We start from the raw sequence: 57,671 nt of genomic DNA, 5'->3' as shown, positions 1-57,671 counted from the left end.
GTGAAGGCCTGAACCAAGCTGCACGCCGAGAGGCATGCCTTCTGGCCGCATTGGTTCGCGCTCTAGAATGGAAATTATACTAAAATAACACAACAGCTCGATGCCAGGGACAACGGGCCGGCCTGCCGGGAGGAACCTAGCCAGACATGACTGTCGCCGCCGACTGCGCCTTGGACATGAGAGGCATCAGCAAGACGTTTCCGGGCGTGAAGGCTCTGTCAAACGTCAATTTTGCCGTCAGGTTCGGCACCGTGCATGCGGTCGTGGGCGAGAACGGCGCCGGCAAATCGACGCTGATGAAAGTGCTCAACGGCTCTTACGCGCCGACCAGCGGCACCATCAAGGTCGGTGGCGCCGAGGTGCGCATGCGCCGTCCCGCCGACGCCCAGGCTCTCGGCATCCGCATGGTGCACCAGGAAATCAATCTGGTGCCGGACCTGACTGTCGCGGAAAACGTCTATCTCGGCCGCATGCCCGGCAAATGGACCTTTCTGCGCAAGGGCGAGATGGTCAGGAAGGCCGGCGCCGTCCTTGCCGAACTCGGAGCGGCCATCAATCCGCGCGAGCGGTTGGGCAATCTGTCGATCAGCCAGCAGCAGCTCGTCGAGATCGCCAAGGCCTATGCCGCGCAACCCCGGATCATCGTGCTGGATGAGCCGACATCGAGCCTCAGCGAGCATGAAACAACAGCGCTGTTCAGGATCCTGCGCAAGATGCGCGATGACGGCATCGCCATCATCTACATCAGTCATCGCTTGAAGGACGTGCTCGAGATCGCCGACGAGGTGACCGTGCTGCGCGACGGCTCCATGATCGAGACGCGCCCGATCGAAGGCATCACCGCCGCGCAGATGATCAGGCTGATGGTCGGCCGCGAGGTCAGCAACGTCTTTCCCAAAAGCCAGGCCGAGATCGGCAAGTCGGTGCTGCGCGTCGAGCGCATCAGCGACGGCACGCGCTTCCGCAATGTCAGCTTCCAGGTGCGAGCCGGCGAGATACTGGGCCTGACCGGCCTGGTCGGTGCCGGCCGCACCGAGGTGGCGCGCGCAATCTTCGGCCTGTCGCGCCTCGTCGAGGGCACGGTCAGCGTCAACGGCCGCGAGGTCTCGATCAATTCCCCATCGCAGGCCGTTAAGGCCGGGATTGCGTACGTTCCGGAGGACCGCAAGGGCGATGGCATCGTGCCTGGCATGTCGATCCGGGAGAACATCAGCCTGCCCATCCTGCGGCGCCTGAGCCGTTTCGGGCGCATCAGGCGAAGTGCCGACCGGGCATTGGCGGCGGACTACGTGAAGCAGTTTTCGATTTCGCCGCCCGATGGCGAACGGCGCATCAATCTCCTTTCCGGCGGCAATCAGCAGAAGGCGGTCATCGCCAAATGGCTTGCCGCCAGGCCGTCGGCGCTGATCCTCGACGAGCCGACGCGCGGCGTCGACGTCGGCGCCAAGGCCGAGATCCACAACATCATCGGCCAGCTCGTCGCAAGCGGCATGGCGGTGGTGATGATCTCGTCCGAACTGCCCGAGATCCTGGGCGTCTGCGACCGTGTCGTGGTCATGCGCGACGGACATGCCTGCGAGCCGCTGGAGCGCGCCGAACTCAGCGAAGAGCGCATCATGGCCCTGGCGACCGGGGAGGAAATGGCGTGACCGACGCGGCCGTGGAGATCGTCACCCCCGACCGTTTTACGCGCGGCAGCAAGCTTGTCGATGCCCTGTCTAAGGCGGGCCTCGCTTTCGCCATCCTGGCCGTCATGCTCTACGGCTCCTCTGTCAGTCCCGCTTTTTTCACGTCAGGCAATTTGCTCAATGTACTGACGTCGATGTCCATCGTCGGCATCGTCGTCATTGGCATGACCTTCGTGCTGGTGGTCGGTGGCCTGGCTGACCTGTCGGTGCCGGCCACGATAGCCTGCGGCGCCATCCTGTCGCTCGGCCTGCAGCCGATGATCGGGCCTCTGCCCGCCTTTGTCCTTGCGGTCGGCCTCGCCGGTCTGATCGGCCTGCTCAACGGCGTGCTGGTCGGCTATGTCGGCATCAACCCCATCATCGCCACACTCGGCATCGGCACCATCGGGCTGGGCATCGTCCAGGCTGCCGTTGGCGGCGTCATCGTCTATGGCAGCAATCCCGCCTCGGCCGAATTCGCCAAGGGCCGCCTGTTCGGCATTCCGGTCGTGGTGCTGATCTTCCTGGTCATTGCCCTCATCGGCCATTTCGTCCTGTCGCGCTCCTTCTGGGGCCGATGGACGCTCGCCACCGGCGGCAATTACAGCGCCGCCGAGGCAAGTGCCGTCCCCGTGCAGGCCGTGAAGGCCGGCGCCTTTGTGATCACGGCACTCGCCTCTGGCATTTCAGGCGGGCTGCTCGGCCTGACCTTGCAAAGCGCACGACCGCTCATCGGCGCCGGCTATGAATTCAGCGCCATCACCGCGGTGGTGGTCGGCGGCGTCTCGATCATCGGCGGCTTCGGCTCCGTGCCGCGGGCGATCGCCGGGCTGATCTTCGTGCAGCTTCTGACCAACGTCATGGTGCTCGACGGCGTGCGCACGCCGATCCAGGGTTTCGTGCTCGGCATCCTGATTGTCGGGGCTGTCGGCATGGATGCCGCGTTGCGCAAGCGGGGAGTGGCTTGATGCGTCTTCTCGTCCTCGCCTCGCGATACCGGGTCGTGATCATCCTCGGCCTTACCCTGGTCGCTTCCGCGCTGCTCGTTCCGGGTTATCTGTCGGCTTCGACGCTCAGCCTCGGCCTCGACAGGGCGGCCACGATCGGCCTGATCGCCATTGGGCTTACCGTGCTTCTGATATCGGGCCAGATCGACCTATCCGGTGGCGCGGTGTTCGCGCTGGCCGGGATCGTATCCGTCATCCTGCAGCGAGAGATCGGCATCCTGCCCGCCGCGATCGTCGCCATCCTTGCCGGCACGCTGGCGGGCGCCATCAACGGCGCCCTGGTCGTCGGGCTGAAGGTGAATTCGCTCGTCCTGACACTGGCCACGATGCTGATCTTCCGCTCGCTGGCGCACTGGATCACCAACAGCCAGCCGGTGTCGGGCACTGACATCATGCTTTCGCTGGCTCTGGCCAAGATCTACCTCGATGTCTTCACCATTCGCAGCGCACTGTTCATCATCCTGATCGTACTGCTGCATTTCTGGCTGACGCGCACCATTCCGGGCCGCAATGTCTTTGCCGTCGGCTCCAATCCGGCGGCCGCCAAGGAGAGCGGCATCGCTTCGGACCGCATCGTCTTTCTCGGCTTTGTCTTTGCCGGCACGCTTGCTGGCTTCGCCGGGGTTCTCCAGAGCCTCGTCACCAACACCGGGTCGCCCGTCTTCGGCTCGGAACTGACGGTTGCCGTCATCGCCGCGGTCGTTGTCGGCGGTACCCGCCTCGAAGGCGGCAGGGGATCCGCGCTCGGCACGCTTGGCGGCGTGCTGACGATCGGCTCGCTGACCATCGCGATGGAGTTCCAGTCCGTTCCCGCATACGTCCAGCAGGTCGTATCGGGGCTCATCCTGATCCTGCTCGTCATGCTCGATCGGGCCGTTACCACCACGGGGAGGGCTCAGGGCACACGCCCCGCGCTCGTTCGCGACAATCCAATCACTCAAGGAGGAAAAGCATGATTGGGAGGAAAAGCATGATTGGGAGGAAAGATATGATTGGCAAGAGAAGCATGCTCCAGATCGCCGCCGTGGCGTTGCTGGCGTCGACAGGCTGGGCCAATGCCAAGACGGTCTGCTATGTGACGGCGGCGGATTCGCACGCCTATGCGACGCCGGCCAACAAGGCGCTCGAGGCCCGTGCCAAGGAACTCGGCGTCGAGATTCTCAGCCTGAGTCAGGACTTCGACGTCCAGAAGGGCACCGAGCAGCTCAACACCTGCGTGGCGCGCAAGGTTGACGGCATCATCCTGTGGCCGCTCGACCCGCAGGCCTACATCCCTGGCCTGGCCCGCGCGCAGCAGGCCAACATCCCGGCGATCCTCATCAATTCGCCGATGAGCGACGACGCCAAGCCGTTCATCAAGTCCTTCACCGGACCTGACGTCTACGAGGAAGGCAAGCTGGCGGCGGATTCGCTGAGCAAGGCGCTCGGCGGCAAGGGCTCTGTCGTGATCATCGCCGGCCAGGCCGGCAACGGCACGACGATCGGCCGTGTCAGCGGCTTCACCGACCGCCTCAAGGAAACCAGCGCCGACATCAAGGTGCTCGACACCGTCAATGCCGACTTCGACCAGCAGAAGGCGCTGGTCGTGAGCCGCGACCTCATCACTCGCTTCGGTGACCAGATCAGCGGCGTCTATGCCAATGACGACACCATGGCACGCGGCTTCATCGACGCCTGGAAGGAGGCCAATCCCTCCAAGGCGGCGCCGCCGATCGTCGGCATCAACGGCCAGAAGGACGCGTTCGAATCGATCCGCACCAACGAAATGTATTCGACCATCGTGCAGTCGCCGGTCGAGGACGGCCGCCTGGCAATCGACACCATGGCCGAGATCATCGACGGCAAGGAGGTCAAGGACCGGCTGCCGATCCCGCTGACCGTCGTCACCAAGGACAATGTCAACGCGGTGGAACCGGCGTTCTGACAAGGCCAAGGCCGGCCCTGCATAGTTGGCCGGCCTCTCCGCTCGTTGCGGACGGCGCAGCATGAGGAAGAATTTCTAATTGCGGCGGAGGATTTGGAATAAACTAACTCTACAGAATTTATAGAATAAGCAATCTGCATCGGCGATCTGTTTCCCGGACAGGACCACGCCATGCCCGACCTTTTGCGCCTGCCTTCAACCGCCCCAGACCTAGGCCGTCACCGCCGCCATCCAGCGGGAGGCAGGTCATGAGCCGCGATGTCGCCGACCGCATCAAGGTGCTCTGGTTCCTGCCGACACATGGCGACAGCCGCTATCTCGGCACGACCGAAGGCGGCAGGGCTGTTGACCTGCCCTATCTGACGCAGGTGGCGAAAGCGGCCGACACGCTGGGCTATTACGGCGTGCTGTTGCCGACCGGCCGGGCCTGCGAGGATTCCTGGGTGATTGCCTCGGCGTTGGCGCCGCTGACCGAGCAGCTGCGTTTCCTCGTAGCCGTGCGGCCCGGCCTGCAGTCCCCAACGCTTGCCGCGCGCATGACCGCCACGCTCGACCGCATCTCCAACGGCCGCCTGCTGATCAACGTCGTCACCGGCGGCGATCCGCTGGAGAACAAGGGCGACGGCATTTTTCTCTCGCATGCCGAGCGCTACGAGGTGACGCAGGAATTCCTCCACATCTACAAGCGCGTGCTGAGCGGCGAGACGGTCGAGCACCAGGGCAAGCATTTCCGCATCGAGGACGGTCGCCTGCTGTTCCCGCCAGTGCAGACGCCGTATCCGCCGCTCTATTTCGGTGGCTCGTCGGACGCCGGATCGCAAGTGGCGGCGCAGGAAATCGATAAATATCTGACCTGGGGGGAACCCCCGGCCGATGTCGAACGCAAGCTCGACGCCGTGCGCGAGTTGGCCGAAAAGGCCGGCCGCAAACTTTCCTTTGGCATTCGCCTGCATGTCATCGCCCGCGAGACGACCGAACAGGCCTGGGCCGCCGCCGACCGCCTGATCAGCCGGCTCGACGACGCGACCATCGCCTCGGCGCAGAAGGTTTTTGCCCGCATGGATTCGGTCGGCCAGGCGCGCATGAGCGCGCTGCATGGCGGCCGCCGCGACAAGCTCGAGATCGCGCCCAATCTGTGGGCCGGCGTCGGCTTGGTGCGCGGCGGCGCCGGAACCGCACTGGTCGGCGACCCGGACACGGTCGCCGAGCGCATCGACGAATACCGGCGCCTCGGCATCGACACCTTCATCCTGTCCGGCTACCCGCATCTGGAGGAAGCCTACCGTTTTGGCGAACTGGTGCTGCCGAGACTGCCGACCGATCATCCGGTCAAGGCCGCCAGCTCTTCGGTCAACACCGGACCGTTCGGCGAGACCATCGCCGGCGACCATCGGCCGAAGTCGCTCGCCAGCGCCTCGTGAACGCGCTGCCTCCGGCCCGCCGATTGCGCATCGCCATCATCGGCGGCGGTTTTTCCGGTGCCGCCGTGGCCTGGCACCTTGCGCGGACAAATCGGCCGGAGCGCCTGTCGATCTCGGTGATCGAGCCGCGTTCCGCGCTTGGCGGCGGCCTTGCCTATTCCAGCGAAGAACCATCCCACCGCGTCAACGTCCCGGCCATCCGCATGAGCATGGCTCCTGAAGACCCGCAGCATTTTGCGCGCTGGTTGGCCGGCAGTGGCGAAATCGAACGGGACCCGGATGCCTTGTGGAAGAACGGCGATGTGTTTCCGCGCCGGCGTGTGTTCGGCCGCTATGTCGCCGAGCACCTTGCACCCTGGCTCGACTCCGGTGCTATCCGCCATGTCGAAGCTCAGGCTACGCAGGTAATACGAGAAGCCAATGGCGCGGCCTGGACCGTGCAGACCTCCGCCGGACCTGTCGCGGCGGACATCGTCGTGCTTGCCGCGACGCATCCTCTGCCGGCGATCCCAACTCCACTTGCCTCCTTGGCTGAAGCACCTGGCTTCATCGCCGATCCCTATGCACCGTCGGCACTTGCCGGGATCGGCCCGGAGGCGTGGGTCCTGATCGTCGGCTCCGGGCTGACCTCGGCCGACATGGTGGCCGAACTTGATCGCCGCGGCCATCGCGGCCGCATCCTGGCACTGTCGCGCCGCGGCCTGCGCTCGCGCGGCCACCCGGATATCAGACATGAGCCTTTCGGCGACTTTGCGTCGGCACCGGCCACATCGGCGCTCGGCCTGCTGAAGAACATTCGCGGCACACTGGCGGCGGCGCAGGCCGCCAGGGTCAACTGGCAGTCGGTCTTCGACCAGCTGCGCCTGCAGGGGCCGGCGCTGTGGGCGGCCCTTTCTCCGCCGGAGCGTGCAAGGCTGGTCCGCCAGCTGCGCGTGTTCTGGGACGTGCATCGCTTCAGGATCGCCCCCCAGGTCGCTGCCGTGCTCGACCGCCGCCAGACGGACGGCGCGTTCGACACCATCGCCGCCAGGCTTGTCGCGTCGAACGACGAGGGCGAGAGCCTCGCGGTCAGCTTCCAACGGCGCGGACAGACGCGGATCGAGACGGCACGCTTCGATGCCGTCATCAACACGACAGGGCCGGCTCATGGCCAGGCGCTCCAGTCAAACCCGGCGCTGCTTTCGCTGACTGAGGCCGGGCTGATCAGGGCCGACACATACGGGCTCGGTATCGAGACCAGCCTCGATAGCCTTGCGATCGGCAGCGATGCCAAGCCGGTTGCCGGGCTTTTCGTCGCCGGTCCGTTGGCGCGGGGCACGTTTGGCGAACTCATGGGCCTGCCGGAGGTCGCTCGTCATGCACAAAGGGTCGCGGCCGAAATCACTGGGTTGTTCGACACGCTCCCCTCAGCCGAGCCGGTTGGCGCCAATGCCGGGAGCGTTGCGGTCGCGCGCTGACAAGCGCAAGCCGGCCCGGCCGGCGAAAATTGGTATTTCCGTCCCGCAAGGGCTCCAAAAACGGAAAATCCTTCTTTGTATATAAATTCCATAAACATAATAAATATTGAAGAAACCCGGCTACGCGCCGGACCGATCAACGACACGGCCTGGAATGGGAGACAGTTCATGGCACATGCAGGAACCGACGCGGTCAAATTCGCCTATTGGGTGCCCAATGTTTCGGGCGGCCTGGTGATTTCCAACATCGAGCAGCGCACCAACCATTCGGCCGAGTACAACCGCAAGCTGGCCCAGATCGCCGAAAAGGCGGGCTTCGACTACGCGCTGAGCCAGATCCGTTTCACCGCCGGCTACGGTGCCGACGAGCAGCATGAATCGGTCGCGTTCAGCCATGATCTGCTGGCGGCCACCACCACGCTGAAAGTCATCGCCGCGATCCTGCCTGGCCCCTGGAACCCGGCGCTGGCGGCCAAGCAGCTTGCCACCATCAGCTATCTGACCAATGGCCGTGTCGCCATCAACCTCGTCTCCGGCTGGTTCCGTGGCGAATTCCACGCCATCGGCGAACACTGGCTCGACCATGACGAGCGCTATCGCCGCTCGGAGGAATTCATCCGCGCGCTGCGCGGAATATGGACGCAGGACAGCTTCACCTTCCGGGGTGATTTCTACCGCTTCAACGAATACTCCCTGAAGCCGAAGCCGCCGCAGCCCCTGCCCGAAATCTTCCAGGGCGGTTCCTCGCGCGCCGCCCGCGACATGGCATCGCGTGTTTCGGACTGGTACTTCACCAACGGCAACTCGCCGGCCGAAATCGCCAAGCAGGTCGATGATCTCAAGACCAAGGCACAGGCCAGCAATCATTCCGTCAAGGTCGGCGTCAACGCCTTCGCCATCGTCCGCGAGACCGAGGACGAGGCCAAGGCGGTGCTCGCCGAAATTATCGCCAAGGCTAACCCCGAGGCTGTCAACGCCTTCGGCCACGAGGTCAAGAATGCCGGCAAGGCCTCGCCGGAAGGCGAGGGCAACTGGGCAAAATCCTCCTTCGACGATCTGGTCCAGTACAATGACGGTTTTCGTTCGAACCTGATCGGCACGCCGAGGCAGGTCGCCGAGCGCATCGTCGACCTGAAGCGCGCCGGCGCCGATCTCATCCTGCTCGGCTTCCTGCACTTCCAGGAGGAGGTCGAGTATTTCGGCAAGCACGTCATTCCGCTCGTTCGCGAGCTGGAAAACGCCGAGCAGGCAGCGTCGCTGGCAGCGGAATAGTCATCTCCCCCAAAAGCTGGCCGGGCAGCCCGGCCAGCACAGGTTTTCAAGCGCGCTCGATCTTTCGGGCGGCATCGAGAATTCGTGCGCCTGCGGGCGAAATCGAGGACGATTGGAATGCCGTTGCCCAGCTATGCCTTAGGAGCGATGGAAGCCTCGGTCTACGCGCCGGAAGTCTTTGCGCGCGGCCTGCCCTCCGTGCTCCAGCCTGCACAGTTGTCCGAAGGCGACGCTGGGGCGGCCGGATCTACTGCCAATGCAACTGCTCCGCTGCTGTCGCTTCAGGGCATCGCCCTGTCGTTCGGCGGTGTCGTCGCGCTGGCCGATATCGACCTATCGGTTCGATCAGGTGAAATCCGCGCCATCATCGGCCCGAACGGCGCCGGCAAGAGCTCGCTGATCAACGTCATTAGCGGCGTCTACCGCCCAGATCGTGGCCAGGTCCGGCTCGCCGGCGTCGGCTATACCCAGGTGCCGACGCAGCGGCTGGCGCATTTGGGCGTCGCCAGGACCTTCCAGAACCTCGCTCTGTTCAAAGGGCTCAGCGTCCTCGACAATGTTGCCTCCGGCCTCGCCTACAAGGTCCGTTCCAACTTCGCCGGCCAGGTGCTCGGCATCGGCCGCTCGCGCGGCGAGCGGCGCGACGCCTTGAGCCGCTCCGCCCAGATCCTGGAATTTCTCGACCTCGCCGCCGTTCGCGATCGTCTTGCCGGCACGCTGCCCTATGGATTGCAGAAACGGGTCGAACTCGCCCGGGCGCTGGTGGCGGAACCGCGCCTGCTGCTGCTCGACGAACCGATGGCCGGCATGACAGCGAGTGAGAAAAGCGAAATGGCTGATTTCGTCCGCGCCGCGCGCGACCGCTTTGCCACCACGGTCGTCCTGATCGAGCATGATGTCGGCGTCGTCATGGGCCTGTCCGACCGTATCGCCGTTCTGGACTATGGCCGCAAGATCGCTGACGGCACCCCCGAAGAGGTCCGCAACGACCAGCGCGTCATCGATGCCTATCTCGGCATCGCCTCCGACAATGAGGCCCTCTCCTGTGATGAAGGAAGGGCGGGCATATGATCGCCGATTTCGACTACCAGTTTTTCATCGAAGTGCTCGTCGGCGGCCTGCTGTCGGGCGTCATGTATTCGCTGGTCGCGATCGGCTTCGTGCTGATCTACAAGACCTCGGGCGTGCTCAACTTCGCCCAAGGCGCGATGCTGCTGTTCGCCGCACTGACTTTCGTCAGTCTTGTCGAACGCGGTGTTCCGTTTGCACTGGCATTGGTGGCAACCTTCGCCATCATGGTGGTGATCAGCATCGCCATCGAGCGCACGGTGCTCAGGCCGCTCACCAACAAGCCGCCGATTACCCTGTTCATGGCGACGCTTGGCCTGTCCTACATCATCGAGGGCGCTGCCCAATTGATCTGGGGTACGCAGGTCCACGGTCTCGACCTCGGCATCGAGGACGTGCCGCTGGAAATCGGCGGCGTGCTGATCAGCCAGTTCGACATCTTCGCGGCGGTGGTCGCGGCCGGCATGGTTGTCGTGTTGTCGCTGTTCTTCCGCTACACCCGCATCGGCCTCGCCTTCCGCGCCGTCGCCGACGACCAGTTCGCCGCACTCGCGGTCGGCCTCAGGCTGCCGCTGATCTGGGCGACCGTCTGGGCGGCGGCCGGCCTCGTCGCGCTGGTCGCCGGGCTGCTCTGGGGTGCCCGCCTCGGCGTGCAGTTCTCGCTGTCGCTGGTGGTGCTCAAGGCGCTGCCGGTGCTGGTGCTGGGCGGCTTCGATTCCATCCTTGGCGCCATTGCCGGCGGGCTCCTGATCGGCGCCAGTGAGAAGCTCGCCGAGGTCTATATCGGCGACTATTTCGGCGGCGGCATCGAGAGCTGGTTCGCCTATGTCGTCGCGCTGGTCTTCCTCTTGATCCGTCCCTCCGGCCTGTTCGGCCAGAAGCTCGTGGAAAGGGTCTGACCATGGCCGCTATTGCAGCCGACTTCTCCGCGCCGGTGCTGCCGAAATGGATCGCGCCCGTCCTGTTGCTTGCCTTCGCCTATGGCGTCGTGCCGCTGATCGGATCGAGCTATTTGTTCGAGGCCATACTGCTGCCGTTCCTGGCGCTCGGTCTCGCCGGTGTGGGGTTGAACATCCTCACAGGCTATGCCGGCCAGGTCTCGCTGGGCAGCGCCGCCTTCATGGCGGCCGGCGCCTTCGCCGCCTATAATTTCAACTTGCGCGTCGAGGGCCTGCCGCTGATCGGCAGTATCGTTCTCGCCGGCATCGTCGCCGCTTCGATCGGCATCGTCTTCGGCCTGCCGAGCCTGCGGTTGAAGGGCTTTTATCTCGCCGTCTCGACGCTTGCCGCACAGTTCTTCGTGCAATGGGCGCTGACCAAGTTCAGTTGGTTCTCGAACAACTCCGCCTCCGGCGTCATAGACGCGCCGAGGCTTTCGATAGGAGGCTTCGCGCTCGACGGCGCCGTCGGCCGCTATCTCTTCGCGTTGACCATCGTCAGCATCCTCACCTTCCTTGCCTATCGGCTGGTCAGTTCGCAGACGGGACGAAACTTCATCGCCATCCGCGACAATGAAACCGCCGCCCGCATCATCGGCATACCGGTGCTGAAGACCAAGCTGCTGGCATTCGCCATCTCCTCCTTCATCATCGGCGTCGCCGGCGTCATCTGGGCCTTCGCTTATCTCAGGACAGTCGAGCCTGATGGCTTCGACCTCGACCGCTCGTTCCAGATCCTGTTCATCATCATCATCGGCGGCCTGGCCTCGATCCGTGGCGCCTTCTTCGGTGCCGCCCTCATCGTCGTGTTCCCGCTCGCCCTGTCGCGCCTTGGCGGCTTCCTGCTTGGAGACGTCTTTGACTCGGGCGTGCTCGACATGAGCCAGCGCATCGTGCTCGGCGCCCTCATCATCCTGTTTCTGATCCTGGAACCCGATGGGCTGGTGGCCCTGTGGGACAGGGTCCGAAGACGGCTCCTGTTCGCCTGGCAGTCGACCTGAGCCCCGCATTCACGCCTGAAAATGAACCAGAGGCCGAACCCAAGACGGCCCATACCGGGAGTACCCCAACCATGACCTTCCTCAGCACACTCAAGGCGGCGGCTTTGTCCGCGGCGATGATCGTGTCGGTGGCCTTGCCATCAGCCCATGCCGACGAACAATATTTCCCGCTGCAGAGCTATCGCGTCGGGCCTTATGCGGCCGGCGGCACCGGCTTCTTCGGCGGCTTCATCGACTATCTCAACCTCATCAACATCCGCGACGGCGGCGTCAACGGCGTCAAGCTGACCTGGGACGAATGCGAGACCCAGTATGAGGTCGAGCGCGGCGTCGAATGCTATGAGCGCCAGAAGAGCCATGCCGGCGCGGCCGCCTGGAACCCGCTCTCGGTCGGCATCGCCTACGCCATGATCGACCGCATCACCGCCGACAAGGTGCCGCTGATAACGGTCAACCACGGCCGCACCGATTCCACCGACGGGCGTGTTTTCCCCTACGTCTTCCCGCTGCTGCTCAACCCCTACAGCGAGACGTCGGGCATCGTGAACTACATCGCCTCGAAGGAGGGCGGCATCGACAAGCTCAAGGGCAAGAAGATCGTCGTGCTCTATCACGGCTCGCCCTATGGCAAGGAGACCATACCGATCTACGAACTGCTGGCGCAGAAATACGGCTTCGCCGTGCAGCAGATCGAAGTGCCGCATCCCGGCAACGAGCAGCAGTCGCAGTGGCTGACCATCCGCCGCGCCAAGCCTGATTTCGTCGTCCTGCGCGGCTGGGGCGTCATGAACCCGGTGGCGCTGAAGACCGCCGTTAAGGTCGGCTACCCCGTCGATCACATCGTCGGCAATGTCTGGTCGAACTCGGAAGAGGACGTCATTCCCGCCGGCGACGCCGCCAAGGGCTACACCGCCATCACCACCCAGGCTTCGGGCAATTCCTATCCCGTGGTGAAGGAAATCGTGAAGACCGTCTACGGCGCCGGCAAAGGCAACCTCGAGGACAAGTCCCGTATCGGCTCGGTCTACCACAATCTCGGCATCGTCAACGGCATTCTCAACGTCGAGGCGATCCGCGTCGCCCAGGAGAAGTTCGGCCACCGCACGCTGACCGGCGACGAGGTCCGCTGGGGTTTCGAGCATCTCAAGCTCGATCCGGCCAAGGTCGAGGCGCTCGGCGCCAAGGACCTGTTCCACTCGATCAATGTCAGCTGGGACAACCATGAGGGCGAGGGCTACGTCACCTTCCAGCAGTGGGACGGCAAGAAGTGGAACGTCGTCTCCGACTGGATCGCCCCGGACTGGGCGCTGCTGCGGCCGATTATCGAAAAGTCCGCCGAAGCCTATGCCGCCGAGAAGGGCATCAAGCTACGCACCGCCGACGATGCCAACGCAGTGACCACCAACTGATCAACAGGCCGGGTGCCGCGGATGCCTTCCGCGGCGCCGGGCCGGTTCGGTTCCGACAAGTACGGAAGACAGTCATGCCCGACACCGAAATCATCCTTGCTGTCGACGCGGTCCACGCCACCTACAACCACGCCATCACGGCGCTGCACGGCGTCAGCTTCGAGATCAGGCGCGGTGAGATCCTGGCGCTGCTCGGCGCCAATGGCGCGGGCAAGACCACCACGCTGAAGGCCGTCTCCAACCTGCTGCCGGCCGAACGGGGCCAGGTCAACGCCGGCACCATCCGCTATGAGGGCTCGGATGTCGCGCGCCGCAAGCCCGGCGATCTGGTGCGTGCCGGCCTGGTGCCGGTACTGGAAGGCCGCCACTGCTTCAAGAGCCTCACCGTCGAGGACAATCTGGTCGCCGGCGGCATCGGCCGCGGCGGCCGCCGCGCCGAGATCAGCGCCGACCTCGAACGGATCTATGCCTTTTTCCCACGTCTGAAGGAAAAGCGCCGGACCTTGTCGGGCCTGACCTCTGGCGGCGAACAGCAGATGACGGCAATAGGCCGGGCGCTGATGTCGCGGCCGCGCTTGCTCGTGCTGGACGAACCGTCGATGGGGCTCGCCCCGCTCATCGTGCAGGATATTTTCCAGACGTTGAGGAAACTCAACAGCGAGACCGGCCTGTCGATCCTGGTCGCCGAGCAGAACTCGGCGGTAGCACTTCGCTATGCCGACCACGCCACCGTGCTCGAAAACGGCGTCTCCGTGCTCTCCGGCACAGCCGCCGATCTCCGCCAGCGCGAGGATATCAGGGCGCTCTATCTCGGCCAGCAGCCGACGCCCGCCCCCAAGTCCCCCCATCTCCATGCCGTTGCCTGAACCGAAATTTGAAGGAGCAATGAAATGACCGTCTCGACCGTCAAGACCGACCATGCTTCCGCCGCCGTACCGCCGGTCGCAAGGCCCTCGGCGCCGGCACATATCATCAGGGACGACGCCGAAGCGATCGCCGTCGCCCACGCTCTGGCCGCCGAATTCGTCAAGGATTCGTCGAAGCGCGACCGCGAGCGAATTTGGCCGGTAGCCGAACTCGACGCCTTTTCGCAAAGCGGCCTCTGGTCGATCAACGTGCCCAGGGCATTCGGCGGTCCCGAAGTCTCCTATGCAACGCTGGCCAAGGTGATCGAGATCATCTCGGCGGCCGATTCTTCGATCGGCCAGGTCGCGCAGAACCATCTCGGCGTCGTCGCCGCCATCCGCACCGTCTCCGACATCGAGCAGCAGAAGCTGCTTTTCGCCGAGGCGCTGAAGGGCACGCGGTTCGGCAACGCCTTTTCCGAGTTCGGCTCCAAACGCGCCGCCGATTTCGAAACCCGCTTCACCGATGCCGGCGACCATGTCGTCGTCAATGGCCGCAAATTCTATTCCTCTGGCGCGCTGCTCGCCCATCTGGTGCCGATCGTCGCGCTCGATGACGAGGGCCGTGCCTGGTATGCTATCGCCGATCGCGGCGCGCCGGGCCTGACGGTCGTCGACGACTGGTCGAGCTTCGGCCAGCGCACGACGCTGTCGGGCACTGTCATCATCGACAATGTCAAGGTGCCGAAGACGCATCTGGTGCCCGGCTACAAGGGCTACGACAAGCCGACCGCCGACGGCGCCATCTTCCAGATCATCCAGGTGGCGGTGGATACCGGTATCGCCCAGGCGGCGATCGACGAGACGGTCCACTTCGTCAGGACCAGGAGCCGCGCCTGGATCGACAGCGGTGTCGACAATGCCTGGGACGATCCCTACACCATCCAGGCGATCGGCGACCTGACGCTGCGCCTGCACGCGGCGCAGGCGCTGCTCGAAAAGGCTGGCCACGCGATCGACAAGGCGGTGGCCGAGCCGACCGCCGAGATCGTGGCGCACGCCCAGATCGTCACCGCGGAAGCAAAAATCCTGTCGACCGAGATCGCCATTGCGGCGACGAACAAGCTGTTCGAACTGGCCGGCACGCGCTCGACATTGGCCGAGCACAATCTCGACCGCCATTGGCGCAACGCCCGGACGCACACGCTGCACGATCCGGTGCGCTGGAAATATTCGATCCTCGGCAAATATTTCCTCAATGGCGAGAATCCGCCGCTGCACGCCTGGAGCTGATTTCCCACCGGCGGCCGGACGCGCGCCATCGTCGATACGGTCATCGCCAAGTGATTTCGCCCTGCCGGTTACCCCCTTCGGGGTGCCGGTGGCGGGGAAAGCTTACGCGCAATTTACGACCATCGGCTACACCGGTTCCTGTCTGATTCGCCCGGGACAGGAACATCATGAGCAAAGCCCTCACATCCTTCGCACTGGTCGCGGTGCTGACCGCCTTGCTCATGGCGCTCAGCCTGGCGGTGGCCAGGCACGGCTATCCCTATGGCGCCATCGGTGTGAGACGGCTTGACGGCATCGCCGATGCCGGCACGTTCATTCCACTTGCCGCGGTCTATTTCTTCAGCGCCCTGCTGATGATGCTCCTGCCGATCAGGGCAGCCAGCATTGTGCTGACCAACGCCGCGGACGCGATCTTCTGGACCGTCATCGTACTGTTTGCGGCTATCCTTGGCTGCCTCGTCGCCAGATGGGCTTTCGGTCAGCGGGATGTCTTGTGGGCGGTGCTGAACTGGCGTTTCCTGTTTGCGGCCGCGATCATCGGCTGCCACTTCGTCATGAACGAGCTGCGCCGCAACGTGCTGCTGCGCAGCCTGTTCTTCGTGATCTTTGCCGTCGCGACGCTGGCCTGCCTGTTCTGGTCTTTCACGCTCTGAGCGTGAATGTCGCCGCCTGCCTAACTCGGTGATTCGGCGGCGATGTTGGCGGCAGCCGTCTCCATCCACGTCCAGAGATAGGCGGCGAGACCGCGATCGACGTGGATGCGCAGCTTGCCGTCATGGCGATAGACGATGGCGCTGATGCCGGCGAAGGATAGCGCCGCGCTGGCACTTGGCTGCCTTGGGTGGAGCGTCGTTCCACGCGCGATGAAAGCATCGAGTGCCGGGCCTTCGGCCTCGAACACCTGCAGCCCGGCGCCGATCGCCGTCACCGCGAAGCCTTCCGCGTGCCAACCGGCGGCAAGGGCAAGCGGCGTGTTCGACACGGCGAGCAGCCGGTCGCGCGCCAGCCGCGCGCCATAGCGGTCACCCTGAGCCGCGCCAAGGGCGCCCACGCCAGTCCCGTCCATGTCGGACAGGCGAGCCCAGGCGTCGAGGTCGCCGCTGACCAATATCTGGTCGAGGCCAGGGACAGCGCGCACCGCCAGGCCGGGTGAATTGATGGTCGCCGACGGCCAGTCCGGCGCGACAGACCATTTTTCCGCGAGATCACGCATTGAGCCGGTCTCCCGACGGGTCGTAGGCGCAAGGGGCGGCGATCGTCGCCGTCCCGAGCTTGCCGAGATGTTGGATTTCGATCGTTTCGCCGTGCCGCGCCGCACCCCGTTCGATCAGGCCAAGCGCAATCGGCTGGCCGAGGGTGGGGCTCTGATAACTGGAGGTGACAAAGCCCTGACTGTGCAGTCTGCCATCGCTCCGCTTGACGCCATGCGCGCCGGTTGGCAGAGGCGCTTCGCCTTGCGGCACCGTCAGGCCTACAAGCTGCAGGCGGTCGCCGCGCGAAGCCTCCTCGGTGAACAGCGAGCGGCGGCCGACGAACTCGCTCTGGCGCTTCGTCCGGGGACCCGCCACACCGAGATCGTGCGGCAGCGTGGTGCCGTCAGTGTCCTTGCCGATGACGATGAAGCCCTTCTCGGCACGCAGGATCATCAGTGCTTCGAGCCCGATGAGAACGGCATCGAACGCCTGGCCGGCCTGGCGCAGATGCGCCCACAAAGGTTCGGCGCGGTCGGCCCGGATAGAGACTTCATAGCTCCTGTCGCCGGTGAAACTGACGCGGGCAATCCGAACCGCGTCTCCCGCATAGCTGCCATGGCCGACCGCCATATGCGGAAGGTCGGCGTCGGCGAGTGAAAGGCCGAGCCCCACCGTTTCGAGCAGCTTGCGGGCGTTCGGCCCGGAGACGGTCAGCGTCGCCATCTCCGAAGTGGCGTTGTGGATGTAGACGGCGCCGCGCCCGAACCGGTCCTGGCGCCATTCCTCCAGCCTGGCATGCACGGCGGCGACATGCGAGGACGAGCACGACACGACGAAACGGTGCTCGTCCAGCCGCACCAGCACGCCGTCATCGAAGACCACGCCGTTCTCCGACAGCATGAAGCCGTAGCGGCAGCGGCCCGGCTTCAGCGTCGACATGGTGTTGTAGTAGAGGAAATCGACGAATTCGGCCGCCCGGGGTCCGATCACCTCGATCTTGCCGAGCGTCGAACCGTCGAACAGCGCGACCGACTGGCGCGCGCGAAACGCCTCGTCCTGGATGGCGCGTTCCGCGTCCGCATTGCGACCGCCATAGTGCGCCGGGCGCAGCCAGCCGCCATATTCCTGGAAGACGGCGCCGCTGGCGCGGTGGACGTTTTCCAGCGGCAGCCGGCGCACCGGCGCCATTAACTCGCCAACGCGCGCGCCGGCGAAACTCGCCAACGGCACCGGCGTGAAGGGTGGGCGATAGGTGGTGGTGCCGACTTCCGGCACCGTTCGGCCGGTGATCCCGGCCATCAGCGCCAGTCCGGGCAGGTTGGAGGTCTTGCCCTGATCGGTCGCCATGCCGAGCGTGGTGTAGCGCTTCAGATGTTCGACCGAGACGAAGTTTTCGCGGGCCGCCAGTTCCACGTCCTTCACCGTGACGTCGTTCTGGTAGTCGATCCAGATTCGTCCTTTCGAGCCGGGCACCGGCCAGGCGGCTACAATCCCGGCTGTCGCTTCCGGACCGGTGCTGCGCGGGGTTACCGCCTCCGTCTGGCCGAGCGATGCGCCGGCTTTCTCCGCGGAGGCGAACACGTCCGACAAGGAAACCGCGCCGGCGGCGGCGCCCGCCACGGAAATGCCGTCAACCGGATTGCCAGGCAGGAAGGCGGCGCGGGCCTCGCTCCAAGCAAGCTTGCCCTTGGCCTGGCCAAAGAGATGAATGGTCGGCGTCCAGCCCCCCGAGACCAGCACGCAATCGGCGTCGAGCCTGGTGCCGTCGTCCAGCGTCACACCTTCAACGCGTAGCCTGCCGGTGGCGGAGGCGAGCGCCCGCCCCTTGGACAACCGTATCGTGGCGGGCGCGGCGGGCATCCCGTCACGCCTGATGTCGATAAGCGTCACTTCGGCGCCGGCCTCGGCGATCGCCTCCGCGACCTCATAGGCACTGTCATTGTTGGTGGCGACGACGACGCGCCGGCCAACCAGCACCGCATGGCGTCTGAGATAGGCGAGCGCGGCATCGGCCGACAGGATTCCCGGCAGATCATTGTTGGCGAAAGGCAGCGGCCGCTCGATGGCGCCGGTAGCCAGCACGATCCGGCGCGGCCGGACCCGCCATAGCGTGTCGGGCCGGCCATCGAAATGGCGCTGGTTCAGGCCGACCAGATTGTGGTCGTAGATGCCAAAGGCCGTGGTCGAGGGCAGGATCAGATGCCCCCCGGCGGCAAGTGTCGCGAGCGTCTCCTCGAGCCATCCGGCAGCTGGCCTGCCGTCGATCTCGCCGGCGCGGTGGCCGAGCGACCCGCCCGGCTTCTGCTGGTCGTCGACCAGCGTCACGGAGAGGCCCACGCCGGCCGCGAGCTTGGCCGCCGCCAGTCCGGCCGGCCCGGCGCCCACCACCAGCACGTCGCAATGATGATTGATCTGGTCCGGCGGGCCTGATGAGATCCAGTCCGTGTCGACCTTGCCCAGTCCGGCCATGGCGCGGATGCGTGGCTCGAACATGTGCCAGTCCGGCCACATGAAGGTCTTGTAATAGAACGCCGCCGGAATGAAGCGCGCAAAACGGTCAAGGAAGGCGTTGCGGTCGCTCAATGCATTGGGCGTCGCATTGACGCTTTTGGCCGCCAGCCCATCGTGTGCCGGCTCGGTCGTGGCGCGCGTGTTCGGCGTCGCGCGTGAGCCGCCTATATCGACCAGCGCGTTGGGCTCCTCGACGCCGGCGCCCCAGATGCCGCGCGGCCTGTGGTATTTGAAACTGCGGCCGACGACCGCGACGTCGTTGGCGAGCAGCGCGGAGGCGATGGTGTCGCCGGCAAAGCCGTCCACGCTTGTGCCGTCGAAGCTGAAGCGGAGCGGGCGCGAGCGGTCGATGGCGCTGCCGCCGGTGGCAAGACGCGAGGCGGTCATGCCGCGTGCTCCTCGCCCAGCGCGGACGAGGACTGCACCTCGTGCGTGAGCGTGTCGCGCTCCATGACGAAGAACTCGCCGCAGTTCATGTGCACCCAGATTTCGCGCGCCGCGCCTTTCGGATTGGAGCGCAGGTAGAGATAGTTGGCCCAGCGATCGATGGGCACATCTCCGCCATCCGGCCTGGTATTGCCGGCATCGCCGCCATAGTGGAATTCGGTCTCGTCGCGCGGGCCGCAGAACGGGCAAGGAAAGAGCTGCATGACGCCTAGTCCTGGTCTCTGTGCATATCAGTGCGCGATGCCGGAGCCGGCCGCTTCGTCGATCAGCCGCCCGCTGGCGAAGCGGTCGAGATCGAAGGGCCGGCTGATGTCGTTGTGCTTGCCGCTCGCCAGCAGGTTCGCCAGCAGCGTGCCGCCGGCGGGGATCGCCTTGAAGCCGCCCGTGCCCCAGCCGCAATTGAGGAACAGATTGGGCAGCGGCGATTCCCCGATGATCGGCGAGGAATCCGGCACGACGTCGACAATGCCCGCCCATTGCCGCATCAGCTTCAACTGGCCGAAGATTGGGAACATCTCCAGCACCCCCGCGATCACCGTCTCCAGCGTCGGCAAATTGCCGCGCTGTGCATAGGAAGGGATGCGGTCGAGCCCGCCGCCAATGACGATCTCGCCCTTGTCCGACTGACTGACATAGACGCCGGTGCCGGGCGACAGGACCACCGTGTCGAGGATCGGCTTCACCGGTTCGGAAACGCAGGCTTGCAGCGCGTAGGAGTTGATCGGCAGCCGGAAGCCGGCTTTTTCAGCCAGAACCGAGGAGTGCCCGGCCACCGCCATGCCGATGCGCTCGGCACGGAACATGCCGCGCGTCGTCTGGACACCGCGGCAGCGGCCGCCCTCGACGATGAAATCAGTGATCTCGCAATTCTGGATGATGTCGACGCCGAGCCGGCTCGCCGCGCGCGCATAACCCCAGGCGACCGCGTCATGGCGCGCCGTGCCGGCCCTGCCTTGCCAGATGCCGCCGAACACCGGAAACCGCGCGCCGGCCGAGAAATTATAGATCGGCGCCACCCGGCGCACGTCCTCGGGCGAAAACAGCTCCGCATCGATGCCGCTGATCTGCATGGCGTTGACGGTGCGCACGCCGACTTCCATTTCGGCGGTCGAGTGACACAGATTGACCATGCCGCGCTGCGACAGCATGACGTTGTAATTCAGATCCTTGGACAGGCCTTCGTAGAGCCGGTGCGCCAGCCCGTAGAGCTCGACGCTCTGAGGATAGTAATAATTGGAGCGCACCACGGTGGTGTTGCGGCCGGTGTTGCCGCCGCCGATCCACCCTTTTTCCAGCACGGCCACTCGGGCGATGCCGTGATTCTTGGCCAGGTAATAGGCCGTCGCCAGTCCATGGCCACCGCCGCCGATGACGATCGCGTCGTAGGACGGCTTCGGCTCGGGCGAGCGCCAGGCCTGTTTCCAGCCGGTCTGGCCGGCCAGGCCTTCCTTGAACAGCGACAAAGCGGAATAGATGCGGGTCATTGTGTGGGCGACAAGCCTGGTTGATCAGGGCAAAGCTAGTGGTAATGGACATGTATGTCTAGTTGCCGGTCCTCCCGGCTTGCGGCAGCCAACGCTAACGGTTACGCGAGATGGTCTCCTCCACGTAACGTGAAAAATCCTCGACATCGCCCGCCGTAGGCTCTCGGCCTGTGAAGCTGCGCAGATACGCGGCAACATGCGGCAGGCGGCTGCTCATCGGCTCGTCGAGTTCGAGCGAATAGTAGCCGATCTGCATGAAATAGAGCACCCGGGCCCGCACGAACGCGTCTTCCTCCTCGTAGCCATGACGCATGAACATGCCGCGGATGGCATTGACTCGTTCTTCGTCAGCCTCGTCCAGCGCGCGCCTTGTCGCGGGGGAGCGGCGAGCCCATGCCCGGATCGCGAAATCCAGCCGCGGGTCGAACAGCTTTTCGTCCACCCAGCATTCGAAAATGCTCATCACCCCGCGAATGACAGTCGCGGAAGGGCGTTCGGCGCGCTCGACGATGAATCGGGTATTGGTCTGCCGCCAGTGGTCCAGCAACTGGTCGAGCAGGTCTTGGCGGCTCTTGAAATACCAGTAGAAGCTCGAGCGCGAGACGTCGAGCTGTTGGCCAAGCGTCAGCACGCGGACGCGTTCGACGCCGTCCGAGATCAGAGTTTCAAGCGCGAGCTTCAGCCAGTCTTCGCGAGTGGCCTTGATGTTGCCGGTGGCGCCGGCACGTTGGATCGTCGTCTCGAGTGCTGTCATCGCCACGACGCATGACATGCCGGATCAGGCAAATCAAGTTCGTGGACATATGTGTACATGGCAATTCGACCTTGACCCGGCGAGCCATCCACCGATGTTAGCTGGAGTGGTTGTCGACGCGCACTGCCGCCGCTGCACCGGAGGCATGAGCGCAGGCCCGGGGACTTTTGTCGCGGCCTTCGAGCCCAGTGCGTGCTTTCCCGCAAGGCAATTGTCTGGCAAATACCACTTCAGACGGATGCCGCCGCGCGGCCAACAGCCAGGGAAGGCAAGGACATGACAGCGTTTCGAAAGAACCTCATCGACGGCGAATGGGTCGGCGATGCCGGATCCCGCAACATCAACCCCTCGGATACCGGCGACGTCGTCGGCGAATATGCCTCGGCGGGGGTCGAACAGGCGGGCCAGGCGATCGCGGCGGCCAAGGCGGCGTTTCCGGCATGGTCCCGCTCCGGCCCGCTGGCGCGCCATGCGGTGCTGAAAAAGGCCGCCGACGAGATCATGGCGCGCAAGGACGAACTCGGCCGCAACCTGGCGCGCGAGGAAGGCAAGACGCTGGCCGAGGGCATTGGCGAGACCATCCGCGCCGCCCAGATATTCGATTTCTTTGCCGGCGAAACACTGCGCTTGTCGGGAGAGGTGGTGCCAAGCGTGCGGCCGGGCGTCGGCGTCGAGATCACGCGCGAAGCGGTTGGCGTTGTCGGCATCATCACGCCATGGAATTTCCCGATCGCCATCCCCGCCTGGAAGATCGCTCCGGCGCTGGCTCACGGCAACACCGTCGTCTTCAAGCCGGCCGAACTCGTTCCCGAAAGCGCGTGGTCCATCGTCGACATCCTGCATCGCGCCGGCCTGCCCAAGGGCGTGCTGAACCTCGTCATGGGCAAGGGCTCGGTGGTCGGCCAGGCAATGCTCGACAGCCCCGACGTCAACGCCATCTCCTTCACCGGCTCGGTCGGAACCGGCAAACGCGTCGCCGCGGCAAGTGTCGAGCACATGCGCAAGTTCCAGCTCGAAATGGGCGGCAAGAACCCGCTGGTCGTGCTCGACGACGCCGATCTCGCGGTCGCTGTCGATTGCGCGCTGAACGGCGCCTTCTTCTCGACCGGCCAGCGCTGCACGGCCTCGTCGCGTTTGATCGTCACCAACGGCATCCACGACCGCTTCGTCGACGCGCTCAAGGAGCGCATGGAAAAGCTGGTGATCGGCGACGCGCTCGACGCGCAGACGCAGATCGGCCCGGTGGTCGACGCGACCCAGCTCAAGCAGGACGAGGACTATATCGCCATCGGTGTGCGGGAAGGCGCCACGCTCGCCTTCGGTGGTGAACGGCTCGACCGCAAGACGCCGGGTTTCTATCTCAAGCCGGCGCTGCTGACCGAGGCCACCAATGCCATGCGCAGTTCGCGCGAGGAGATCTTCGGCCCCGTCGCCAGCGTCATCCGCGTCCAGGACTATGACGAAGCGCTTGCCGTCGCCAATGACACGCCGTTCGGCCTGACCTCGGGCATCTGCACCACGAGCCTCAAGCACGCCACGCATTTCAAGCGCAACTCCGAAGCCGGCATGGTCATGGTCAACCTGCCGACGGCGGGGGTGGACTTCCACGTTCCCTTCGGCGGGCGCAAGGGTTCGAGCTTCGGCCCGCGCGAACAGGGCCGCTATGCCATGGAGTTCTACACCACGGTAAAGACCGCTTATACGTTCGCGGGATGATCCGGCGCCGGCTTGCCGGCCGGCGAACCGTCACCTCCTCGAAAAACCGACCGGTGCAAGCGATGACATTGCAGGACCTGACCTGGCTCAACCCGCCGCCGCACCATGCCGTCGACGGTGATGCCGTGCGCGTGCGCACCGGCAAGGAGACCGATTTCTGGCGCGAGACCTTCTATGGCTTCTGGCGCGACAACGGCCACTTCCTCTATCGGCGGGTCGAGGGCGATTTCACCGCCGAGGTCACCGTCAAGGGCGACTACAAGGTGCTCTACGACCAGGCCGGGCTGATGATCCGGCTTGGCGAAACGCACTGGATCAAGGCCGGCATCGAATACACGGACGGCCTTGCCTATTTTTCCGTCGTCGTCACCAACGACACCTCAGACTGGTCGCTGGTGGCCATTGCCGCCGGCCCGGACGGCGTCAGGATCCGCCTGACCCGCCATAGCGAGGCGATCCGCGTGCAGTATCTCGACGCTTCCGACGGTCGTTGGAAGCCGGTGCGGCTCGCCTATTTCCCGATCTCGAAGCTGGTCGATGTCGGTATGATGTGCTGTTCGCCGCAGCGTGAGGGTTTCGAGGTCACGTTCTCCGGATTTTCGGTCGGCCCGCCGATTGCGCGGGACCTGCACGACTGACGCCACGAGCCCGCCTTGGCCTGTGTGAGCAAGCAGGCCGGACGTTGCGGCCATAACGGCGTCTGGGCTAAGGGTTGCCCATGGGCATGTCGCGTTGGCGGGCAAAACTCAATAAACCCGTCCGTTCCGGGGCGCTGAGGTTTTTCGGGGTTCCTTCCGTGCTTTGGTCGCAAGGGATCGGGCGTTTCTGCGACTTCGCTGGACCCGATTGGTATCGCTGGGCGCCGACCGAATCGACGCAAAGCGAGGCTTTTTTCCGCGACCATTATAGCGGCGCGCATGGCATCGTTTGGGTGCGGCTGAGCACCCTGGCCAGGCTTGCGCGAAATTGCGATCTCGACATTTTCGCCAGGATAGCCCTGCCCACCATCAAGGCTCCCTTCATCCTGCTGACGACCGACGGTGATTCCTCGGTGCCTTCGGATCTGCCCAAGGACACCGTCGAGCGGCTTCTCGCCAGCCCCTATCTGGTCTCCTGGTACAGCCAGAACTGCGACGGCGGTCATCCCAGGATCAAGCCGTTCCCGATCGGGCTGGATCTCCACACCCCACGTTCCCTGGCGACGCCTGGCGGACTGGTGAGGCAACTGAAAACCCTGCGCGGGCAGGGGAGTGCGGATCGTCGTCCGGCCAGGATATTCTGCGATTTCAGCGTCAGCAGAGAGTCTGGCGAGCGTCGGGAATTGCTTGAGGCTCTGGACGGATGCCCGCATGTCGATTTTCTAGGGCAACGCGTATCGCAGCGCTCGATCTGGCAGCTCTATTCGCAATATCCGCTCGTGCTGTCGACCGTCGGAAACGGCCTGGACTGTCATCGGACATGGGAACTGCTTTATCTCGGCTGCATCGTGGTGACCAAGACTTCACCGCTCGATCCGCTTTACGAAGGCCTGCCTGTCATCATCGTCGACGATTGGCGCGAGGTGCGGGACCCCGATGCCCCGGGGCGCTGGATCAGGCAGGCCGCGCATTTGACGGACCGGAACTATGTATGGGGGCGTCTGCGCCCGCAAGCCTATCTGCAGCCTCTGCGCGAAGAGCTTCGGCGGGCGGCGGCCTTACCAGGGGACGTGTAGGATTTCCAGCTTGGGCAGGCCGACCGGCCGGATGCCGAGGTCGTTGGCAAGGAGGCCAAAAGCTTCGGTCTCGATCAGATCGCGGTATGGAATTTCGGGGAAACGAAGACCGCCGCGATGCAGGGCGGCATCGACCAGCAGCATGGTTCCGCCGACCGCATCGAGGCCGATGATGTCGAGATGCCTGACATCGCTGAGATGATACCGGCTTGGCGTTTGCACGGGAGGCTGGTGAAGGCCGCCGCGTATCTCGCGGTAATAGCGATAGTCCCTGGTCTGTCGCCTGATGACAAAGCTGTTGAGGTCGAAACTGGCGCCACCGGCGATCTTCACGCAGTTGGGCACCGCGATGCGATGTCCCGTGGCGATCAGGCGGTTCAGCACATCGCCGGGAAAGCGCCAGACGTCGATATCGATCCACAAGGCCCAGTCATCGTCCTCGCTGAGCCCGTGATCGATCAGGTAATTTCGCACCTTGGCGATCGCGCCGCGCCTGACGCGCTGCATTCTGGGCTTTGCCCGTTTTGCCCTGTCGAGGCGGGTGCCGACCTGTCTCTGCAACAGGACGATGTCACGATATCTGCCGGCCAATCCAGCTGTTGCGGCCTGCAGTCGCTCCCAGCTTCCGTCCTGGCTGTCGCCTTCGCAGAAGACCAGCTTGATCCGGTCCTTGGGATAGTCGAGCCCATCCAGCGCATCAAGAAAGGGCTGGATGAGGTCGGCGGCGTCGCGAAGCGGCACCAGCACAGCGACGTTTCGGCCCGATGGCGGCGGCCCCGACAGGACCGCTCTGTCGACGCCTGCTTTCGCCTGCGCCTCATCCAGATACGCGCCGCGCGTCAGGTGATACCGGAGCCGATAGGCCCGATTGCGAAGCTTGGTCCACCAGTTCGGCGGCGGTTCCGGGGTCCACCATGTGCCGGCCCAGTGGTGGATCGAAAGCGCGGCCGTGTCGTCGCCGGCGTCGCGCTCCGTGCTCCCGGCCGACGTCACCGGCACGAACAGGGCGGAAGGATGAATGGCGAAGGCCGCCTGATCGCTGTACCCGCGCTGCGCGGAGGTGAGCAGGCAAGGGCCGGTCGCGTCGAGCACGTCCTTGGCGGCGGCGAGCCCGGGCATCATCGACAGGAGATGCGCCCAGAATGGATGACCGGGCGGGCTCGCTATCGTCCCGTTGAACAGAAGGTAGGGCAGGCCCCGGAAATCCGCCTGGACGGCCGCATGCGAAGCCGGCTCCTTGCACAGTACGACCCGGGTCTCGCTCATGATCGCATCGAAGGGCGCGACGCATTCGCAGTCGATGTCGGCATAGACCCCGCCGAAGTGATGCAGAAGCATGTAGCGGGCCGCATCCGACCGCTGCACGCCGTTGGTGTAGCCACAGAACATCGGCAGGTAATCCGGGTAGTGCTCGGCCACGAATTCGAGCAGCATCCGGTCGCTCCAGAGCATGACCGTCCAGTGTGGATTGTGCCGCTTCCAGCTGTCGGCATAGGCCTGGAAGCGTGCGGGAACGCTGTCGGTCTTCCAGGTCTGGTGCAGGATCGGCGGAATCATCGACGGCTCATGGGGTGATGGAGGTGGCCTGGTGTCACTTGCCGTCATTGTCCAGTGCAAGTCCGGCGCGGACCGCATCGCGGATCGCTTGCGGGCCAAACCTTGCCCATACGGCCTGATGCGCGCGCTTGCGCTGCCGCGCCCGGCGTTCGGCGTCTAGAGAGAGTTCGATGGCCATGTCGGCCAGTCCTTCGTCGCTGGTCGACAGCAACACCTGGTCATTCTCGACCATGTCCAGCCCCTCGGCAGCGAGCGGCGTCGCGATCACCGGCACCCCCCAGGCCATCGCCTCCAGAATCTTGATGCGCGTGCCCCCGCCGGCCCTGAGCGGGATGATGCTGAGATGCGCGCCGGACAGGAGTGGCGACACGCTTTCGGGATCTTCGACAAGCGCCACACCAGGCAATCTGGTCAGCGCCCGTACCGCCGCCTTCGGGCTTCGTCCGGCAAGAGTAAGTCTTGCACCCGGCAAGACTTGCCGAATGCGAGGCAATATGGTGCCCGTCAGGCGCTCGGCCGCATCGACGTTCGGCGGATAGCCGAGATGCCCGATAAACACGATCGTCGGATAACCGCTGTCGGTAGCGGCTTCGGCGGGCAGCACCCGCGGAATGTCCTCGACGTTGGGGATTCCATTGGGAACGACATCGATCGGCACCTTGTGCCGGGATGCGGCCATCAACCTTTCGCGATCCTGGTTCGAGCAGACCCACACCCTGTCGACGAGGGATTGCGCTTTTCTCTCCAGCCGCCGGATGCCAAGCACCGCCGGGGATCGCGCTGGACTGATATGCCGCAGCTGTGCCGCCAGGTCGGATTCGACATTGTGCATGTCGAGGACGAGCTGCTTCGTCAGCGGCCGCAAATGTCGCAGCAGCTTGAACAGGCCGGTCCCTTCGACGATGACCGTATCGGGTTTGAAGGTTTGCATCAGTTTCCGCAGCCGCGCCAATGCCGTGCGCGGGATACGGTTCTCCCCCGCGATCCTCCACCAGCCGAGTGAGGCCGAACGCGGTTCTCCATCGGTCACCAGGCCAACCGCGTTGATGCGCGAGTCGGAGGGTTGTCGCGCGTCGCCCAGCGGCCTGATCGAGGCAAGCTGGACCGGGCCGAACTCGGCCGCAAGGCTGGCATTGTTGAAATTTCTCAGGTCCGCACCGGAAACCGGCGGAAATGCCGGGTCGAAGGACACGACCAGCGTACGTCTTTCCGTGACCGCGCCAGCGCTCGACGAGTGGTCAGGCCGTTCCATCATGGCTCCGATGCGAATCCGTATGCGATATTGCGACGCCTTCCAGCTCCGCCCCAGGCTTTTGTGGGCGCGAACGGCACGCATCATGCTCATCGCATAGCTGTATCGGTTGTGTTTGATAAGCTGTCTTGAAATCCGCAAGGCTATCCAGGCCTTCCTCCACTGCAGAACGTCCCTTGCAATGGCTGAACCGGCAAGCTTGTCCAGCTCCAGTGCTATCGCGAGAAACGTGGCCCGCGGGGTCTCGACAAATCGCCGCGCCATTCTCTCTTCGTCATGGTGGTAGAGAAGCACCGGAGAAGAGATCGTTGTCACGTCGGCCTGGGCGACCATGGCCGCCCAATAGCACGTGTCCTCATCCAGGCTGGTGGTTTCCGGAAAGCGGACGGTGGCCGTTGCAGAGGCTGCGACCAACGCGCTGCCCATCGCGATCGGCCATACCTCGTTAAGAAGGTAGCGGCGGGCGTTCGATGCCCGGTCGCTCGTGTACCCATGCGGAACCTTTAGCTTGTCCGGCCTCCCCCTGGTGCGGCGAATGCTGGCTCCTATCGACAGGCCGGCCTCGGGATTGCGCAGGAGCGCGTCATGCAGCAGTCCCAACCCTCCCGCCATCACCTCATCGTCGGCATCGAGGAAAAGTATGAACTTGCCTTTGGCTCGCGCAATTCCGGCGTTGCGGGCAGCGCCCGCGCTGCCCAGCCGCACGGCGAGGATCTCCAGCGGCAATCCGTGCCTCCGGGCGCTTTGCATCGAAATCGCCGTAGTCTGGTCGATGGAGCCATCGTCGACGAGAAGAATCTCGCTGATCAGACCCCTCTCCGGCAGAAGGCTTCGCAGCGTGGCGTCGATCGTCGCGGCGGCATTTCTTGCCGGGATGACGATGCTGATGTCGGGTTGCTCACGCCCCGAAATGCTCATTGCGGCACGAAAAAACCGCGCTTCAGAACGCGGTCATAGCAATGTTTGAATGGCGAGACCGCGCGAAGTGAAAGACTGGCCAGGCTTTCGACTGGCTGCGGCTCGACGTCGAATGGCGACTGGTCCTTCAACCAGCTGTAGCAGCAGCCATCCTTGAGTACGGAAGGACTTCCAACGACGTAACCGCCAAGCGCCTTCAGGTGGCCGATCCGCCGCATGCCGAAATATAGGCTGGATGAAACCGCCGGTTCGCGCGTCCTGAGATAGATGTGGAATCCATTCGGCGTTTTCGCGACCGGCGTGCAACTTGAAAGGTGAGCGTGCTTGCCAGACCAGGCGCGATAGTCTGCTGAATCGTCGAAATCCAGGATGAGAAGGTTGCAGTATCCTCCGATGATCCCGACATTTCCAGCAAAGTCCCGAAACCAGCGCCGGAGTTCCTCCGGTGTTGGTGGCTTCTGCGACAACTGAAAGGCAATCGACCGGAACGCCAATTCCTTCAGATCCTTTCGACGGGCCTTCAAATGCAGCGGATGATATTCCATCGCCTCAAGATCGAGATGCTTGCCACCTTCGCGCAGAGGCACACAGATGTAACCCTTGGACAAGAGCTCGATTGCGTATTCCGTTTCGACTAAAGGCTGCATCCACGAATGTTCCGCGGCCGAAGGCGTCGTCTCGATTTCATTAGCCTCGCAGGGATCCGTCAAGCGCCGCCGCGCACTTGGTTGCGTATTTGTGAGCATTTCGGCATATGTGATGGCTTTGGGCTTATCGTCTGGACCACGCCAGCCAGTGCGCCGCAAGGCGCCTGCGCAACGAGGTGAGGCGTGTCCGCCTATAGGCGTCGCCCGCCATCTTGATGCCTTGCGCCTGTGTCGGGAAGGGATGGATGACGTCGGCCAACGCATGCAGTCCCATGCCGGACCGGATGGCGAGGGTCACCGCGTTGATCATCTCGCCCGCATGGCTGGCGACGACCGTCGCGCCCAGGATGCGGTCGGACCCCTCCCTGACATGGATCTTGACGAATCCTTCCTCCTCGCCGTCCATCACGGCGCGGGCGACATCGTGCATCAGTATCGTATAGGTTTTGACCGGAATGCCATTGCGGCGCGCTTCCAGGGGATAGAGGCCGACATGGGCGATCTCCGGATCGGTATAGGTGCACCAGGGAACGACGAGGTCGCTGAGCCTTTCGCGGCCGCGAAACAAGGCATTGCGCACGACAATGCGCGCCGTTGCCTCGGCGGTATGGGTGAACTTGTATTCGAGGCAGACGTCGCCCGCCGCATAGATGTGCGGGTTGCTGGTTCGCAGATAATCATCCACCTTGATGCCGTCGGCGTCATGGGCCACGTCCGCCTCTTCGAGGCCGAGACCATCGACATTGGGTGAACGGCCGACGCCGGTGATGATCTCGTCGACGGAGATCGTCGTCGTGTCACCATCCCGCATCAGGTCGGCGAACTTGGCGGCACCTTCCCTGCGCACCGCCACAACTTCGGTGTTCAGGCGCACCTCCACCCCCTCGCGCGCCAAGGCGTCTGAAAGAATCTGCGCGGCGTCGCGCTCCTCGCCGGGCAGGAACATCGGATCGCTCTGCGCCAGGATGACCTTGGCGCCGAGCATGCAGAAAGCCTGCGCCGTCTCGCAGCCAAGCGGCCCGCCGCCGATGACGAGGAGCCGCGGCGGGCATTGCGTCAGGTCGAACATCGTCTCATTGCTGAGATAACCGGCTTCGACCAGCCCCGGAATAGCAGGGAAGGCCGGGTGTGCGCCCGTTGCAATCAGCGCCTTCTTGAAATGCAGCGTGCTTTCCTCGACCGTGACCGTATCGGGGCCGGCAAATCGCGCCGCACCGAAATAGAGGTCGATGCCTTCCGAAACCAGGCTCGCGGCGGAATCGGCACGGCTGATCCGCTGCCGGATCTGCCGCATCCGTGTCATCGCCCGTTGAAAATCGACACGAAGATGATCTGGCGGGTCGCCGCCGAAGCTCTCGGCATCGCGCATGTCGGCATAGAGCCTGGCTGTGCGAATGATCGACTTCGACGGAATGCCGCCGACATTGATGCACGCACCGCCAATCAGCCCACGCTCGATCAGCGCGACCTTCGCGCCAAGGCTCGCCGCGTCGCGCGCGGCGGTCAATCCAGCCGGCCCGGCGCCGATGACGACGAGATTGTAGGGACCGTTCGGGGTCGGGTTCTTCCAGTGCGGGGGATGCGCGCCCCTGATCAGCTCGGCGTCGTTGTGGTCGACGGGGAAGGCGGCGGCTCTCGCCGGTTCACGTGACATCGCGCCCCCCGGATGCCGGGCTTGCCGGCCGCGCCAGCCATCCGCCGGTAAAGCCAGCCTTGTCCAGCCCACGACGGATATGGGGATTGGAACGCATGAGCTCCCAGATCATGCCGGAACGGTGGTTTTCGATCATCATCACCGCAATGCCCTGGTCCAGTCCGTAATGGCCTTCCGACACCCAGCCGTTGCGGCCGAAATTTCGCCGGTTGGCCAATGTCGGGTTGAAACCGCTCGGCAGCCGGAAATTGTCGATCACCTCAGGGTAACGATCGGCGAGGTGGCGCATCGCCGCCAGGCAAATGTCAGGCGCGAAAGGCAGCGACGCCGGATAGGACCATGGCGCGATCGTGCCGTCATCCGGACCGAAAGGCGCGCCGCGCGCCGCGTAACCGGAAAACCGGTGGCGCCGTCGCTCCACGCTGACGCGGAAGCCGCCTGGTCCGTCCCCTGCCGAAAGACCCCACAGGTTCTCGCCATAGCCGTCAAAGCCGTAGGGATTGTGCCGGGCATAGTCGCGGTGAAGGTATGTCGAGCGGCGGCTGTTTTCGAAATAGTCCGAATTCTTCTCGCGCATGAAAGCATCGCGGATGCCGGCGAAATCGATCCAGGCATGCGAGAATTGGTGCATGAACAGCGGCCCACCATAGAGCACGTCATGGCCGTAGATGTTTTCCCACTGGTAGGTCGCCGTCCAGGCCTCGTAGCTGTCGTCGGAGGTCGGGCGGTCCGGTGAGGCCATGGACAGCACATAGAGGATCGTCGCCTCGTTGTAGCCTTCCCAGCCATAGTGCAGAAAGCCGGTCCTGGCCTTCCAGCCCTGGCGGAGCGTCGGGCTGCTGCCTTGCGCCCATCGCCAGTCGACGCGCCTGTAGAGCGCCTCGGCCAGTTGGCGGATTTCGGCCTCGTCGTCATTGTCGCCGGAAAAATAGGCGCCCGCCACCAGCATGCCGGCAATCAGCAGGGCGGTATCGACCATCGACAACTCGCAGCGCCAGACGCGCAAACCAGTGCGCATGTCGAGGAAGTGGTAGTAAAAACCCTTGTGGCCGGTAACGTCGGGGCCGCTGCCTTGCGTGCTGGCCTGGAAAAAGCGCAGCGCCGCAAGGGTCAGCCTGGCAGCCGCGTCGCGCGCCATCCAGCCACGTTCGACGCCGATCGGATAGCAGGACAGGGCGAAACCGACCACGGCGATGCTGCACGGTGAATTCGGCCGCGAGGTGTCGGCGACCAGCCCGTTGTCGGGGTTCACATTCTCCAGGAAATAGCCGAAGGCGGCGCGCTGATAGCGGTCCAGAAGCTCGTCATCGGCCAGCGCGGTGGGATCTGCTCTAAGCAAACGAAGCAAACTCCGGCCTGGTGATCGCCGCTTCCGTCGATCGCAGGCCACCGGCACAGTGGCCGGGGGACATCGCACCTGCCGGGCTCTCTCGTCGTGTCATGGCTTTCCCCTGTTGTGGCACGCTCATTCAGACGCCAGCTACCATAAGCCTGTCCAGCTCCAATCGTTGCTTCGTCACGCGGAATTGTAGTTGGCTCGGGCGAACTCGGAACTGCCTCGACCCGGCTCAATACGTAGCGCGGCCGCCCGAAACGTCGAACACGGCGGCCGTGGTGAACGAGCATTCCTCGGAAGCGATCCATGAGATCAGCGCAGCCACTTCTTCGACCTCGCCGAAGCGCGCCATCGGTATCTTCGACAGCATGAAGTCGATGTGCTCCTGGCTCATCTGCTTGAAGATCGCCGTGCGTACAGCTGCCGGCGTCACGCAATTGACCGTCACCTTGGTCTTGGCGAGTTCCTTGCCGAGCGACTTGGTCAGGCCGATCACCGCCGCCTTCGAGGTGCTGTAGGCGGAAGCGTTGGGATTGCCTTCCTTGCCGGCGATCGAGGCGATGTTGACGATGCGGCCGTAGTCGCGCTCGAGCATGTGCGGCACCAGCGCCTTGTTGCAGTAGAAGACGCCGTTGATGTTGATATTGATGACCCTTTGCCAATCCTCGGCCGAATAGGCCCAGGTCGTCATGTTGGGGCCGGTTATGGCCGCGCTGGTGACCAGTATGTCGACGCCGCCGAGGACTTCGATCGTCGATTGTGCGGCGGCCTCCACACTTGCCGCATCCGCAACGTCCATCGTCACCCCCTGCAGGCTGGGAATGACGGCTTTCGCCTGTTCGATCTGTGCGGGATCGCGATCCCAGACGCTGACGCGCCCGCCTTCGTTGACGATCCTGTGTGCGACCGCCAGGCCGATGCCCGAGGCGCCGCCGGTAATCACCGCCGACCGGCCGGCGAATCGTCCCGCGAAATTCATCGGCATGTCACTCCCCTGTCCATCCCGGTCCATGTGATGGCTCGTCGGGAACTGTGAGGTGACCGCCGATCGAGTTCAAGCCGGCATGTGGCCGGATCGTCTGGGCCAACACCGGCCGGATTATGGGGTTGCGATCTCTCGGCGATCGCTTCGCTGTAAGACAAGGTGACCGGATTTGCCATTGAGCAAGGGGTGCGATAGGTTATATTGCACTGCACAATGGAGACGCCGTTTCTTGTACGCCCCTGTTTGCGGATATGCCGGCTGGTTTGCGGCCTGCCGGTTCTGGGTCGTGTTGACGGGACCCTTTAGATGAAAATTCCCAAATCCCTGCTCGTCGATCCCGAGAAGAATTCGGTCTATGGCAGTTTTGCCGTTGCCGTCTCGATCTGGGCGTTCTCCTATTCCGTCATTTTCGGCCAGGTGCTGATCCTGGCCTACTATGTCGTCTGGCTTCCGCTCATCCTGGTCGACTACCGGCGGTTCCTGCGGCAATTGTCCAGTGCCTGGTTGCCGCTGCTGTTCGCTGCCTATGTCTGCTTCTCCGTGTTCTGGTCGCAGGCACCCGGCACCACCGCCAGAACGGCGGTCCAGTACCTTTCCCATATCGCCTGTGCCTATGTCGCGGCGCGCACCGTCAGCGTGCGCACCCTGACGATAGGCGCCTTGGTCGGCATATTCTTCGTCCTGATCTATTCGCTGAAGGTCGGAGCTTATTCCGAGGACGTCCTCGACGGCACCTATAATTTCGTCGGCGCCTTCGCCTCCAAGAACCAGATCGGCTTCGTCGGCTCGCTCGGCATCTATTTCTCCGTCGTTTTCCTTGCTTTCCTTCGGCGTGGCCGCCTGAGCTTCATGCTGACCGTGCCGGTCGTGCTGCTGTCGGCCTATGTGCTGGTCGTCTCGCATTCCGCCACCTCGATGGCCTCGATACCGGCGGTTCTGGCGCTGGTGGCGCTGCTTGCGATGAGCAAGCTTCTGTCGCGGCGCTATCGCCGGGTGATCTTCCTGATCGGCGCCGGCATGATCGTCGTGGTGGCCATCGTCGCCCTCAATCTCGGGCTCATGGACTTCGTGCTTGGCATCTTCGGTAAGGATTCGACGCTCACCGGGCGGACCTATCTGTGGGAGCAGGGCTGGAACGCCGCGATGCGATCGCCGATCCTCGGCGTCGGCTATGCCGCCTATTGGGTGCAGGGCTTTGCCGAGGCCGAGCGGCTGTGGAACGAATTCTACATCACCACCCGCACCGGCTTCCATTTCCACAACACCTATGTCGAGGCCCTTGTCGAACTCGGCTTCACCGGGGCGGTGCTGATATCGCTGATCATGCTGCGCACGCTCTTCGGCCATATCGCGGCGGTGGTCTTCAAGACATGGCAGGCCGAATCGGTGGTTCTCATCGGCGTGATGGTGCTGCTGCTCATCCGCTCCTTCGTCGAGGTCGAGATTCTCAACCCCTACATCATGGGCTCCTTCCTGATGTATTTCAGCTTCTTCAAGCTGGCCCGGTTGCCGGTCACGCGCACGCGGTGGTCGCCGGCCTTCGAGCCAGCGGATGCGAAGGGTGGGGAGCCAGCCTGGCCGCACCGTCCGGCGGCGGCCGAGTAATGATGAGGGTCCGCCAGGGCAATTCCAGGAAAGTGTGTAACGGTTTCCCGGGAGAAGCGCATAGCGCTTCCCCTTGGGAATTGCGTGAAAACAAGAAGTTAGAGCGGGTCAGAGATTCTATCAAACACTAAACCGTTCTTGGAGCAATGCCGGGAAAAGTGCGTAGCGGTTTTCCCGTCCGCAATTGCGTCAACAACCGTTCTGGTTTTCCGGTTCTGGAAACCCTGTCAGCAAAAACCTCCGCCAGGCAGGCCAGGCGGAGGTTCAAAGTCTTTGTGTTAGAGGATCGAAGCGGCGGGTCGTGCGAACTTCCGCGTCCCTACTGGCTCGCCAGCGGCGCCAGCTTGATCTTGATCACATCGCCGGGCAGCACCGGCGTGTCTTCCTTGGCGGCGATTTCGCTGGTCTTGCCGTCGACATTGCGCACCAGCGAATAGAGCAAGGTAGGCTGCTGGTCGTTGGTGATGGCGGCCGTCGTCGCCGGATCAGTGGCCTGAGCGATCAGGCCTTTCTGCATATTCACCTTCAGCGCGGCCTCGTTCAGGTCGGCTTCGGTCTGTTGCCGGGCGGCGGCGAGGCTCGAGCTCAAGGTGTTCTGGGCGTCGATGGCGTCCTGCGTCGCCTTGCTGATCGCCTGCTTGGCGGTGAGGATGGCCGTCTCATAGTCCAGGATCTTGCCTTGCAGGTCGGTGACGGACTGCTGCGAATCCAGAAGTCTCGCATTGGCGACCAGACCCTTCTGCGCCAGCGGACCGATGCTGGCCAGCTGTTGCTGCGCAAGATCGACCTGCTTCTGCTGGTTGACGATCTTCTTCTCCAGCGATTCGATTTCGGCCTGCAGCACACCCTTGAGATCGTCGAGTGACTCGAGCTTCAGCTTCAGCGCCTTCTGGTCGGCGGTCAGGATCGTCATCTCGTCGTTGACGATGGTCGGCAGCCGAGGATCGCCCTCGACCTCCTTCGGCGCTTCGAAGCTCGTCTTGCCGGCCATATCGGCGTCGATGCGGGCGCGCTTGACGATCAGCCGCACACGCAGGTCGTCGGAGATATCGAAATTACCCTTGGCGGTGACCAGGTCCTTGCCGAGCTGGGGACCGTAGTCGGCGCTGCGCCTGATGCCGCCGGCGACGCTGATCGCCTTCAGCACCGTAAGGTCGGGCACATAGGGAAACTGGCCGGGATTCTGCACTTCGCCCGAAATATAGAACGGCCGGAATTGCGCCATTTCGACCGAGGCTTCGGGCTTGTCCGACAAAGCGAGCTTGTGCTGCAGCGCCTCGCCGATCGCCGCGGCGACCTCTGCCGTGGTCTTGCCGGCCGCCGGCAGTTCGCCGACGAAAGGCACCGACAGCGTGCCGGCCGGACCGACCGTGTATTGGCCATTGACCGACGACCAGTCGCGGAACGTGCTTTCGACGGTCTGCCATTCGGCGATGCGGATGGTGAGTTTGTCCTGGGAGCCCAGACGGTAGTCGTCGGCGGCGGCCAGCTGGGGAAAAGCGAGCGACATCGCAAGGCACGTCGCCACGAGCCGCGAGCGGCCGAAAAACGGGCCGCCGCCAAAGGCTTCGAACATGTCTGTTTTCAACTGAACGTTCCGATCCGTTTTAGCCCCATCGCCCGATGAGCTTGCCGCCGGATGGCTGGGTCAGCCCGGCCGATCAATAAGAACCGCGTGACATCCAGACGGCCGGCACGGTCCTGATGATGATGCGAACGTCCTCGAACAGCGACCAGTTCTCGACATAGTGGCGATCGAACGCGACGCGGCTGTCATAAGAGACATCGTTGCGGCCGCTGACCTGCCACAGGCCGGTCAGGCCGGGCCGGGACTTCAGATAATAGACAGCCGCGCTGCCGTAGATTTCCAGTTCGTCGCGGACCACCGGGCGAGGCCCGACAAGGCTCATGTCGCCCTGGAGGATGTTGATGATCTGCGGCAACTCATCGAGGCTGAGCTTGCGCAGGACCGCTCCGACGCGGGTGACGCGTGGATCGTTCTTCAGCTTGCGGGTCGCTATCCATTCCGCATTGGCGTCTGGATTGGTCGCAAGATAGGCGGCCAGCACCTTGTCCCCGTCGGGAACCATGGTGCGGAACTTGAGGCAGGAGAACAGCCGTCCGCCGCGCCCGATTCGGCGGTGGCCGTAAAAAATCGATCCGCCGTCGGAGAACTTGACCAGCAATGCTATCATGATGAACAGCGGGCTGAGCGCGATCAGCCCAGCCAGCGAACCGGCGACATCAAAACTCCGCTTGATGAGACCGCCGATCGGCGGCGGAAAGTCGGTGTCAGCCTGCGAAAAGCCCGCCGTGGCCGACTTGGCAATATCCCTCATACGGAAACTCCATGCGGTGAACGAATGGTTGACCGCACGATATCAAAAAAATGCTGCAGCGCAACACACAATTTCCCATCCCATTGAAATAGTCGCGTCATGAATTGACTAAATAGTAAGCTCGCTCTGCACAAATTTCGAAATTTTTAGCACATTTGTGACAATAAATGGGCAAGGATAAAAAAACCCGGACATTTTTGAGGCGATTCCTAGGCGACGCGTTCTCGGCGTCGAGGGGCGGAACATATAAGTGCTTTAGGAAGGTGCCATATTTGGAACTATTCACATAAAATACTGCTTAATATTATGGATTGTACTCGCACCTTATAACGGCTGCAGGTTGAGTGAAATGCGGCCGTGTGCGTTGCAGCATGGCAGAGTCGAGCGCGTAAGCTGATTCAAAAATATGTGCGGTTGCCCTTGCCGCCTTCTGCTCGCCTTAATAGAATTGCAAATTATACCTGTCATGGTGGCGACAGGTTGAAAGGCCGGAAGCAACCGGTCGGCAGCGGGTGACTTAACAAGCCCGCATGACAAGGGACGGCGCTCGGGTGGGGCTATCGTTGGATATAACCCGAGCCGGTTTATGGGCTGTTGGGTATGTCGCTTCCAAAATTCATCCTTGGGATGCTTTTCGCGCTCTCGATCGTCGTTGCCTGGTCGTGGCTGGGTGGGGCTTCGCTCGGCACGACACTGCTGCGTGTCATGATCTGCGCGGTGGTCATCCAGGCCGGCTATTTCGCGGTCGTCTACGCCATGATCGCCAGGAGCGAGCCGACGCCGGCCGACAGGCTGCGCGAAGCCGAGAGAAAGAAGAAATCCACCGAAGTGCCCGAGGGCGAGAAACTTGGCAGCGCCCGGCGGAGCCTGCATTAGGCGCAAGGCGCACGCCGGGTCAGGCCACGTCCGCTGGTTCGGTCTCCGACTGTTCTCCCGACAGCATCCTGGACAGTCGGCTCCCCGGCTTCGCCTTCAGGCGCCGATATTGCCCAACTTCCACGACACGGCCGTCCTCCATTGCCACCACCCAGTCGGCGAAGGCGATCATCGACGGCCGGTGAGCGATTGTCAGGATCGTCATTGAGCCGCGCAGGCCGTCGATCGACTTGGCGATAAGTGACTGGTTCTGCCAGTCGAGCGCGCTTGTTGCCTCATCCAGGATGAGCAGTGAAGGCTTGCGCAGCAGCGCGCGCGCCAGCGCGATGCGCTGACGCTCGCCGCCCGACATGCGCACGCCGCGGTCGCCGACCACCGTCTCCAGTCTGAGGTCAAGCCGTTCTACGAATTCGCCGGCATGCGCGGCGCGGAGTGCCGTCCACAATTCGTCGTTGCTGGCCTGCGGTGCGGCAAGCCGCAGGTTCGCCGCGATCGTGTCATGCAGCAGGAATACGTCCTGCGGCACATAGGCCACCTGATCGCGCCAGCGGCGGCGGTTGGCGGCATCGACCTCGACGCCATCGACGAGGATCTTGCCCGCGGTCGGCTCGAGCAGCCCGAGCAGCATGTCGGCGATCGTACTCTTGCCTGATCCGGACGGGCCAATCAGGGCGGTGACCTTGCCGGCCGGAAGGCCGAAGGTGACGTCGCTCACCACCGCCTTGCCGGCGCCGCCGTCATAGGCAAAGGAGACGTCGCGAATGTTCAGCTCCGTATCGAGGGCCAGCTTGCGGGCATCCCCGGATTCGATATGGCCCGGCTCGCGCTCGGCGTCGAAACGTGCCTGCAGGCTGCGCATTGCCGTATAGGCGGGCAGGTTGATCAGCACCTGCTGGGCCTGCGTCTGCATGTCCATGAAGCGCGGCGCGATGCGCATGAAGACCAGGAGCAGCACGACGATCTCGGCCAGCGACAGGTTGAAGCGGACCAGCGCCACATAGATGAAGACGCTCAGGCCCACGACGCTCGCCACCTGGAACACGGCGGTGCCGATCGAGCTGTTCCGCACATAAGCGATGTTATCGGCCTTCATCTTTTCGAGCGTGGCCTGCAGCTGCGCGAAATAGCTGCCCTCGACATTCAGGCTCTTGGCCACCTTGATGCCGCCGAGAAATTCCGAAACCGTACGGTACTGGTCCTGGCGATTGCTCGTCAGGATGCGGCCGAAGGCCGTGGCCCGCGAGCGAAACGGCTGCAGCGCTATGAACATCACGATGCCGATGACGACGGCAAACGCCGTCATAACCGGGGAGATGAACATGGAAATCACGAGATAGCCCGCCAGCAGCACGGCGATCTGCACCAACATCAGCAGGGAAAAGGCGGCCCCCTGGACGCGGTCGATGTCACCGGTCAGGGCATGGTCGAGATCGGAGCCGCGCATGCGCGTGAACACGCCCCACCGCGCCTTGCCGATGCTCTCGAACAGGTTCATGCGCAGGCGGTTGATGAAATCGAAGAGCAGCCTTGCCATGTAGACCGACTTGAAGCGGTTGAAGGCTGCCTGCACGGCAACAAGCCCGACCAGCGCGCAAAGCACCGTCGTCAGTTGCAGCGTTCCGCCGGGCACCAGCCAGCGGACGAAATCGATATTCGGCAGCCTGACCGCGAAATCCTGGTCGGCGCGCCCAACCAGGTGCAGCAGCGGAATCAGCAGCAGGATCGAGATGCCTTCGGTCAGGCTGCCGAGGATCAGGAACAACAGCGCCGTCCAGGTCCGCCGCCCGCCGATCTGGGCAATGACGGCGCCAAATGCCGCGACATCGCGAAACAGCGACAGGCTGAAGACCGATGACCTAGGCATCTCCGGCCAATTCCTTTTCGATCAGCGCCACAGCCTCGCCGATCCTGTCGATGCCCGTTGGAACGTCCAGCCGGCACACGCCGACATGGTTAGCGATTGCTGAACAGTGACGAAGGTGCATCGCGGCGAAATCGCCGGAGAGCGCCGCGCGGCCGAAACGCGTCACGTAGGAGAATTTGATGATGGCCGGCAAGGCGGCAATGGAAGGCAAGGGGGTGATCCCAGCCCTTTCGCCACGCTCGAGTATGTAGATCCTGGCCGCCGGCACCCTGTTGCCGGAGAAGGCGCCGTGCAGGCGATGCTGCATCTTCTCGATCGCGGGATGCACTTGCGGCCGCACTTGCGCCTGCCCAAGCGAGATTGCCGCTGCGGCATCGGCGGCAAGCTTGATCTGCGGAAACCCCGGAACGATCATCGGCTGGTTCGGGTTTGCCAGGTCGAGCGCGACGACATCGTCGGTAAGCAGATCGTGTCCGGCCCGGATCAGCGCGCTTGCCGTCGTCGATTTGCCGGCGCCCTTGTCGCCCATGAAGATGGCGCCCCTGCCGGTTACCGCAATGGCGCTGGCATGAAGAACCAGCAGGCCGCGCTGGTGCAGAAGCAGCGCCAGCACCGGCCCCAGCAACGGAAAGGCAAGCAAGGCGTCGTCGACGCCGGGCGCCGGCTGGACATCGATGCGGCGGGCGTCGCTGATCAGGAATGCGCCGACGGCCTCCCAGGCCAAATACTGCCGGCCGGGCTCGAAGCGGAAGACGGTCGCGGCCTCCGCCGAAGGCTTGGGCATATCGATCGGGCCGATGGCGATCTCGATGTCGGCCGACGCCGGGTCCGCCGGCTCCAGTTCGGGCAGGGACACGCCGGATGCGATGATCAGGCCGTAGGCGCGGTAGTAACGTCGTTCTCCCGCGATCCCGCCGCGCCGGGGAAGATGGTCGAGATCGCCGGCGAACGGCTCTTGGCGGGACATCATGCCGGGCTCCCGCCATGCTGGACCTGCCGCAGCCACAGCGACAATGACGCCGAGCGCCAGACATACTGGACATCGAGCGGCGCCACCTGGTCCGGCTGGCGCAACAGCCGCGCATAGGCAGCGGTTACTTCCGGCAGGTTGACATAGGGCGCGATGCGACCCGCGTCGCCAACCAGCAACTGGTCCAGCAGGTCGCGATGGTTGCGCACCATGCCGTTGACGAGATTGGCGGTGAAATCGATCTTGTCGCGCCGCCACTGGACCGCCGCCGGCAGGATGCCCTCCATGGCCCGGCGCAACACGTAGCGGCCAAAGCCGTGACTGAGCTTCTGCTCGCCCGGCAGCCCCAGGCAGAATTCGACCAGCGGCTTGTCCCAGAACGGATAACGCGGCTCGACGCCGAAATTGGCGGCGGCCTTGTCCAGAACCTCGAAAGAGTGCGGGACATAACCGTTGGACAGGATCCAGCGGTGACTGAGAGCATCGCTGGCCTGGACGCCGGGTGGCATATAGCCGGCTCGGTGGAACCGGTCGATGAGCTCGGTTCGCCTGGCAAGGTCCGGATTGATCAGGTCGCGCCAGCTCCGGCCACGCCGCGATTGGGCAGGTTTGCGTATTTTGTTCAGGGCTCGGTTCCCCAACTGCCGCAGCCTGGCGATGCGCCAGGCCGGCCCGTAAATAGTGAGGAACTGGAAATAGAGGCCGAGCGTGCTGTCGCCATAGGTGTTGGAGGCGCTGCGAACCTCGCGCCAGAGGTCCAGCCATCTGCCGCCATTGGCAAGCTCGTGCAGATGGCCATGTCCCTGCGAAACGACCTCGTCGCCGCCATGGCCATCGAGCAGCACCTTGATGCCCTTGGCGCCCGCCGTCCGGTAGATACCGCGTGTCAGCGTCAGGCCCGGCGCCAGGAAGGTGCCTTCCTGTTCCTCCAGCACCCGTTCGAATTCGGCGAAAGGCGCATAATTGCCGACAGGGATCAAGGTCGGGTCGGTCTTCTGCTGATCCAGCACGGCATCGATGAAGGAGCGCTCGTCCATCGACGACCCCTTCTCGAAAACTAGGGAGAAGGTCGGCAGCTTCGGTTTGCGCCCGGCCGCATTTTGCAGCCCGGCAACGCAGGCGATCGAGGAGGAATCGAGGCCGCCGCTCAGCATCGCGCCGACCGACGGACTTCCCCGCATGCGATTGCGGACCGATTGCGAGAACAGATGGGCGAATTCCTCCGCGGCATCCGACCGCGGCACTCGCTGCGATGGCTCGATCTGCCAATACCGGCGCAGCACCAGGCGTTGCGCGGTGACGGTAAGGCTGTGACGCGCCGGCAGGGCGAAGATGTCGCGGTAGGGCGTGGACTGCGGGTCGTCGGGCAACCCGGCCAGGAAGCCCGAAATCCGGTGCTCGCTGAGGTGCGCACCAACCCCGTCGAGGCCGAGCATTGGTCCGATCTCGGAGGCAAAGGCAAAGCGTCGTTCCGCCGCGTGGTAATAGAATGGCTTGACCCCGAAATGGTCTCGCGCGCAGAACAGAAGCTGCCGCTCGGCATCCCAGACGGCAAAGGCAAAATCGCCTTGCAGATGCACGGGGCAGGCTTCACCCCAACGCAGATAGGCCCGCATCAGCAATGCAGCATCGGCGACTGAGCTGTCCCTGATGCCGAGCCTGGCGAGCAGCTCGTCGCGGTTGTCGAGCCGGCAGTCGGCGGTGATGGCGAGCTTGCCGCCGGCCATGGTCAGCGGGCCGGGGCCGGCTTCGTCGGTCGTGTTCAGCCAGGCGTGGCCAAGCGCGATGCCGCTGTCCAGCCACCATGAACTTCCGTCGGGACCACGATGGCGCATGCGCGCCAGCATCTGCTGGATGCCGCTCGCCGCCTCAGCCGGCGCTGGGCCTCGGACCGCTACGGCGTGGCCCTGCCGCAACAGGATTCCGGCCACGCCGCTCATCGGCTGCCGTGGTCGACCAGATGGGCGAAGCCATCAATGGATCCGCCGAGCACGATGTGGTTGTCGCTGACCAGCCAGGCATGCGCCTTCAATTGCTCGCCCGTGCCGCGCTCGATGCCGATGCGGATATTCGACGCATTGCCCTTGCGCGCGAGAAGATATTGGCCCGAAAGCGCCTGGGTCAGGCATGTGGCGCCCGGCACGAACCGCGCGGCCGCTGCGACCCCCCAGGCGACAAGCCGCAACTCGCCCATGCTGGCACATTGGCGCGCGTTGAGCCGTGTCACCATCCCGCGGACGCGGTTGTAGGAGAACACTGTCAGCCCGAGCCGCACGGTCGCGACCACCAGCAGGCAATGGGCCAGGAAAAACGCTTCCGAACCGCTCAAGGCCAAAATCCTGGCCAGGCTCCGCCTGCCAGGCCGCTTCATCGGCGCGGGGGGTCTCTGCGTCACAGGTCTTTGCCGCGCAACCATGGCCTTCTGCGACACCTGCCTAGACGACGGCCTCATGCTCAAGCCTCGCAAGCCCGTTTTCCGCCAGGCCTTTCAGCAATGCGTCGACGTCGCCCTTGCAGCGCTCGGCGTCGACATTGTAGCGAGCGAGGACGGCGCTGCGGATATCGGCGACCGGCTTGGGCTCCTGGATCAGGTCCCAGATGAAAGCGCCGACACCGTTGAGGCTGTAGTAGATATTGGATTTCAGGTTGAGAAGCGCGAGGCCTTCGCCGAATTCGCAGGCCACGGCATCCTTGGTCGCGCTTACGCAATCGCGGTCGGATGGGTTCCAGTTCATCCTAAAACCTCTTTCGCAACACGTTGCCCCGCATCGACAGGCTGGAGGAGTCGGGGATTTTCACCCCCGGCTCCTTCTTATGATTTTTGGATACTGGAGGTTCCAACGTCATCCTCCGGGATCAGGATAGTCTCAAGAGAACGTGAGGTCGCCAATTGGCGTATGTGCGGGGAACGACGCATCGATCGCCGTGCTGCCGCCGCCGCCCTGGGTGATGGTCTCGATCGAACCATGCACGGTCAGGTTTGGCGTTTCGTACTCTTGCTTTTCAACATTCTGTTCCATTGTACTCTCCTATCAAGGACTGGAAACGGCCTGTCGATTACCGTCAGCACTTTCATGCTGCGGCGCAATAGCTGCATAGCAGCATTTATGAGTCAAGTCTCATTTACCCGCCGTTAATCAATTATGGGTTGCGAACGTCACTCCCCGTGTGAGAAATCCGCCCTTTATGAAGGGAAGCTGCTTCACTTCGGCGTTTGCTAGTGACAACACTTTAAATCATTGATTTGGTCATTTTTAAGGGGAATTCCTGAAGGGAAATTCACGCAAGCGATTGATTTTAGATAGCGCTAAACTATATCCCTCTTTCATCTGGCCACCGCCGATAGCACCGCGACGGGGTGTTCCGTCCATCACCTCGTCACCTTCGGAGGAAGCCGGCAAACGCTATGGTTGCAAAATCTTGCACCGCGAAAGGAAAGGCTTTACGGCGCCGCGGTTTTTAAGGATGCTTTGTTTCGCACTTGCAGCATACGCGACGCGCAAACCGTTTTTTGGAGACTGTGCGCTCAATGGCCTTGCCGGAAAGCTCTTATGAACGACTGCGCGCAACCGACTGCGCCGACGAGATCGCCTATGTGCGGGCCTGCTTACGTTTGTATTTCGCGGCGCCCGCCGCCCCGGCCGCCGAGGCGTTGCCCTCGGGCCTTTCGGTCGAGGCCGTCACCGATATCGCCAGGCTGAACAAGGTCGGTGTCTTCGTTCTGAAGGCGCTGGCGCGTGCGCCGGCGCATGAGAGGCCGGGCGAGCTCTTCCAGTGGCTCGAAACCTATCGCAGAAGGACGGTTTCGATGAACGCCGCCTGCCTGATGGATTCGATGGCCATCAACGAGGCGCTGTCCGACCGGCGGATCAATTTCGTCTTCCTGAAGGGGCCGTTCCAGCAGCATCTGCTTTACGACGATCACTTCATGAAGCCTGCGGGCGATGTCGACATCCTGGTCGCGCCGGCCGGGTTCCTGAAGACGCGCGAAGCGTTGCGCTTGATTGGCTACGAGGTGTCGGGCAAGTCGCGTTCGGTCTGGTGGATCCGCTTCCTCGGCGAACAGCACATGGTTCGCGGCAGCGGGCCGAGATCATCCACGGTCGATCTTCATTACCGGCTCCAGCAGCCCGGCTCGCCCAGCCCGCGCGATGCCGACGGGTTCCTGCGGCGGAAACGGTTGGTCGAGATCACCGGCGTCGAGGTCCCTTTCACTTCGGCCGCCGACACACTGATGCTGTCGTGCATCAGCGTCGCCAAGGCCCTGTTCAACCGCGAGCCCTGCGCCGGCTATGTCTGCGATATCAGGGCCAGCGCCGCTCGCCTCGGCGAGGCCGATCAGCAGCGTGTGCTCGATGCCGCGATAGGCCAGGGACTGGACGACACCTTGCTGCTCGGCCTGCGCGCCGCCGACGTGCTGCTGGGCGGCACCGGCACGCTTCTATCGGAGCGGGCCAAGCCGATCCTGTCGCGCATCGGCAATGAGGACCTGCTCAACATGGTCATCGCGCCATGGCTGTCGTCGCTGCGCTGGCCGCAGCGGCGGACTGTGTTGTGGGAATTGTGCGGCCGGGCTCCCGTCCGCTACCTGGCCGAGGCTGGCTGGGCCGCGTCGGCGGACATCAGCCGCCGCATCTTCGAACGGCCGGCCAGTCCATGAGGGCAATGGATATCGAACGTGTACAGGGCGAGGGCAGAACGAAACCTGTGCAAGAGGCAAATTCCATGTCGATGACGAAATCCGAGGTTTGCGTGATCATCGCGGCCAAAAACGCGGCGCGCACGATCGCGGTTGCCATCGCATCCGCGCTGCGCGAACCGGAAGTGGCGGAGGTCGTCGTCGTCGACGATGGCTCTACCGACAATACCGCCGAGGTCGCCCGCTCGGCCGACGACGGCAGCGGCCGGCTCTCGGTGATGCGCCTCGACGTCAATCGCGGTCCATCCTTTGCCCGCAACGCCGCGATCGCCCGCTCACGAGCGCCGTTCGTCAGCATTCTGGACGCCGACGATTTCTTCCTCAATGGCCGGTTTCGCAACCTGTTTGCCGGCGCCGATTGGGATTTCGCCGCCGACAACATCATGCTCATCAGGGATGACGCGACCGGCGACGCGACCAAGATCGTCGCCCCGGATTTTGCCGCCGATCCCGAATTCCTCAATCTCGAACGGTTCGTGGAAGGCAACATCTCCAGGCGCCGCGTGCAAAGAGGCGAACTCGGTTTCTTGAAGCCCGTGATCAGCCGTGCCTTCCTCGACGGCCATGGATTGCGCTACGACGAAAGCCTGCGACTGGGTGAGGACTATGAGCTTTACGCGCGGGCGGTCGCCCACGGGGCCCGGTTCAAGGTCATCCGTTCCTGTGGCTACGGCGCTATCGTGCGAGCCGATTCGCTCAGCGGCCGCCACGAGACGCAGGATCTGAAGCGACTGGCCGATGCCGATCTGGCGCTGCTGGCCATCGACAGCCTGCCGGAAGGGTCCAAGGCGGTATTGCGGCGGCACGAGAGGCATGTGCGCGACAAATATCGGCTGCGCAATTTCCTCGACGTGAAGGCCGAGCGGGGCCTGGCTTCGGCCGCGGCCTATGCCTTCGCAAGCCAATCCAACTTCTTTCCCATCGTCCAGGGCGTGGCATCCGACAAACTCGAGGCGCTGTTTCGCAGCGTTGGCCTCGTGTCCAGGAACAAACACGTGCCGCCGCTGCGTTTCCTGATGGCCGGAACCAGCACGGGCAAGGCACGGTAAGGTGCGGGAGCGTTGGCTCTTGCCGGCCCGCCGCCCGCCCACCACGCAACCATTTCGATCGGATTTATGAGTTTACGAATTGGGTGGTTGCCTCGCGGCTCCGGGGATGGCAGTCTATGTTGCGGTGCAGCAAACTGAACGACCAGCCGAACTGGCCCCCGATCGGACTGGTCCGAAGTCTCTCTTCGGCGGAGGAGTGGACGACGCGGTACGAGTTTTCAGCCCCGGTTGCGGGGATTGGCCAGTGGCCCGGCCAGAAAGCCGGCCCAAAAAGCCAGCGATGACGGGAATTTAAGTTCATGGCCTCGATATTCGGCTTCAGATCAAGGGATCCGGTCCGCGACAGGCAGACCGATGTTGCGCGTCTCGACCGGCTGGCGAAGCTGTTCGAGCAGATCGCGGCCGAAATCGATGCCGAGAAAACCGGCCTGGAGAGCCGCTATCAGAAGGAGGCGACCAACGCGGCTTTCCTCGTTGAAGCCATGGAAAATGGTTCCGCCTCCGACCGCCGCTCGTCCGAGGTCAGCGCGTTGACGCAGTCGATCTTGAACAGCGAGCGCCGCATCGCGGCATTGGCGCGCCAGGGCGGCATGATGCGCGAGCTCCGTCATTCGCTGGATGCGGTCTTCGACGAGAATGCGGACGCCGATTCGCCGGCTGCGGTCGAATCGGCCAGGCAGACGGGAGCCGGCCGAGGGTGAAGGTGGCGGCACGGGACCGTTACGACGGAGGTAATGCAAGTTTGGCAGTCGGGAGGGTGATTGAAGAGGTCAAGGTTGGCCCGTTTGGAAGCGGTTCAAACGTCGACTTTGGGTTGGGGACACAGCGCAAAGGTGAGTTTGTCATGAGTTCGGAACCAAAAACCATGTCCACGACAGCAATCGACGCCCCTTCAATCCGGCATTTCGGCTGCCGGTCCGGTCTGGCGGCCGCTTTGCTGCTCGCCGCTCTTGGCAGCCTGCCGGCAACCCCGTCTCATGCGCAGGATATCCAGTCCGCGCCCTCTTTCGTCGACGATTTCAAAAGTTTCGACCGTGAGCGCTGGTACGTTTCAGACGGCTGGACAAACGGCAGCCATCAAAATTGCACCTGGTCGAAAGGCTTGGTCGAGCTTTCCGACGGCGTTCTTTCGCTCGGTTTCGCGAAGCAGAAGACCAAGGATCGCGAGTTCGCTTGCGGCGAGATCCAGACCAAGCAGCGCTTCGGCTATGGTACCTATGAGGCACGGATGAAAACCGATACGGGCCCCGGCCTCAACGCGGCTTTCTTCTCCTATATCGGCCCGTCCGACAAGCAGCCTTGGGATGAGATCGATTTCGAGATCCTGACCAAGGACACGTCCAAGGTGCAGGTCAACGCCTACATCAACGGCAAGGGCAAGAACGAGAAACTGGTCGACGTGGCCGGCGGCACCGACAGTGCCTTCAACGACTATGCCTTCGTATGGGAGAAGGATAGTCTGCGCTGGTACCTCAACGGTCAGTTGGTGAACACCATCACCTCTCCCGCCAAGCTGCCCAGCCATGCGCAGAAGATTTTCTTCAGCCTTTGGGGCAGCGAGACGATGAAGGGCTGGATGGGAGCGTTCGCCGATCCGGGCCGCAAGCTTTCGCTGCAGGTAGAGCGCGTTGCCTTCACCGCGCTCGGCCAGCCCTGCCAGTTTCCGGAATCGCTGGTCTGCAGCCTAAAAGAGTTGGGAAAGACGAATTGAACCGGCCGGACCGAAAACGGCTCCAGGCCCTGGATGGGAATGAAACCGAATGAACTTGACGGTGTTTGGAATTGGCTATGTCGGCCTCGTACAGGCGGCGGTGCTTGCCGAGGTTGGTCACCAGGTTGTCTGCGTCGACATTGACGCTAGCAAGGTGGAGCGGCTCAACCAGGGCTTCGTCCCGATCTTCGAGCCAGGCCTTGAAAGCATCGTCAGGGAGAACCATGCCGCTGGCCGCATCAAGTTCACCACCGATGCGGCGGCTGCCGTCAGGCACGGCGAAATCCAGATGATCGCGGTCGGTACGCCGCCCGGCGAGGACGGTTCGGCCGACCTCAAATATGTGCTGGCGGTCGCCGAGACCATCGGCCGCGAGATGGATGCCGCCAAGATCGTCGTCGGCAAGTCGACCGTACCGGTCGGGACCTGTGAAAAGGTGAAGGCCAGGATCGCCGAGACGCTGAAGAAAAGAGGCCGCGACGATTTGAGCTTCGACGTCGCCTCGAATCCTGAATTCCTCAAGGAGGGCTCTGCCGTCGCCGACTGCATGAGGCCGGATCGCATTATCGTCGGCACCGACAGCGAGGAAACCGAGGCGGTGATGCGCGAACTCTACGCGCCCTTCAACCGCAACCACGAGAAGATGATCGTGATGGACGTGCGCAGCGCCGAATTCACGAAGTACGCCGCCAACTGCATGCTGGCGACCAAGATCAGCTTCATGAACGAGATGGCGAACCTCGCCGAACAGCTCGGCGCCGACATCGAGGAGGTGCGCAAGGGCATCGGCAGCGATCCGCGCATCGGCTATCACTTCATCTATCCGGGTCTCGGCTATGGCGGCTCGTGTTTCCCCAAGGACGTACGCGCCCTGATCAAGACCGCCGAGGGCGTCAAGTTCGACGCCAAGCTGCTGCGCGCCGTCGAGGAGCGCAACAACGACCAGAAATCCATCCTGTTCGACAAGGTGCATCGCTATTTCAAGGGTAGCCTCAAGGGCAAGACCTTCGCGCTGTGGGGCCTGGCCTTCAAGCCCAACACCGATGACATGCGCGAGGCGCCAGCGCGTGTGCTGATGGAAGCGCTCTGGAAGGCCGGCGCGAACGTGCAGGCCTATGACCCCGAGGCCATGCAGGAATGCCAGGCCATCTACGGGCTGCGCGACGACCTGATGCTGTGCGGTACCAAGGAAGCGGCCCTGCGCGGCGCCGATGCGCTGCTGATCGCCACCGAATGGAAGAGTTTTCGCGCACCGTCCTTCGATGCGCTGAAGGATGCACTGACCACGCCGGTCATCTTCGACGGCCGCAACCTCTACGATCCCAAGGTCGTGGCGCGCCACGGCATCGAATATCACTCGATCGGCAGAATGGCGGCATGAGACCGCTCGACCCTACGGCTGCGCCCGGCGCGGAAAGGAGTTGCAACTGATGGTGCTGGACGTCAAGCCCGAGCAAGTCACCAAGGATCATTTCGATGTTGTCGCGATCGGTTCCGGCTTCGGTTCGGCTTTCTTCCTGCATGAATTCGCCAGGCGGCGTAAGGCGCGCATACTCGTCCTCGAATGGGGCCGTCACAACACGCATCAATGGCAGCTCGACCAGAACGTCAACACCGACATCGACGACGAGACGACCTACAAGACCAATTCCGACAAGCCGTGGAATTACACGATCGGGCTGGGCGGCGGGACCAATTGCTGGTTCGCGCAGACGCCACGCTTCCATCCCAACGACTTCAGGCTGAAAAGCACCTACGGCATCGGCAATGACTGGCCGATCAGCTACGACGATGTCGAGCCGTTCTATTGCGACGCCGAAGACATCATGTCGATCTCGGGCGATCCGGACATGGCGGCGATGCTGCCGCGCTCAAGGCCGTTTCCGCAGCCGCCGCATCGCATGTCGACGCCGGACAGGATGATGAAGGCGGCCCAGCCCGACCAGCATTTCGTCATGCCGACCGCGCGGGCCCGCGTGCCGACCGCGCAACGCAGCTCCTGCTGCGCCAATCTGCGTTGCTGGCTGTGCCCGGCCGATGCCAAGTTCACCGCCAATAATGGCCTGATGCATGTCTTCGAGCATCCCGACGTATCGGTCTGCCTCGGCTCCGAGGTGCGGCGGCTCGACCATGTCGGCGGCACGGTGCGTTCGGTCGCCTTCGTCCATGAGGGCAAGGAATATCAGGCCAGCGGCGACCTCTTCGTTCTCGGCGCCAATGCCATCCAGAGCGCGGCGATCATGCTGCGCTCCGGCCTCGGAGATGAATTCGTCGGGCGCGGCCTGCATGAATCCTATGGCTGGAATTTCGAGGTCTATCTCGACGGCGTCGACAATTTCGACGGCAGCACCATCACCACCGGCCTGAATTTCGGCCTCTATGACGGTCCGCACCGGTCCGAGCATGCGGCGGCCCTGGTCTATTTCGAGAACCGCTGGCAGCACGGGATGCGCGCCGAGAAGGGGCGGCTGCGCCAGGCGCTGCCGCTGGTCGTGGTCACCGAAAACCTGCTCGACCACGAGAATTTCGTCACTCTCGACGAGGACGACAATGCTTTCGTCAGCTTCAAGGCACCGTCGGACTACGCGGTCAAAGGCATGGCCCGGGCGCTTGAGAAATTGCCTGGACTGCTTGCCCCGCTACCGGTGGAGCGGTTGTTCGACCGCGGGATCCGGCCAACGGAATCGCATGTCCAGGGCACGTTGCGGATGGGCACCGGCCCGGCCGATTCGGTGATCGACAGCAACATGATCCATCACCGGTTGAGAAACCTGGTTGTCGTCGGCACCAGTACCTATCCCAGCTGTTCCTGCGCCAATCCGAGCCTGACCGCGGCAGCTCTGTCCTTGCGGGCAGCGAGCCGGATGGCGTGAGGGGAGGTATGCGATGATCGAAATCACGCGGCGTTCGGCACTGGCCATCATGGCAGGCGGAGTTGCATCGACGGGCGTGGCCTACGCGGCCGTGTCCTCGTTCTCGGACGAGGACCTGGTTCGCGTCACGCTCGAAAAATACCTCGGCAGGCTGAACATGCGCATCGAGCACCTGCAGCAGTTCGTGCTCGAGTTCCGCAACCGCAATCCGGGAATGTTTCCCAGCGAAAAACTGAGCGATGCCGTCACCTTGCTCGAGAAGGCGAAGCTCGGTCAGGCACGCCAGTTGCTGCCAAAACAGAAGCAGCGCGACCTCGGGCATTTCGACCGCTGGGTTGTTGCCGAATTCCACATGCTGACGGACTACGCCTGGCGCGGTTCGCCCAATGATCCCATCCGGTTCACCGGATGGCAGTCATGCACAAATCCGTTCGCGACGCTTGATCCGCCAAAGACTGCCTGAAGCGGCCTTGGACGCGGGCCTTCATGGGCCGAGGCATTGAAATGGATAGACGAGGAGCCGGGATCATGAAAGTTCTCTTTGCAGGCGGCAATGGCTACCCACCGGAGTTCAGCGGCGGCGTCCAGTCGAGCACTCACCATCTGGCACAGCAGTTGATCGAGCATGGGCATGAGACCGCGGTGCTCGCCGCTCTGTTTGGCGATGGTGTCTTCGGCTTCAAGGCGCGTGCAAAGATGAAGCTGTTGCGCCAGCCCGCGGTCGTCGACAGTTTTCCCGGCTACCCGGTGATCCGGGCATGGTTCCCCTGGGAGGCGGCGGCCTTCGCCGTCAACAGGGTGAAGCCGGATGTCGCGGTGGTCCAGTGTCACAAATCGGTTCCGCTCGGCAAGGCGTTGCAGGCCAAGGGCGTGCCGCTGGTCGTCTATCTCCGCAATGTCGAGTTTCACGAACTGGGAGGCGACCTGCGCGAATTGGGCTCGGCGCTCTATATCGCCAATTCCGAGTTCACCGCGCGCACCTACGCCAGGGAGTTCGGCATCGAGACAACCGTAATCCCGCCGACCATCAATCCGACGCACTACAGCACGCCGACGTCGGGCCAGTTCGTCACCCTGATCAACCCATATGAGGAAAAGGGCTTCGAGCTTGCGGTGCGCATCGCCGGCGCGTGCCCCGAAATCCCTTTCCTGTTCGTCGAAAGCTGGAAACTGGCGGACGATCACCGGGCACGCATCGAGCAGACGATCGCGCCGCTCGGCAATGTCACGCTGGAAAGCCGCACCAGCGACATGAAGACGGTCTATGGCCGCACCCGGATCCTGCTGGCGCCCAGCAAATGGGAAGAGGCCTGGGGGCGGGTGGCCTCGGAGGCCCATTGCAGCGGCATTCCCGTCGTCGGCTCCCGCCGCGGCGGCCTGCCCGAAGCGATCGGCCCTGGCGGCGCGGTGCTCGACTATGATGCTCCGCTCGCCGACTGGGTCGCCGCCGTCAGGCTTTTGTGGAATGACAACAAGGAATATGAGCGGGTCTCGGCCCTCGCGCGCAGCTTCGCCGGGCGGCCGGAGCTCGACCCCGACCGTCAGTTCGTCACCTTCTTCTCGATATTGGACAGGGCGGCACAGCAGAGCGCGCGCCAGGCCGCTTAGTCAAACAGCGACCCGATCGCGCCGCGTCAGGCTGGGCGCTTGACCCGGTTCTTCAGCGTTTCATAGCCGCGCGCGCCAAGCAGGGCGCGGGCGATGGTCTTGGCGGCGCTCTTGCGGCCTTCTTGCGAGTTGACCTGGCGCAGCCTTGCCGGCAGGTTCCGCGCGGCTTGGCCCAGGGCCGGAAGCGACAGCGCATCGGGAAAACTGACCATGTGCGTTTCGACACACAGGACCGGTTTGCCCGACAGTTCCGTGATCCTCAGCGCCTGGGCATGCTCGCTTTCGATGAACAGGATGGCATCGGATTTGCGATAGAAATCGGCCTTGAAACTGCCATGCGCGCCAAGCCGCTGGCGCTCCGCCTTGCTCGGCAGATCGAGCATGATGAGCTTGTCGTACTGGATCTCGTGCTTGGCCAACCACGCCTCGGTCAACGCACGGTATTTCTCGAGCCGGCTGGTGACCAACCAGCCGATCTTTTGGGTCACGGCATGAAGCGGCCGCGCCTCGCTCAGGAATTTTTCATAGGCCGGCCCGTCGTCGTTCTCGGCCTCGGTCGGATCGAGACACAGCACCCCGTCTATGTCGACGCAGCATTGCGCCAGGAATTTGTGATGCATGAAGTTCCACTGGAACATGCGCGGATGCGGAACGACCTCGAACACCAGATCGGTCTCCTGATGCTCGGGCTCCAGACCGAAGACGGCGGCAAAGGTGTAGTCGGCCTCGATGCCGGCGCCCTTGATGCGGGCACGGGCGTCGCGCATGGCATTGCCGCCGGAAACGCTGTCGTCGATCACCAGCACCTTGCGCATGTCCGAGACTTTGCGGTCGAGTGCGGCCCTGCGCTTGGTGATGCCTGACGTGTAGACCCGGCCTTCCAGGAAGCTATCCAGGTCGGTCATCGGAATGTTCGCCGCAAGGCTGACCAGCGTCGCGGCCAGCACGCCGCTTCTGGGAACGCCGACCACCAGGTCGATGTCGCGCGGCAGCCGGTGAAGGTTGCTCACAATCGCGTCGTTCATGTCGGAGATCGATCGGTAGTGCATGGATCAGGCCTGATGCTCGGGTGGGATAGGGTTAGACGACAAAGGCGCCGAAATTATTGCGCCTCACGCGGCGTCGCCGCCGGCGTTCTTGCAGGCAGCATTTTCAAGGCCTCCCGCAAGGCTTCGCGTCCGGCCGCGAATGCCAGCGCGACGACGATGGTGATCGCGTAGGCCAGGATGGCGCCGCTGGCCAGGGCAACGACATGCTGCTGCGGCAGCATCGGCTTGACCAGCCAGACCGCGCCCAGCGCCAGATGCGCGCCAAGCACGAACGGCGTTGCCGCGCGCAGCACATGGCCGGCTTGCAGCGGTCCGCTCCTGCCGACATAGAGCCACAGGAAGGGCGTGCGCAGATACTCGCTGACCGCATAGGCGACCGCCACGCCGAGCGCGCCGTAGGGTAGGCCGAGCGCGAAGGCAAGCACCGAGGTCACCGCCGTGATGATGCCCCAGCGCATGAAGTCTCCGGAGCGGCCCTGGCTGACGAAAAGCCAGCCCGCCGGATTGTTGAGCGGCTGCAGCAGGCCGGCAAAGCCGAGCGCCAGGAAGATCGAGGCGCTGGCGCGCCACTGCTCGCCGAGCACGAAGGGAATCAGCACATCGGACATGGCGGTGGCGAAAGCGACGCCGGGCAGCGCTACCAAAAGGATCAGCGGCATGACGCGCAGATAGGCGCTGCGATAGCGGTCCGGCTCGTCCTTCAGCCGCGACAGCGCCGGCACCATCACCTTCGACAGCGGATTGGTGATCTGGCTGAGCGGGAACAGGAGCAGCTTGTAGGCACGGTCGTAAAGGCCGAGCTGGGCCTCGCCCCAGTATTTGCCGATCAGCACGTTGTCGAGATTGCGGGCAAAGAAATTGGCGAAATTGAAACCGGTGATGCCGGCGCCGAAATTGATCAGCTCGCTGATGCCCGCGACCTTGCGCGGCATGCCCGGGCGCCAGCGCGAGCTTGCCCAGTAACAGAGCGTCGGAAGCACCGCCCCGGTCAGCGTGCCGGCAAACAGCGCCCAGTAGGAGCGGTCGATGAAGGTCCAGGCAATCGATACCGCCAGACCCGCCACGGCCCCGGCGACGTCGATGATCGCCAGGCGGCCGAACTGCATGCGGCGCGTCAGCAGCGCCAGATGCTGTGCGCCCAGGCCGTAAGCCAGGATCTGCAGCCCCAATGCCGCCACCAGGCCAGCGACACGCGGCTCGCCGTAGAAGGCAGCGACCAGGGGTGCCGCGCCCGCGAGCACGCAGGCCAGGATGGCGCTGACGGCGACGTTGATCCAGAAGAGGTAGTTCACCTCCTCGTGCCGGATGCCTGTCTTCTGGATCGTCGCCTGGGTCAGGCCGAAATCCTGGAACAGGGCGATGAAGGCGAGCACCGGCGCACACATGGCCACGACACCGAAATCCTGCGGCGACAAGAGCCGCGACAGCACGATGACGGATATGATCTGCGTGGCGACCCGCACCGACTGCGCCATGGCGGTCACGACGGCGCCGCGGCCGACCGATTTGCGCAGAGAGCCTTCCGGCGGATCGAATGGATTGGCTTCCAAATTCAGGATTCCTGATCTTTGCGCGGATTCCGGGGCCCGAAATCCACAACCGCCGCCGACCACAAACTACGGCAATAATTTTGCAGTGCAACAGAAAACGTGGATCGCCGTGCCAAAAATGTTGCGATGCAGCAAGAGCTGTACTAGGCTTTCCCTGGGTGGGTCAAACAGCGGTCGAGTTTTCATGCTGCATGTCTTGTACCTGGTGCACGATATTTCCGACCCGGCGGTTCGCCGACGGATCACGATGCTCCGGACAGGTGGCGCCCGGGTCACCCTGGCGGGCTTCCGCCGTACCGCCGCCCCTGTCGCCGATATCGAAGGATTGCGGCCCATCGACCTTGGCGCGACGCGTGATGGCCGATTCGCGCAGCGCCTGACGGCGGTGGCGAAAGCAGCGGTATCGATAGGTTCGAAGCTCAAGCGCATGCCGAAGCCGGATCTCATCATCGCGCGCAATCTGGAAATGCTGGCGCTGGCGCGCCGGGCAAGGTCGGCTTTCGGCGCCGCGGTCCCGATCGTCTATGAATGCCTCGACATTCACCGCCTGGTGCTCCGCGATGATGCTCTGGGCAAGGCGCTGCGCGCCACCGAGCGCCATCTGGCGCGCGACGTGAAGCTGCTGGTGACCAGTTCGCCCGCCTTCATCGCCAATTATTTCAGGCCCTTCCGCCAGGTCGCGGCACCGGTGGAACTGGTCGAGAACAAATATTTCGAGGCAGCGGCTGTTCTGCCTGGCGAGCCTGAGGCGGTCGAAGGACCCGTAGCCCCGCCATGGCGGATCGGCTGGTTCGGGGCGCTGCGCTGCCGCCGCTCGCTCGAACTGCTTGCCGGGTTCACGCGCCGCATGGAGGGCCGGTTCGAGATCGTGCTGCGCGGCCGTCCGGCACTTTCCGAATTCCCGGATTTCCATGCCTTCGTTGAGGCCGAACCTTACCTGTCGTTTGGCGGGCCGTATCGCAATCCGGAGGACATGGCGGCGATCTATCAGGACGTCCATTTCTCCTGGGCGATCGATTTCTTCGAGGAGGGACAGAACTCCGAATGGCTGCTGCCCAACCGCCTTTATGAAGGCTGCCGCTTCGGCGCGGTGCCGATCTCGATGGACAACACCGAGACCGGACGGTTCCTGCGGCAGCGCGATATCGGCGTTTTGTTGCCGCAGGCCACGCCCGAGGCGTTGGAAACCGCGCTTGGCGGGATGGAGCAGCACCGTTTCGGCAGGCTGAAGATGCGCGTGCTGGCCCACAATCCGAGGATGTGGAGCTACGATCGCGGCGACTGCAGCGCCCTGGTCGAAAAACTGCGCCGCCTGACCACCATGCGCGAGCCCCTCGCAGCCGAAGCCTTGGCATAGGATGGACATCGCCCGATGACGCAAGCGCTTGCCCCCAGCCTGATCGTGATCCCATGTCTCAACGAGGCAACACATATCGGTGCGCTGCTCGACCAGCTCTGCCCGGCGGCGGAACGGCTTGGCGCGCGGATCGTCGTTGCCGATGGCGGCAGCACCGACGGCACGCTCGCCATTGTCGGCGAGCGCCAGAAGAACGATCCGCGCATCGTGCTGCTTCACAATGAAAAGCGCATCCAGAGCGCCGCGATCAACCTGGCGGTGGCCAGATTTGGCGAGGGCGCGCACTATCTGATCCGCATCGATGCCCATGGCGGCTATCCGGAAGACTATTGCGACCGGCTGGTCGAGGAGGCGCAGGCCACCGGTGCCGATTCGGTCGTGGTTTCGATGCTGACCAGCGGCAGCGGCACCGTGCAGAAAGCGGCGGCGGCGGCGCAGAATTCCAAGCTCGGCACCGGTGGCTCGAAGCACCGCCACCTCTCCGCCGGAGAATGGGTCGACCACGGCCATCACGCGCTGATGCGGATATCGGCCTTCCAGGCCGTCGGTGGCTATGACGAGACGTTCAGCCACAACGAGGATGCGGAACTCGACTATCGGCTGAGGCAGGCCGGCTACAGGATCTGGATGAGCGGCAGGACGCAGATGGTC

The 57,671-nt window shown here is 63.6% G+C and carries 50 protein-coding genes (1 of these 50 only partly in view); 29 read left to right on the top strand and 21 right to left on the bottom strand.

Features of this window, described 5'->3' with window-relative positions:
• Positions 1-146: 146 nt before the first annotated feature.
• The 14 genes from EN824_RS30235 to EN824_RS30170 all read left to right on the top strand — a co-directional run bounded on the left by EN824_RS30235 (position 147) and on the right by EN824_RS30170 (position 15,955).
• Entirely contained in the window at positions 147-1,649 is a 1,503-nt protein-coding gene (locus EN824_RS30235; RefSeq protein ID WP_135933023.1) for a sugar ABC transporter ATP-binding protein, read from the top strand.
• Complete coding sequence (locus tag EN824_RS30230; protein ID WP_189522250.1) at positions 1,646-2,635, top strand: ABC transporter permease; 990 nt, start codon at positions 1,646-1,648, stop codon at positions 2,633-2,635. The genes EN824_RS30235 and EN824_RS30230 overlap by 4 nt, the downstream gene beginning before the upstream one ends.
• A complete protein-coding gene (locus tag EN824_RS30225) occupies positions 2,635-3,630 on the top strand; it encodes an ABC transporter permease (RefSeq protein WP_127278179.1) in 996 nt (331 codons plus the stop codon). The genes EN824_RS30230 and EN824_RS30225 overlap by 1 nt, the downstream gene beginning before the upstream one ends.
• A gap of 32 nt (positions 3,631-3,662) precedes the next feature.
• Positions 3,663-4,598, top strand: a complete 936-nt coding sequence (locus tag EN824_RS30220; RefSeq protein ID WP_135862367.1) for a sugar ABC transporter substrate-binding protein — start codon at positions 3,663-3,665, stop codon at positions 4,596-4,598.
• A gap of 248 nt (positions 4,599-4,846) precedes the next feature.
• Entirely contained in the window at positions 4,847-6,019 is a 1,173-nt protein-coding gene (gene ssuD, locus EN824_RS30215; RefSeq protein WP_135862364.1) for an FMNH2-dependent alkanesulfonate monooxygenase, read from the top strand.
• A complete protein-coding gene (locus EN824_RS30210) occupies positions 6,016-7,476 on the top strand; it encodes an FAD/NAD(P)-binding protein (RefSeq protein ID WP_135862362.1) in 1,461 nt (486 codons plus the stop codon). Before ssuD ends, EN824_RS30210 begins: the two co-directional genes overlap by 4 nt.
• Positions 7,477-7,644: 168 nt before the next feature.
• Positions 7,645-8,748 carry a dimethylsulfone monooxygenase SfnG gene (gene sfnG, locus EN824_RS30205; protein WP_127280761.1) on the top strand — a complete coding sequence of 368 codons (1,104 nt, stop codon included), beginning with the start codon at positions 7,645-7,647 and terminating at the stop codon, positions 8,746-8,748.
• Between the two features lie 117 nt (positions 8,749-8,865).
• Complete coding sequence (locus EN824_RS30200; protein WP_127872964.1) at positions 8,866-9,819, top strand: ABC transporter ATP-binding protein; 954 nt, start codon at positions 8,866-8,868, stop codon at positions 9,817-9,819.
• A complete protein-coding gene (locus tag EN824_RS30195) occupies positions 9,816-10,715 on the top strand; it encodes a branched-chain amino acid ABC transporter permease (RefSeq protein WP_127279155.1) in 900 nt (299 codons plus the stop codon). Before EN824_RS30200 ends, EN824_RS30195 begins: the two co-directional genes overlap by 4 nt.
• Before the next feature lie 2 nt (positions 10,716-10,717).
• Positions 10,718-11,755: a branched-chain amino acid ABC transporter permease gene (locus tag EN824_RS30190; RefSeq protein ID WP_127279154.1), complete on the top strand. Its 1,038-nt coding sequence runs from the start codon at positions 10,718-10,720 to the stop codon at positions 11,753-11,755.
• 71 nt (positions 11,756-11,826) lie between these two features.
• Positions 11,827-13,164, top strand: a complete 1,338-nt coding sequence (locus EN824_RS30185) for an ABC transporter substrate-binding protein (protein ID WP_127279153.1) — start codon at positions 11,827-11,829, stop codon at positions 13,162-13,164.
• A 74-nt stretch (positions 13,165-13,238) separates the two neighbouring features.
• Positions 13,239-14,030 carry an ABC transporter ATP-binding protein gene (locus EN824_RS30180; RefSeq protein WP_127279152.1) on the top strand — a complete coding sequence of 264 codons (792 nt, stop codon included), beginning with the start codon at positions 13,239-13,241 and terminating at the stop codon, positions 14,028-14,030.
• A 24-nt stretch (positions 14,031-14,054) separates the two neighbouring features.
• Positions 14,055-15,302, top strand: coding sequence for an SfnB family sulfur acquisition oxidoreductase (locus EN824_RS30175; RefSeq protein WP_127279151.1), 1,248 nt, complete (start codon positions 14,055-14,057; stop codon positions 15,300-15,302).
• A gap of 167 nt (positions 15,303-15,469) precedes the next feature.
• Positions 15,470-15,955 carry a hypothetical protein gene (locus EN824_RS30170; RefSeq protein WP_127279150.1) on the top strand — a complete coding sequence of 162 codons (486 nt, stop codon included), beginning with the start codon at positions 15,470-15,472 and terminating at the stop codon, positions 15,953-15,955.
• Between the two features lie 20 nt (positions 15,956-15,975).
• Here EN824_RS30170 and EN824_RS30165 read toward each other — a convergent pair whose 3' ends face one another.
• The 5 genes from EN824_RS30165 to EN824_RS30145 all read right to left on the bottom strand — a co-directional run bounded on the left by EN824_RS30165 (position 15,976) and on the right by EN824_RS30145 (position 21,691).
• Positions 15,976-16,515 (bottom strand): hypothetical protein, encoded by a 540-nt coding sequence (locus EN824_RS30165; protein WP_127279149.1) that lies wholly within the window; start codon positions 16,513-16,515, stop codon positions 15,976-15,978.
• Positions 16,508-19,393, bottom strand: coding sequence for a sarcosine oxidase subunit alpha family protein (locus EN824_RS30160; protein WP_135933022.1), 2,886 nt, complete (start codon positions 19,391-19,393; stop codon positions 16,508-16,510). Before EN824_RS30160 ends, EN824_RS30165 begins: the two co-directional genes overlap by 8 nt.
• Positions 19,390-19,656, bottom strand: coding sequence for a sarcosine oxidase subunit delta (locus tag EN824_RS30155; protein ID WP_127276003.1), 267 nt, complete (start codon positions 19,654-19,656; stop codon positions 19,390-19,392). Before EN824_RS30155 ends, EN824_RS30160 begins: the two co-directional genes overlap by 4 nt.
• A gap of 27 nt (positions 19,657-19,683) precedes the next feature.
• Entirely contained in the window at positions 19,684-20,937 is a 1,254-nt protein-coding gene (locus EN824_RS30150; RefSeq protein WP_127276002.1) for a sarcosine oxidase subunit beta family protein, read from the bottom strand.
• A gap of 94 nt (positions 20,938-21,031) precedes the next feature.
• Positions 21,032-21,691 (bottom strand): TetR/AcrR family transcriptional regulator, encoded by a 660-nt coding sequence (locus tag EN824_RS30145; RefSeq protein WP_189522249.1) that lies wholly within the window; start codon positions 21,689-21,691, stop codon positions 21,032-21,034.
• A 276-nt stretch (positions 21,692-21,967) separates the two neighbouring features.
• Here EN824_RS30145 and EN824_RS30140 point away from each other — a divergent pair, with 276 nt between their 5' ends.
• The 3 genes from EN824_RS30140 to EN824_RS30130 all read left to right on the top strand — a co-directional run bounded on the left by EN824_RS30140 (position 21,968) and on the right by EN824_RS30130 (position 25,121).
• Positions 21,968-23,407 carry an aldehyde dehydrogenase family protein gene (locus EN824_RS30140; RefSeq protein ID WP_127276000.1) on the top strand — a complete coding sequence of 480 codons (1,440 nt, stop codon included), beginning with the start codon at positions 21,968-21,970 and terminating at the stop codon, positions 23,405-23,407.
• 62 nt (positions 23,408-23,469) lie between these two features.
• The gene (locus EN824_RS30135) at positions 23,470-24,045 is read left to right on the top strand and encodes a DUF1349 domain-containing protein (RefSeq protein ID WP_127275999.1); all 576 of its coding nucleotides are present in this window, start codon (positions 23,470-23,472) and stop codon (positions 24,043-24,045) included.
• Between the two features lie 158 nt (positions 24,046-24,203).
• Positions 24,204-25,121 carry a hypothetical protein gene (locus EN824_RS30130; protein ID WP_245521043.1) on the top strand — a complete coding sequence of 306 codons (918 nt, stop codon included), beginning with the start codon at positions 24,204-24,206 and terminating at the stop codon, positions 25,119-25,121.
• On the opposite strand, the gene EN824_RS30125 is transcribed toward EN824_RS30130, so the two are convergent.
• From EN824_RS30125 to EN824_RS30100, 6 genes are all read right to left on the bottom strand, one after another.
• On the bottom strand, positions 25,104-26,678 hold the full coding sequence (locus EN824_RS30125; RefSeq protein WP_127275998.1) for a glycosyltransferase: 1,575 nt from the start codon (positions 26,676-26,678) through the stop codon (positions 25,104-25,106). The two genes, EN824_RS30130 and EN824_RS30125, sit on opposite strands and share 18 nt — an antisense overlap.
• A gap of 34 nt (positions 26,679-26,712) precedes the next feature.
• Entirely contained in the window at positions 26,713-28,848 is a 2,136-nt protein-coding gene (locus tag EN824_RS30120; protein WP_127275997.1) for a glycosyltransferase, read from the bottom strand.
• Positions 28,845-29,558 carry a bifunctional DNA primase/polymerase gene (locus EN824_RS30115; protein ID WP_245511809.1) on the bottom strand — a complete coding sequence of 238 codons (714 nt, stop codon included), beginning with the start codon at positions 29,556-29,558 and terminating at the stop codon, positions 28,845-28,847. Before EN824_RS30115 ends, EN824_RS30120 begins: the two co-directional genes overlap by 4 nt.
• A 61-nt stretch (positions 29,559-29,619) precedes the next feature.
• Entirely contained in the window at positions 29,620-31,149 is a 1,530-nt protein-coding gene (locus tag EN824_RS30110; RefSeq protein ID WP_127275995.1) for a mercuric reductase, read from the bottom strand.
• Positions 31,139-32,488, bottom strand: a complete 1,350-nt coding sequence (locus EN824_RS30105) for a glucoamylase family protein (protein WP_127872977.1) — start codon at positions 32,486-32,488, stop codon at positions 31,139-31,141. The genes EN824_RS30110 and EN824_RS30105 overlap by 11 nt, the downstream gene beginning before the upstream one ends.
• A gap of 229 nt (positions 32,489-32,717) precedes the next feature.
• Complete coding sequence (locus tag EN824_RS30100) at positions 32,718-33,470, bottom strand: SDR family NAD(P)-dependent oxidoreductase (RefSeq protein ID WP_127275993.1); 753 nt, start codon at positions 33,468-33,470, stop codon at positions 32,718-32,720.
• Positions 33,471-33,776: 306 nt separating this feature from the next.
• Here EN824_RS30100 and EN824_RS30095 point away from each other — a divergent pair, with 306 nt between their 5' ends.
• Complete coding sequence (locus tag EN824_RS30095; RefSeq protein ID WP_127275992.1) at positions 33,777-35,075, top strand: O-antigen ligase; 1,299 nt, start codon at positions 33,777-33,779, stop codon at positions 35,073-35,075.
• A 319-nt stretch (positions 35,076-35,394) separates the two neighbouring features.
• Here EN824_RS30095 and EN824_RS30090 read toward each other — a convergent pair whose 3' ends face one another.
• Together EN824_RS30090 and EN824_RS30085 are read right to left on the bottom strand one after the other, a co-directional pair.
• Positions 35,395-36,651, bottom strand: a complete 1,257-nt coding sequence (locus EN824_RS30090; RefSeq protein ID WP_167531474.1) for a polysaccharide biosynthesis/export family protein — start codon at positions 36,649-36,651, stop codon at positions 35,395-35,397.
• 85 nt (positions 36,652-36,736) lie between these two features.
• Positions 36,737-37,414 (bottom strand): sugar transferase, encoded by a 678-nt coding sequence (locus EN824_RS30085; RefSeq protein WP_127275990.1) that lies wholly within the window; start codon positions 37,412-37,414, stop codon positions 36,737-36,739.
• A 600-nt stretch (positions 37,415-38,014) separates the two neighbouring features.
• Here EN824_RS30085 and EN824_RS30080 point away from each other — a divergent pair.
• Complete coding sequence (locus tag EN824_RS30080) at positions 38,015-38,290, top strand: exopolysaccharide production repressor exox (RefSeq protein ID WP_135933021.1); 276 nt, start codon at positions 38,015-38,017, stop codon at positions 38,288-38,290.
• 19 nt (positions 38,291-38,309) lie between these two features.
• On the opposite strand, the gene EN824_RS30075 is transcribed toward EN824_RS30080, so the two are convergent.
• From EN824_RS30075 to EN824_RS30050, 6 genes are all read right to left on the bottom strand, one after another.
• Positions 38,310-40,154, bottom strand: a complete 1,845-nt coding sequence (locus tag EN824_RS30075) for an ABC transporter ATP-binding protein (RefSeq protein WP_135933020.1) — start codon at positions 40,152-40,154, stop codon at positions 38,310-38,312.
• Positions 40,147-41,124 carry a serine kinase gene (locus EN824_RS30070; protein ID WP_127279244.1) on the bottom strand — a complete coding sequence of 326 codons (978 nt, stop codon included), beginning with the start codon at positions 41,122-41,124 and terminating at the stop codon, positions 40,147-40,149. The genes EN824_RS30075 and EN824_RS30070 overlap by 8 nt, the downstream gene beginning before the upstream one ends.
• A complete protein-coding gene (locus EN824_RS30065; protein WP_127279243.1) occupies positions 41,121-43,064 on the bottom strand; it encodes a lasso peptide isopeptide bond-forming cyclase in 1,944 nt (647 codons plus the stop codon). The genes EN824_RS30070 and EN824_RS30065 overlap by 4 nt, the downstream gene beginning before the upstream one ends.
• A complete protein-coding gene (locus EN824_RS30060; protein WP_245464424.1) occupies positions 43,061-43,453 on the bottom strand; it encodes a lasso peptide biosynthesis B2 protein in 393 nt (130 codons plus the stop codon). Before EN824_RS30060 ends, EN824_RS30065 begins: the two co-directional genes overlap by 4 nt.
• 106 nt (positions 43,454-43,559) lie before the next feature.
• Entirely contained in the window at positions 43,560-43,859 is a 300-nt protein-coding gene (locus tag EN824_RS30055; RefSeq protein ID WP_127279241.1) for a PqqD family protein, read from the bottom strand.
• 132 nt (positions 43,860-43,991) lie between these two features.
• On the bottom strand, positions 43,992-44,144 hold the full coding sequence (locus tag EN824_RS30050) for a lasso peptide (RefSeq protein ID WP_127279240.1): 153 nt from the start codon (positions 44,142-44,144) through the stop codon (positions 43,992-43,994).
• 509 nt (positions 44,145-44,653) lie between these two features.
• Between EN824_RS30050 and EN824_RS30045 the strand changes: the two genes are divergently transcribed.
• From EN824_RS30045 to EN824_RS30010, 8 genes are all read left to right on the top strand, one after another.
• Positions 44,654-45,784 (top strand): nucleotidyltransferase family protein, encoded by a 1,131-nt coding sequence (locus EN824_RS30045; RefSeq protein WP_135917299.1) that lies wholly within the window; start codon positions 44,654-44,656, stop codon positions 45,782-45,784.
• Positions 45,785-45,849: 65 nt separating this feature from the next.
• Entirely contained in the window at positions 45,850-46,872 is a 1,023-nt protein-coding gene (locus EN824_RS30040) for a glycosyltransferase family 2 protein (protein WP_127872983.1), read from the top strand.
• A 299-nt stretch (positions 46,873-47,171) separates the two neighbouring features.
• A complete protein-coding gene (locus EN824_RS30035) occupies positions 47,172-47,573 on the top strand; it encodes a hypothetical protein (RefSeq protein ID WP_127872984.1) in 402 nt (133 codons plus the stop codon).
• Between the two features lie 143 nt (positions 47,574-47,716).
• Entirely contained in the window at positions 47,717-48,583 is an 867-nt protein-coding gene (locus tag EN824_RS30030; RefSeq protein WP_127873040.1) for a family 16 glycosylhydrolase, read from the top strand.
• Between the two features lie 49 nt (positions 48,584-48,632).
• Complete coding sequence (locus EN824_RS30025; RefSeq protein WP_127872985.1) at positions 48,633-49,964, top strand: UDP-glucose/GDP-mannose dehydrogenase family protein; 1,332 nt, start codon at positions 48,633-48,635, stop codon at positions 49,962-49,964.
• A 49-nt stretch (positions 49,965-50,013) separates the two neighbouring features.
• Positions 50,014-51,456: a GMC family oxidoreductase gene (locus EN824_RS30020; protein ID WP_135933019.1), complete on the top strand. Its 1,443-nt coding sequence runs from the start codon at positions 50,014-50,016 to the stop codon at positions 51,454-51,456.
• Positions 51,457-51,469: 13 nt separating this feature from the next.
• Complete coding sequence (locus tag EN824_RS30015) at positions 51,470-51,919, top strand: hypothetical protein (RefSeq protein ID WP_127872987.1); 450 nt, start codon at positions 51,470-51,472, stop codon at positions 51,917-51,919.
• A gap of 65 nt (positions 51,920-51,984) precedes the next feature.
• Entirely contained in the window at positions 51,985-53,064 is a 1,080-nt protein-coding gene (locus tag EN824_RS30010; protein ID WP_135933018.1) for a glycosyltransferase, read from the top strand.
• Positions 53,065-53,090: 26 nt separating this feature from the next.
• Here the strand turns inward: EN824_RS30010 and EN824_RS30005 are convergent, their stop codons facing one another.
• Positions 53,091-54,113 carry a phosphoribosyltransferase family protein gene (locus EN824_RS30005; RefSeq protein ID WP_127872989.1) on the bottom strand — a complete coding sequence of 341 codons (1,023 nt, stop codon included), beginning with the start codon at positions 54,111-54,113 and terminating at the stop codon, positions 53,091-53,093.
• Between the two features lie 53 nt (positions 54,114-54,166).
• Positions 54,167-55,663: a lipopolysaccharide biosynthesis protein gene (locus tag EN824_RS30000; RefSeq protein ID WP_135862310.1), complete on the bottom strand. Its 1,497-nt coding sequence runs from the start codon at positions 55,661-55,663 to the stop codon at positions 54,167-54,169.
• Positions 55,664-55,847: 184 nt separating this feature from the next.
• Between EN824_RS30000 and EN824_RS29995 the strand changes: the two genes are divergently transcribed.
• Positions 55,848-57,020, top strand: coding sequence for a glycosyl transferase family 1 (locus EN824_RS29995; RefSeq protein ID WP_127279648.1), 1,173 nt, complete (start codon positions 55,848-55,850; stop codon positions 57,018-57,020).
• Between the two features lie 15 nt (positions 57,021-57,035).
• Positions 57,036-57,671: the 5' portion of a glycosyltransferase family 2 protein gene (locus EN824_RS29990; RefSeq protein WP_127872992.1), read on the top strand. 354 nt of this gene lie beyond the right edge of the window; the window shows 636 of its 990 coding nt (coding positions 1-636); its start codon is at positions 57,036-57,038; its stop codon lies off the right edge, out of view.

It is taken from the genome of Mesorhizobium sp. M8A.F.Ca.ET.181.01.1.1 (genome assembly GCF_004792025.1).
In the GTDB taxonomy this organism is placed as follows: Bacteria; Pseudomonadota; Alphaproteobacteria; order Rhizobiales; family Rhizobiaceae; genus Mesorhizobium.
The sequence above is the reverse complement of the archived record's forward strand: the minus strand, read 5'-3'. Positions and strand labels throughout refer to the sequence as shown.

Excerpts from the sequence above, each read along its gene's own strand:
- EN824_RS30235 (WP_135933023.1), top strand. The coding sequence starts at position 147 with ATGACTGTCGCCGCCGACTGCGCCTTGGACATGAGAGGCATCAGCAAG.
- EN824_RS30225 (WP_127278179.1), top strand. The coding sequence starts at position 2,635 with ATGCGTCTTCTCGTCCTCGCCTCGCGATACCGGGTCGTGATCATCCTC.
- EN824_RS30220 (WP_135862367.1), top strand. The coding sequence starts at position 3,663 with ATGATTGGCAAGAGAAGCATGCTCCAGATCGCCGCCGTGGCGTTGCTG.
- ssuD (WP_135862364.1), top strand. The coding sequence starts at position 4,847 with ATGAGCCGCGATGTCGCCGACCGCATCAAGGTGCTCTGGTTCCTGCCG.
- sfnG (WP_127280761.1), top strand. The coding sequence starts at position 7,645 with ATGGCACATGCAGGAACCGACGCGGTCAAATTCGCCTATTGGGTGCCC.
- EN824_RS30200 (WP_127872964.1), top strand. The coding sequence starts at position 8,866 with ATGCCGTTGCCCAGCTATGCCTTAGGAGCGATGGAAGCCTCGGTCTAC.
- EN824_RS30195 (WP_127279155.1), top strand. The coding sequence starts at position 9,816 with ATGATCGCCGATTTCGACTACCAGTTTTTCATCGAAGTGCTCGTCGGC.
- EN824_RS30190 (WP_127279154.1), top strand. The coding sequence starts at position 10,718 with ATGGCCGCTATTGCAGCCGACTTCTCCGCGCCGGTGCTGCCGAAATGG.
- EN824_RS30185 (WP_127279153.1), top strand. The coding sequence starts at position 11,827 with ATGACCTTCCTCAGCACACTCAAGGCGGCGGCTTTGTCCGCGGCGATG.
- EN824_RS30180 (WP_127279152.1), top strand. The coding sequence starts at position 13,239 with ATGCCCGACACCGAAATCATCCTTGCTGTCGACGCGGTCCACGCCACC.
- EN824_RS30175 (WP_127279151.1), top strand. The coding sequence starts at position 14,055 with ATGACCGTCTCGACCGTCAAGACCGACCATGCTTCCGCCGCCGTACCG.
- EN824_RS30170 (WP_127279150.1), top strand. The coding sequence starts at position 15,470 with ATGAGCAAAGCCCTCACATCCTTCGCACTGGTCGCGGTGCTGACCGCC.
- EN824_RS30165 (WP_127279149.1), bottom strand. The coding sequence starts at position 16,515 with ATGCGTGATCTCGCGGAAAAATGGTCTGTCGCGCCGGACTGGCCGTCG.
- EN824_RS30160 (WP_135933022.1), bottom strand. The coding sequence starts at position 19,393 with ATGACCGCCTCGCGTCTTGCCACCGGCGGCAGCGCCATCGACCGCTCG.
- EN824_RS30155 (WP_127276003.1), bottom strand. The coding sequence starts at position 19,656 with ATGCAGCTCTTTCCTTGCCCGTTCTGCGGCCCGCGCGACGAGACCGAA.
- EN824_RS30150 (WP_127276002.1), bottom strand. The coding sequence starts at position 20,937 with ATGACCCGCATCTATTCCGCTTTGTCGCTGTTCAAGGAAGGCCTGGCC.
- EN824_RS30145 (WP_189522249.1), bottom strand. The coding sequence starts at position 21,691 with ATGACAGCACTCGAGACGACGATCCAACGTGCCGGCGCCACCGGCAAC.
- EN824_RS30140 (WP_127276000.1), top strand. The coding sequence starts at position 21,968 with ATGACAGCGTTTCGAAAGAACCTCATCGACGGCGAATGGGTCGGCGAT.
- EN824_RS30135 (WP_127275999.1), top strand. The coding sequence starts at position 23,470 with ATGACATTGCAGGACCTGACCTGGCTCAACCCGCCGCCGCACCATGCC.
- EN824_RS30125 (WP_127275998.1), bottom strand. The coding sequence starts at position 26,678 with ATGATTCCGCCGATCCTGCACCAGACCTGGAAGACCGACAGCGTTCCC.
- EN824_RS30120 (WP_127275997.1), bottom strand. The coding sequence starts at position 28,848 with ATGAGCATTTCGGGGCGTGAGCAACCCGACATCAGCATCGTCATCCCG.
- EN824_RS30110 (WP_127275995.1), bottom strand. The coding sequence starts at position 31,149 with ATGTCACGTGAACCGGCGAGAGCCGCCGCCTTCCCCGTCGACCACAAC.
- EN824_RS30100 (WP_127275993.1), bottom strand. The coding sequence starts at position 33,470 with ATGCCGATGAATTTCGCGGGACGATTCGCCGGCCGGTCGGCGGTGATT.
- EN824_RS30095 (WP_127275992.1), top strand. The coding sequence starts at position 33,777 with ATGAAAATTCCCAAATCCCTGCTCGTCGATCCCGAGAAGAATTCGGTC.
- EN824_RS30090 (WP_167531474.1), bottom strand. The coding sequence starts at position 36,651 with ATGTTCGAAGCCTTTGGCGGCGGCCCGTTTTTCGGCCGCTCGCGGCTC.
- EN824_RS30085 (WP_127275990.1), bottom strand. The coding sequence starts at position 37,414 with ATGAGGGATATTGCCAAGTCGGCCACGGCGGGCTTTTCGCAGGCTGAC.
- EN824_RS30080 (WP_135933021.1), top strand. The coding sequence starts at position 38,015 with ATGTCGCTTCCAAAATTCATCCTTGGGATGCTTTTCGCGCTCTCGATC.
- EN824_RS30075 (WP_135933020.1), bottom strand. The coding sequence starts at position 40,154 with ATGCCTAGGTCATCGGTCTTCAGCCTGTCGCTGTTTCGCGATGTCGCG.
- EN824_RS30070 (WP_127279244.1), bottom strand. The coding sequence starts at position 41,124 with ATGATGTCCCGCCAAGAGCCGTTCGCCGGCGATCTCGACCATCTTCCC.
- EN824_RS30065 (WP_127279243.1), bottom strand. The coding sequence starts at position 43,064 with ATGAGCGGCGTGGCCGGAATCCTGTTGCGGCAGGGCCACGCCGTAGCG.
- EN824_RS30055 (WP_127279241.1), bottom strand. The coding sequence starts at position 43,859 with ATGAACTGGAACCCATCCGACCGCGATTGCGTAAGCGCGACCAAGGAT.
- EN824_RS30050 (WP_127279240.1), bottom strand. The coding sequence starts at position 44,144 with ATGGAACAGAATGTTGAAAAGCAAGAGTACGAAACGCCAAACCTGACC.
- EN824_RS30045 (WP_135917299.1), top strand. The coding sequence starts at position 44,654 with ATGGCCTTGCCGGAAAGCTCTTATGAACGACTGCGCGCAACCGACTGC.
- EN824_RS30040 (WP_127872983.1), top strand. The coding sequence starts at position 45,850 with ATGTCGATGACGAAATCCGAGGTTTGCGTGATCATCGCGGCCAAAAAC.
- EN824_RS30035 (WP_127872984.1), top strand. The coding sequence starts at position 47,172 with ATGGCCTCGATATTCGGCTTCAGATCAAGGGATCCGGTCCGCGACAGG.
- EN824_RS30030 (WP_127873040.1), top strand. The coding sequence starts at position 47,717 with ATGAGTTCGGAACCAAAAACCATGTCCACGACAGCAATCGACGCCCCT.
- EN824_RS30025 (WP_127872985.1), top strand. The coding sequence starts at position 48,633 with ATGAACTTGACGGTGTTTGGAATTGGCTATGTCGGCCTCGTACAGGCG.
- EN824_RS30020 (WP_135933019.1), top strand. The coding sequence starts at position 50,014 with ATGGTGCTGGACGTCAAGCCCGAGCAAGTCACCAAGGATCATTTCGAT.
- EN824_RS30015 (WP_127872987.1), top strand. The coding sequence starts at position 51,470 with ATGATCGAAATCACGCGGCGTTCGGCACTGGCCATCATGGCAGGCGGA.
- EN824_RS30010 (WP_135933018.1), top strand. The coding sequence starts at position 51,985 with ATGAAAGTTCTCTTTGCAGGCGGCAATGGCTACCCACCGGAGTTCAGC.
- EN824_RS30005 (WP_127872989.1), bottom strand. The coding sequence starts at position 54,113 with ATGCACTACCGATCGATCTCCGACATGAACGACGCGATTGTGAGCAAC.
- EN824_RS29995 (WP_127279648.1), top strand. The coding sequence starts at position 55,848 with ATGCTGCATGTCTTGTACCTGGTGCACGATATTTCCGACCCGGCGGTT.